Origin of the sequence: Desulfotomaculum copahuensis (assembly GCF_001655685.1) — a bacterium.
GTDB classification, from domain to species: Bacteria; Bacillota; Desulfotomaculia; order Desulfotomaculales; family Desulfovirgulaceae; genus Desulfotomaculum_G; species Desulfotomaculum_G copahuensis.
Window position 1 is genome coordinate 1 of sequence record NZ_LYVF01000085.1, and the last position, 50,475, is coordinate 50,475.

General features: G+C 58.5%; 44 protein-coding genes and 1 other RNA gene. 35 read left to right on the forward strand and 10 right to left on the reverse strand.

What is annotated here, in order from left to right; all coding sequences use genetic code 11:
• The 4 genes from A6M21_RS06430 to A6M21_RS06445 all read left to right on the forward strand — a co-directional run.
• A partial coding sequence (locus A6M21_RS06430) for an AMP-binding enzyme (protein ID WP_151191823.1) occupies positions 1 to 580 on the forward strand: 580 nt, incomplete at its 5' end.
• An 11-nt stretch (positions 581 to 591) separates the two neighbouring features.
• On the forward strand, positions 592 to 2,133 hold the full coding sequence (locus tag A6M21_RS06435; protein WP_066667127.1) for a long-chain-fatty-acid--CoA ligase: 1,542 nt from the start codon (positions 592 to 594) through the stop codon (positions 2,131 to 2,133).
• The gene (locus tag A6M21_RS06440) at positions 2,130 to 3,794 is read left to right on the forward strand and encodes a long-chain fatty acid--CoA ligase (protein WP_066667129.1); all 1,665 of its coding nucleotides are present in this window, start codon (positions 2,130 to 2,132) and stop codon (positions 3,792 to 3,794) included. The genes A6M21_RS06435 and A6M21_RS06440 overlap by 4 nt, the downstream gene beginning before the upstream one ends.
• Before the next feature lie 131 nt (positions 3,795 to 3,925).
• The gene (locus A6M21_RS06445) at positions 3,926 to 4,888 is read left to right on the forward strand and encodes an MBL fold metallo-hydrolase (protein ID WP_066667131.1); all 963 of its coding nucleotides are present in this window, start codon (positions 3,926 to 3,928) and stop codon (positions 4,886 to 4,888) included.
• A 170-nt stretch (positions 4,889 to 5,058) separates the two neighbouring features.
• Here A6M21_RS06445 and A6M21_RS06450 read toward each other — a convergent pair whose 3' ends face one another.
• Positions 5,059 to 6,288: a DUF438 domain-containing protein gene (locus A6M21_RS06450; protein ID WP_066667133.1), complete on the reverse strand. Its 1,230-nt coding sequence runs from the start codon at positions 6,286 to 6,288 to the stop codon at positions 5,059 to 5,061.
• A gap of 208 nt (positions 6,289 to 6,496) precedes the next feature.
• Entirely contained in the window at positions 6,497 to 6,892 is a 396-nt protein-coding gene (locus A6M21_RS06455) for a pyridoxamine 5'-phosphate oxidase family protein (RefSeq protein ID WP_078060447.1), read from the reverse strand.
• A gap of 283 nt (positions 6,893 to 7,175) precedes the next feature.
• Between A6M21_RS06455 and A6M21_RS06460 the strand changes: the two genes are divergently transcribed.
• Both A6M21_RS06460 and A6M21_RS06465 read left to right on the forward strand, forming a co-directional pair.
• The gene (locus tag A6M21_RS06460; RefSeq protein ID WP_078060448.1) at positions 7,176 to 7,472 is read left to right on the forward strand and encodes an alpha/beta-type small acid-soluble spore protein; all 297 of its coding nucleotides are present in this window, start codon (positions 7,176 to 7,178) and stop codon (positions 7,470 to 7,472) included.
• A gap of 474 nt (positions 7,473 to 7,946) precedes the next feature.
• Positions 7,947 to 9,365, forward strand: coding sequence for an NAD-dependent malic enzyme (locus A6M21_RS06465; RefSeq protein WP_066667135.1), 1,419 nt, complete (start codon positions 7,947 to 7,949; stop codon positions 9,363 to 9,365).
• Between the two features lie 5 nt (positions 9,366 to 9,370).
• Here A6M21_RS06465 and A6M21_RS06470 read toward each other — a convergent pair whose 3' ends face one another.
• Both A6M21_RS06470 and A6M21_RS06475 read right to left on the reverse strand, forming a co-directional pair.
• Complete coding sequence (locus A6M21_RS06470; protein WP_066667136.1) at positions 9,371 to 10,729, reverse strand: PFL family protein; 1,359 nt, start codon at positions 10,727 to 10,729, stop codon at positions 9,371 to 9,373.
• Positions 10,730 to 10,754: 25 nt separating this feature from the next.
• Positions 10,755 to 11,048: an ACT domain-containing protein gene (locus A6M21_RS06475; protein ID WP_066667138.1), complete on the reverse strand. Its 294-nt coding sequence runs from the start codon at positions 11,046 to 11,048 to the stop codon at positions 10,755 to 10,757.
• Positions 11,049 to 11,439: 391 nt separating this feature from the next.
• Here A6M21_RS06475 and A6M21_RS06480 point away from each other — a divergent pair, with 391 nt between their 5' ends.
• Positions 11,440 to 12,936, forward strand: a complete 1,497-nt coding sequence (locus tag A6M21_RS06480) for a B12-binding domain-containing radical SAM protein (protein WP_066667140.1) — start codon at positions 11,440 to 11,442, stop codon at positions 12,934 to 12,936.
• Positions 12,937 to 13,099: 163 nt separating this feature from the next.
• Here the strand turns inward: A6M21_RS06480 and A6M21_RS06485 are convergent, their stop codons facing one another.
• A complete protein-coding gene (locus A6M21_RS06485; protein ID WP_066667144.1) occupies positions 13,100 to 13,447 on the reverse strand; it encodes a hypothetical protein in 348 nt (115 codons plus the stop codon).
• A 146-nt stretch (positions 13,448 to 13,593) separates the two neighbouring features.
• On the opposite strand from A6M21_RS06485, the gene A6M21_RS06490 reads away from it, so the two are divergent.
• On the forward strand, positions 13,594 to 13,872 hold the full coding sequence (locus A6M21_RS06490) for an acylphosphatase (protein WP_066667146.1): 279 nt from the start codon (positions 13,594 to 13,596) through the stop codon (positions 13,870 to 13,872).
• Positions 13,873 to 14,151: 279 nt separating this feature from the next.
• Here A6M21_RS06490 and A6M21_RS06495 read toward each other — a convergent pair whose 3' ends face one another.
• Complete coding sequence (locus A6M21_RS06495; protein ID WP_066667148.1) at positions 14,152 to 15,021, reverse strand: methylenetetrahydrofolate reductase; 870 nt, start codon at positions 15,019 to 15,021, stop codon at positions 14,152 to 14,154.
• Between the two features lie 14 nt (positions 15,022 to 15,035).
• On the reverse strand, positions 15,036 to 15,722 hold the full coding sequence (locus A6M21_RS06500) for a methylenetetrahydrofolate reductase C-terminal domain-containing protein (protein WP_066667150.1): 687 nt from the start codon (positions 15,720 to 15,722) through the stop codon (positions 15,036 to 15,038).
• A 143-nt stretch (positions 15,723 to 15,865) separates the two neighbouring features.
• Here A6M21_RS06500 and recJ point away from each other — a divergent pair, with 143 nt between their 5' ends.
• From recJ to acsA, 5 genes are all read left to right on the forward strand, one after another.
• Positions 15,866 to 18,670, forward strand: coding sequence for a single-stranded-DNA-specific exonuclease RecJ (gene recJ, locus A6M21_RS06505; RefSeq protein ID WP_066667200.1), 2,805 nt, complete (start codon positions 15,866 to 15,868; stop codon positions 18,668 to 18,670).
• A 152-nt stretch (positions 18,671 to 18,822) separates the two neighbouring features.
• Entirely contained in the window at positions 18,823 to 20,982 is a 2,160-nt protein-coding gene (locus A6M21_RS06510) for a RelA/SpoT family protein (RefSeq protein ID WP_066667152.1), read from the forward strand.
• Between the two features lie 196 nt (positions 20,983 to 21,178).
• Entirely contained in the window at positions 21,179 to 21,628 is a 450-nt protein-coding gene (dtd, locus tag A6M21_RS06515; protein WP_066667204.1) for a D-aminoacyl-tRNA deacylase, read from the forward strand.
• 269 nt (positions 21,629 to 21,897) lie between these two features.
• Positions 21,898 to 22,500, forward strand: a complete 603-nt coding sequence (locus A6M21_RS06520) for an MBL fold metallo-hydrolase (protein WP_066667211.1) — start codon at positions 21,898 to 21,900, stop codon at positions 22,498 to 22,500.
• Between the two features lie 248 nt (positions 22,501 to 22,748).
• Positions 22,749 to 24,434 carry an acetate--CoA ligase gene (gene acsA, locus A6M21_RS06525; protein ID WP_066667216.1) on the forward strand — a complete coding sequence of 562 codons (1,686 nt, stop codon included), beginning with the start codon at positions 22,749 to 22,751 and terminating at the stop codon, positions 24,432 to 24,434.
• A 178-nt stretch (positions 24,435 to 24,612) separates the two neighbouring features.
• Here the strand turns inward: acsA and A6M21_RS06530 are convergent, their stop codons facing one another.
• On the reverse strand, positions 24,613 to 24,837 hold the full coding sequence (locus A6M21_RS06530) for a DUF896 domain-containing protein (RefSeq protein ID WP_066667153.1): 225 nt from the start codon (positions 24,835 to 24,837) through the stop codon (positions 24,613 to 24,615).
• 402 nt (positions 24,838 to 25,239) lie between these two features.
• Here A6M21_RS06530 and hisS point away from each other — a divergent pair, with 402 nt between their 5' ends.
• From hisS to bioB, 15 genes are all read left to right on the forward strand, one after another.
• Positions 25,240 to 26,508: a histidine--tRNA ligase gene (gene hisS / locus A6M21_RS06535; protein ID WP_066667218.1), complete on the forward strand. Its 1,269-nt coding sequence runs from the start codon at positions 25,240 to 25,242 to the stop codon at positions 26,506 to 26,508.
• Between the two features lie 225 nt (positions 26,509 to 26,733).
• Complete coding sequence (aspS, locus tag A6M21_RS06540) at positions 26,734 to 28,524, forward strand: aspartate--tRNA ligase (RefSeq protein WP_066667155.1); 1,791 nt, start codon at positions 26,734 to 26,736, stop codon at positions 28,522 to 28,524.
• Between the two features lie 99 nt (positions 28,525 to 28,623).
• Positions 28,624 to 28,808: non-coding RNA, 6S RNA (ssrS, locus tag A6M21_RS06545), on the forward strand.
• A gap of 82 nt (positions 28,809 to 28,890) precedes the next feature.
• Positions 28,891 to 29,604, forward strand: a complete 714-nt coding sequence (locus A6M21_RS06550) for a tRNA threonylcarbamoyladenosine dehydratase (protein ID WP_066667160.1) — start codon at positions 28,891 to 28,893, stop codon at positions 29,602 to 29,604.
• A 102-nt stretch (positions 29,605 to 29,706) separates the two neighbouring features.
• Positions 29,707 to 30,036: a thioredoxin gene (gene trxA, locus A6M21_RS06555; protein WP_066667162.1), complete on the forward strand. Its 330-nt coding sequence runs from the start codon at positions 29,707 to 29,709 to the stop codon at positions 30,034 to 30,036.
• Between the two features lie 181 nt (positions 30,037 to 30,217).
• The gene (locus tag A6M21_RS06560) at positions 30,218 to 30,490 is read left to right on the forward strand and encodes a helix-turn-helix domain-containing protein (protein WP_066667163.1); all 273 of its coding nucleotides are present in this window, start codon (positions 30,218 to 30,220) and stop codon (positions 30,488 to 30,490) included.
• A 119-nt stretch (positions 30,491 to 30,609) separates the two neighbouring features.
• A complete protein-coding gene (locus A6M21_RS06565; RefSeq protein ID WP_066667164.1) occupies positions 30,610 to 31,923 on the forward strand; it encodes a replication-associated recombination protein A in 1,314 nt (437 codons plus the stop codon).
• A gap of 83 nt (positions 31,924 to 32,006) precedes the next feature.
• A complete protein-coding gene (locus A6M21_RS06570; protein WP_066667165.1) occupies positions 32,007 to 32,465 on the forward strand; it encodes an RrF2 family transcriptional regulator in 459 nt (152 codons plus the stop codon).
• A 110-nt stretch (positions 32,466 to 32,575) separates the two neighbouring features.
• Complete coding sequence (gene nifS, locus A6M21_RS06575; protein ID WP_066667166.1) at positions 32,576 to 33,799, forward strand: cysteine desulfurase NifS; 1,224 nt, start codon at positions 32,576 to 32,578, stop codon at positions 33,797 to 33,799.
• 38 nt (positions 33,800 to 33,837) lie between these two features.
• Positions 33,838 to 34,212 carry a Fe-S cluster assembly scaffold protein NifU gene (gene nifU, locus A6M21_RS06580; protein ID WP_066667168.1) on the forward strand — a complete coding sequence of 125 codons (375 nt, stop codon included), beginning with the start codon at positions 33,838 to 33,840 and terminating at the stop codon, positions 34,210 to 34,212.
• A gap of 11 nt (positions 34,213 to 34,223) precedes the next feature.
• The gene (gene mnmA, locus A6M21_RS06585; RefSeq protein ID WP_066667169.1) at positions 34,224 to 35,321 is read left to right on the forward strand and encodes a tRNA 2-thiouridine(34) synthase MnmA; all 1,098 of its coding nucleotides are present in this window, start codon (positions 34,224 to 34,226) and stop codon (positions 35,319 to 35,321) included.
• A 106-nt stretch (positions 35,322 to 35,427) separates the two neighbouring features.
• Positions 35,428 to 36,699 carry a double-cubane-cluster-containing anaerobic reductase gene (locus A6M21_RS06590; protein WP_066667171.1) on the forward strand — a complete coding sequence of 424 codons (1,272 nt, stop codon included), beginning with the start codon at positions 35,428 to 35,430 and terminating at the stop codon, positions 36,697 to 36,699.
• Between the two features lie 242 nt (positions 36,700 to 36,941).
• Entirely contained in the window at positions 36,942 to 37,706 is a 765-nt protein-coding gene (locus A6M21_RS06595; RefSeq protein WP_066667173.1) for an acyl-CoA dehydratase activase, read from the forward strand.
• Between the two features lie 244 nt (positions 37,707 to 37,950).
• Positions 37,951 to 38,073, forward strand: coding sequence for a hypothetical protein (locus A6M21_RS19260; protein ID WP_282434533.1), 123 nt, complete (start codon positions 37,951 to 37,953; stop codon positions 38,071 to 38,073).
• Between the two features lie 32 nt (positions 38,074 to 38,105).
• Complete coding sequence (gene bioB, locus A6M21_RS06600) at positions 38,106 to 39,122, forward strand: biotin synthase BioB (RefSeq protein ID WP_066667175.1); 1,017 nt, start codon at positions 38,106 to 38,108, stop codon at positions 39,120 to 39,122.
• A gap of 436 nt (positions 39,123 to 39,558) precedes the next feature.
• Here the strand turns inward: bioB and A6M21_RS18685 are convergent, their stop codons facing one another.
• Both A6M21_RS18685 and A6M21_RS06605 read right to left on the reverse strand, forming a co-directional pair.
• Entirely contained in the window at positions 39,559 to 39,729 is a 171-nt protein-coding gene (locus A6M21_RS18685) for a hypothetical protein (RefSeq protein ID WP_161486019.1), read from the reverse strand.
• Between the two features lie 107 nt (positions 39,730 to 39,836).
• Positions 39,837 to 41,603 carry an Rqc2 family fibronectin-binding protein gene (locus A6M21_RS06605; RefSeq protein ID WP_066667177.1) on the reverse strand — a complete coding sequence of 589 codons (1,767 nt, stop codon included), beginning with the start codon at positions 41,601 to 41,603 and terminating at the stop codon, positions 39,837 to 39,839.
• A 244-nt stretch (positions 41,604 to 41,847) separates the two neighbouring features.
• Between A6M21_RS06605 and A6M21_RS06610 the strand changes: the two genes are divergently transcribed.
• From A6M21_RS06610 to A6M21_RS06640, 7 genes are all read left to right on the forward strand, one after another.
• A complete protein-coding gene (locus A6M21_RS06610; RefSeq protein WP_066667179.1) occupies positions 41,848 to 42,051 on the forward strand; it encodes a hypothetical protein in 204 nt (67 codons plus the stop codon).
• A gap of 384 nt (positions 42,052 to 42,435) precedes the next feature.
• Positions 42,436 to 42,990 (forward strand): RNA polymerase sigma factor, encoded by a 555-nt coding sequence (locus tag A6M21_RS06615; protein ID WP_427854607.1) that lies wholly within the window; start codon positions 42,436 to 42,438, stop codon positions 42,988 to 42,990.
• Entirely contained in the window at positions 42,980 to 44,449 is a 1,470-nt protein-coding gene (locus A6M21_RS06620) for a PD40 domain-containing protein (protein ID WP_066667181.1), read from the forward strand. The genes A6M21_RS06615 and A6M21_RS06620 overlap by 11 nt, the downstream gene beginning before the upstream one ends.
• Positions 44,446 to 46,806, forward strand: coding sequence for a hypothetical protein (locus A6M21_RS06625; protein WP_151191825.1), 2,361 nt, complete (start codon positions 44,446 to 44,448; stop codon positions 46,804 to 46,806). Before A6M21_RS06620 ends, A6M21_RS06625 begins: the two co-directional genes overlap by 4 nt.
• Positions 46,806 to 47,747, forward strand: coding sequence for an ABC transporter ATP-binding protein (locus tag A6M21_RS06630; RefSeq protein WP_066667185.1), 942 nt, complete (start codon positions 46,806 to 46,808; stop codon positions 47,745 to 47,747). The genes A6M21_RS06625 and A6M21_RS06630 overlap by 1 nt, the downstream gene beginning before the upstream one ends.
• Positions 47,734 to 48,564 carry an ABC transporter permease gene (locus A6M21_RS06635; protein ID WP_066667195.1) on the forward strand — a complete coding sequence of 277 codons (831 nt, stop codon included), beginning with the start codon at positions 47,734 to 47,736 and terminating at the stop codon, positions 48,562 to 48,564. The genes A6M21_RS06630 and A6M21_RS06635 overlap by 14 nt, the downstream gene beginning before the upstream one ends.
• Before the next feature lie 44 nt (positions 48,565 to 48,608).
• Entirely contained in the window at positions 48,609 to 50,351 is a 1,743-nt protein-coding gene (locus tag A6M21_RS06640) for a YcdB/YcdC domain-containing protein (RefSeq protein WP_066667196.1), read from the forward strand.
• Positions 50,352 to 50,475: the final 124 nt, after the last annotated feature.

Here is a 50,475-nt window from a genome sequence, read left to right on the forward strand (position 1 = left end):
AATTTATGGGTCCATTATATTACGCAAGGGGGCGTCGGTGGGTAAGCCGGTGGTTAATGTGGAGGTACGCGTGGTGGACGACGCCGGGTGCGACGTCCCCTTGGGAGAGGTGGGGGAGATCGTGTACCGTGGTCCCACCCTGATGAAGGAATATTACCGGGATCCGCAGGCCACCGCTGCCGCCGTCAGGGATGGCTGGTTTCACAGCGGTGACCTGGTGCGCATGGACGGCGAGGGATTTGTTTATGTGGTGGACCGCAAAAAGGACATGGTTATTTCCGGTGGTGAGAACGTTTATCCGGCCGAGGTGGAAGAGGTACTCTATAGACACGAAAAAGTGCTGGAAGCCGCCGTCATCGGTGTGCCCGACGAGCGATGGGGCGAGCGGGTGCACGCCGTAGTGGTGCCCATACCGGGAACTGTCCTCACTGTACGGGAAATCATGGAATGGTGTACCGTACACCTGGCGGGGTACAAAAAACCTCGCTCGGTAGAATTTGTAGAAGCCCTGCCCAGAAACGCATCCGGTAAAGTATTGAAAAATACTCTGCGTGAATGGTTCGGAAAACAAAAAGAATAGGGGGGAATTCGATGAATATCGGTGGCATACTGGCCGGAAACGCCCGCCGTCACCCGGACAAGGAATGCCTGATTTACGGGAAGCTTCGTTATACTTACCGGGAATTCAACGGGTACGTCAACAGAATGGCCAATGCTATGGCCGGCCTTGGCGTGTGCAAGGGGAAAAAAGTGGCATTGATGATGCAAAATTCCGACCGCTATGTGTTGGTATTTATGGCCGCTATGAAACTGGGTGCAGTGGCGGTACCGATCAATTTCCGGCTGGCTGCGCCGGAGGTGGAGTATATATTAAATCACTCGGACAGTGTGATTTTATTTTTCGATCCCAAATATGGTGAACTTATTGCATCCCTTGAAGGCAAGATTCCCGGAGTGCGATACCTGGTGCGGGCCGGAGCGGGCGAACAACCACAGAACGCCATGGAATGGGATGAACTGATGGCGGGAGCGGCCGGCGAAGAACCCGGGGTTGATGTAAATGAATGTGATGACTGTGAGATACTTTATACTTCCGGTACCACCGGCCGTCCGAAGGGGGCGCTTTTCGATCATCACAGGGTTATTCACGTGGGTATAGCAATAGTGGTGCACATGGCGGTCAACCCCGGGGACCGCTTGCTGCACCTGGCTCCTTTGTTCCACTCGGCTCAGTTGAACCTGTTTCTGGTTTCGGGCATGTTCGTCGGGGCGACCCATGTGGTGATGCGGGCTTTTGAACCGCGGGCCGTGCTTGAAACCATTCAAGACGAGAAGATTACTCTATTTTTCGGTGTGCCGGCCATGTACAACTTTATGCTGCAGGTGCCGGACTTCGACAAATACGATTTAAGCTCTATTACCCGTTGCGGATACGGTGCGGCACCCATGCCCGTGGACCTGGTGCGCCGGGCTCTGGACAGATTTCCTACGGACAGGTTTTATAACCTTTGCGGCCTCACCGAGGGAGGGCCGGGCGGCGTGCTGCTGGAGCCCGAGGATCAACTGCGCAAGCCCGGCTTCGGTGGTAAGGCCATCATCAACACCGAAGCGCGGGTAATAGATAAATCAGGTTGTGAAGTAGCTCCCGGTCAGGTAGGCGAGTTCATCATTCGCAGCGAGATGGTCATGAAAGGTTATTACAAGGACCCCGGGGCCACGGCTGAGACCTTGCGGGACGGGTGGCTATACACCGGGGATCTGGCCATCATTGATGAGGAGGGCTATATTACCCTGGTGGACCGTAAGAAAGACATGATCATCACGGGCGGGGAGAACGTTTATTCCACCGAGGTGGAACATGTACTGCACAGGCATCCGGGTGTATTGGAAGCGGCGGTAATCGGATTGCCCCACCCGGTATGGGGTGAAACGGTTACGGCGGTAATTTGCCCCAGGCCGGGGGCTGGATTGACTACAGAAGAAATTCGTGCTTTTTGTGCACAGCACCTGGCCGATTACAAAATACCACGTATTTATAAGTTTACCGGGCCGCTGCCCAGAAATGCTTCGGGAAAAGTGTTAAAAAGAATACTGAGGGATATATACAGCGAAATAAGGAGGACGGGCAAATGAAAATTATCAAGGGTTGTCCCTCCACTTCCATGAACGACTATCAGTTGAATACCACCACCATCATCAGACATGCAGCCAGAAATTTTCCTGAACGGGAAATTGTTTATCGTAACGAACGGGGGGTTTTCCGTTATAATTATAACGAAGCCTATCAAAGAATAAAAAGGCTGGCCAACGCTCTAAAAAAGCTGAAAATCAATCCCGGGGACCGGGTGGGGGTACTGGATTGGAACACCAATCGTTTTTTCGAGCTCTACTTCGCCGTCCCCGGCACCGGGGCTGTTCTTCTGCAGATGAACCTCCGCATAGTCCCGGAAGAACTGATCTACGTAGTAAATCACAGTGAGGCCAAATTGATTTTTGTGGATGAGTCCCTTATTCCGGTGGCCGAGGCCATCTCTTCCAGCGTCCCGACGGTAAAAGGCTATGTTATAATGACTGATAAAAATCCGGCTTGTTTTAAAACCAAATTGAGCCCGGTATACAGCTACGAAGAATTGCTTGCAGATGCGGAAACTGACTATGATTGGCCAATGGTTGATGAAACTTCCACCTACAGCGCCTGCTACACCACTGGTACCACCGGCAGGCCAAAGGGTGTTTACTATTCCCACCGGTGTATTTATCTACATACCATGGAAGCCGTCTGCTATACTGGTATTAATTGGAACGATAACTTCATGCAAATCGTGCCTATGTTTCATGCCCAGGGTTGGGGATTTTTCTTTGCCGCGGCATTTATGGGGGCAAAAATCGTTTTGCCGGGGCGCTATTTGGTGGAAGATATCGGTTCACTGGTAGAATTGATGATTGAAGAGAAAGTGACAGTAGGCTGCGGCGCGCCGGCTATTTTTATGCCCATGTTCAATTATTTGCGTACGCTTGAAGAAAAACCCCATTTCGGGGGCGCCCGATTCCTTTCCGGGGCTACCGAACCGCCTCTGGCCATGATGAAAGGTCTAAAGGAGTACGGAATAAATATCATTCATGCCTACGGAGCCACCGAAACCACCCCTCTGGCCGCATTGAACTTACTTAAACCTGACATGGAAAGCAAACTGGCGGAGGAAGAAAAATGGGACCTGAAGCGCAGACAGGGTCTGCCGGTAACGGGCCTGGATATCAAGATAGTGGATCCGGAGGGGAGGGAACTGCCTCATGACGGCAAAACATCCGGCGAGATTTTAATCCGCGGTCCATGGATTACCGGCAGTTACTACAACGATTCACGCAATGCGGAATCATTCGTTGATGGCTACTGGAAAAGCGGGGACGCCGGGACCATCGACTCCAACGGTTACCTCAAGGTGACCGACCGGGTGAAGGACCTGATAAAAAGCGGTGGAGAGTGGATTTCTTCTGTGGATTTGGAAAATAGCATCGTCGGTCATCCAAAGGTACTCGAGGCTGCGGTTATCGGGGCTTATCACCCCAGGTGGGAGGAAAGGCCGCTGGCCTTTGTAGTGCCGAAAGAAGAATATAAAGACCAGATAACAAAGGATGAGATCCTGGATTTCATTGCTTCCAGGTTTGCCAGGTGGCAGCTGCCCGATGATGTATTGTTTATCGATGAAATACCCAAAACCAGTGTGGGCAAGATTTCAAAAAACGCGCTCCGGAATAAATACAAGGATTATTTTAGAAGTTTTAAAAAGTGTTAAATTGGTTTTTACTAATTTCGCAGAACATAATGTCTGCTTGTAACTGCCGGTGCACCGGGCGCCAAGTGTCCGGCGGGCTGTAAACAGGTGAATTATTTTCGAAAAAATTCCTTAACAGGAGACGGTGTGACTTGCAGGAGATTGAAAAGTACGGCATCTGCCAGGTAAGGCTTCCCCTGCCGTTCAGGTTGAATCATGTCAACTGCTATGCGATTAAAGGCAGGGCGGGGTGGTGGCTGGTAGATAGCGGTCTGAACGACGAACCCACCAGGCGGACCTGGCTGGATTTTATGCGCGAATATCAGATCCGGGGACGGGATATCAAGGGAATTTATCTGACCCACTACCACCCCGATCATTACGGTGCGGCCGGCTGGCTGCAACAACTTTCCGGCGCCCCGGTATACATCAGCGCGACGGATGCCGGAGCGGCGGATTTATACTGGAGGCATGGGGAAGAAACGTTCAAAGCCGTATACAGCCTGTTCACAGAAAACGGCATGCCGGCGGAACTGACCGAAGCGGTGGTGGAAAGCGCGCTCCGGCTCCTGTCCCGTGTCCGTCCGCATCCGGAAGAGATATCCACCCTTGCTGCCGGCGAAGTGCAGTTGGGTGATTATATTTACCAGGTGCTGGCCACCCCCGGACACTCCGACGGTCATCTATGCTTTTATCAACAGGATAACCATATCCTGTTTTCCGGCGACCACCTGTTGCCCCAAATCACCTCCAACATCAGCCTGTGGCCTTTTGCCGATCCCAATCCACTGAAAAATTTTCTGCAGTCCCTGGCGGAAAATCACCGCTTACCCGATTGTCTGGTCCTGCCGGCCCACGGCAATTCTTTTACTGGTGTGCAACAAAGAGTGTCGCAGTTGGAAGCGCATCACCGGGAAAGGCTGGAGCTGATGCGGCGAGTTGCCTCCCCGGGGGCGACTGCCTATGATGTTTGCCGGCAGGTTTTCAAAGAAGAGCTTTCCTTGCACGAAATACGGTTTGCTATGGCTGAAACCCTGGCACACCTGGTTTTTCTGGTGGAAAGAGGCGAACTGAAAAAGAGGTACGGGGGCGGGGTGAACATTTATTTCGGATAGGAGGCGGTTAAGGCCGGAAAATACCGGCACCGGTAAAGGGCAAAAACATCCCGCGGTATGGATTGCGGGATGTTTCGCCGGGCCGGAGCTTCGGAGCGGCGAGGTACGGCCTCCAACCTTCTGCTACCGACCTTTTTCATTTGTGGGTTGTGTTCAAAAAATCATGGACGTTAATATTGAAGCAGTCTTTTTTCCCCCGTCAGAGCGCGGATTTTGGTCACGTCCTGGGTGATTTCCATCGTGCCCAGATACTCACCGTTTTTGTCCCGCAGGGCGAAATAGCGGATATAAACGAAGGCGCCGTTCAGTTCGAGCCAGAATTCGGCCGCGTTGTGCCGGCCGGATTTAAAGTCGTTTAATATCCTTTCCACCACATGCACGCTGTCCGGTGGATGGCAGTTTTGCACCTTCCGGCCGATGATCGATTTGGTGCGCACAAAAATCCGCTCTTTCCCCTGGGAAAAGTAACGGACGGTGTCGTTCTTGTCCACAAAGGTGATGTCGACCGGCAAATTGGTCAAAATATTGTTTATCTCATCCGGGGTAAGGGATCCGGTGTCCAGGGGGAGGGCCTGACCGCCCTTTTCCGGCCGGCCGGCGGCCGTACCGGCGGTTTTTCCTTCCGGCCGCCAGAAATCTTCGGCCGGCCGGGAGAAAACAGCGCCGAACTGGTCGTCCTGCTCCTTGATTTCCGCCCATTCCGCCGCGGTCAGGTGTTCTAAAAACATGGGCGCGAGGATATTTTCTTCCTTGAAGATCATTTCGGAAATCTTGTTTTTAACCTGCGCGTACGTGTTTTTGAAATCCGCCCGGTTGAAGCCGGAGACATCCGGGGCATCCGCCTTTGCCGCCAGTTCCTTGAGCATGTCCCGGATTTCATCATCCACTGCCCACATCACGGAAGGCGGCCCGGTGATGCCGTGCTTTTCCAGATAGGGGAAGAAGATGTTTTCTTTTTTGGTATAGTGTTTGGATAAATTATCCCGGAAAAAGGCCAGCCGCTCCTTCAGCCGGGAAAAAAACCCGCTGTCTTCCCCGGTGGCGTCTTCCGGTTCTTCAAGCAGGGCGTCAATCTGCGCCAGTATCTTCCCGGCTTCTTTGTTTTCGTGTTTCATTATGTACAGCGGGTGACCGGGGATCAATTCCGGTTTTTCATTTTCCAGCAGGGCCTCCTTGAACACGGCGGCATGCACATCGCACAGGTTTTTGATTTCATCGGGCGTAATGCCTTCCTTAATCAGTTCCTGCTCCAGGGCGGCAATTTCATCCGCCCCGACGTTTCCCACCAGCCTTTTGAATTTTTCCCGGGCTTCATCTACGGCTTCCCCGGCGTGCAGGCTTTTAATGATCTCTTTTAAGACCTGCTTTCTATCTTCCTTGTTTCCCAGGTATTCGCTCATATTGCTCCTCCTTGTTCGAGACAGTCTACTGTATTTAATTCCCCGGAACGTATTTTTTTATTATTGTTAATGCGCCGTTTTTGAAGGTGGCGGTCGTACCGGGGCGGAAGAGCGACGAGGCACTGCCACCGGTCTGAAGAAGCTGTGCATAGTGGGTTATGCGTTCGCAGGGCCGTCCGGATCCCGGACGGCCCTGCTTGCAAAAAAGCTATTCAATCTTTCCACCGGGGTTCTGGATTCCCAGGTCATAGACACTTTCGATCTTTACCTTGACCGCGGCAACCGGCCGGGGCAGGTTCATTGCGGCAAATCTTTGTGCAAACTGTTCAAAGAGTGGACCTTCGGTTTCCAGTTTCGCCGTGCCCGTAAAACGGTATCCCACCCGTTGCTCGTAATCCATCACCGCAATGGCCACTTTGGGGTTTTCCACCAGGTTTTGATAGGTTTGTTTTCCCGTCACTTCCCCGAAGGCCAGCGTGGAATCGTCCACCAGCATTACAGACCCTTTGGGACCTATGTTCGGCCACCCATCCTTGCCGGCGGTGGCCACCAGACATTTCCCGCCTTTAACCAGACTTTTCATCTGCTCGGTCAACACGGTCATTCACCTTTCCTTCCCAAATATTGAACTCAGGAATTTACATGTTCAGGGATTAAATTTATTTGCTCAAGAGCATCCCTTTTCCATTCCTGTAGTAATCTAATCACAGCCATTTATAAAAAAACAACCCTCCCGCCTCAAATGGTAATATTTTACCGCCGGACAGCGCTTTTTATGTCCTTAATTGCCAACATAAAAATCAAACCCGACGGGAATGATAAATTCATCAATAAAGGGAAAGATATAAAATCTGTTAAAGCAAAGCTACCGGAAGGGGGGGCGCAGTATGTCCGGAGAATTGGTGAACAAAGAACTGATTCCCGTGGAATTGATGAAAATAACCGCTTCCACCGGATTGATCCCCAAAGAATTGGCTCCCTATGTTGGACCTGCGATTGAAGAATTTAAAAATGAAATGGCCGCGGAATTGGGCATGCCCGATTACGACCGGATAGACAAAGGAGACTTGCCCAGCCGGCAAAATGGCAAAGTGGGCGGCGGCATGACCAAAAAGATGGTTTCCTTTGCGGAAGCGGTGCTGGCCTGGAATTACAAAAACAGGCAGTTGCTGTCCGGTTCCTAGATTGGTGGCATGTTAATCCGAATACCAACCGTTTCCATCCTGAGTCAAAAGCTTCGCTATGGGGAGCGGACGGCGGCGCGTCTGGGTCCAACCACTCTCTATATGACAGCCAAAGCACGGCGTCAATCAGGGGATAAACCGCCGCCCCGGTGGTCCAACCACTCCCTGCATGGCAGCCAAAGGCAGATTGACACTGCCGTGTTCCCGGTAGGTTGCTCCGGTGGATAATTAAAATTCATAAGGCACCAAATTAGCGGGCTGGCAACAGTCCGCTTGTGTATTTAAAATGTGGTCTTTCCGGGACATATGGGGAGATTACTCTGTGACAGAGGAATTTTAAGCTTGACAAGGGGGAAAAAGAATCTTATATTGTATACAAAATCCACAGTACAATATACAGTATTTTAATCTTTTATTTGACTAATAATCGCGGTAGTAATCCCGGCACCGGAATATACAAAAGAGGTGTTTTCAATGGTTATGCCGGCAAACGTCCTGATTCAGCTGAAGCTGGAAAACAAGCCCGGTACGCTGGCCAAAATACTTACCGCCATCGGGGAGTACGGCGGCAATGTGGGGTCGATCGACCTGGTCAGCGCTTCACCCGGTTACATGGTCCGGGACATCATGGTCGGGATGCATGAGAGCCAGCAGTTGATGCCCCTGTTGGAAAAACTGAACAGCTTTCCGGAGGCGAAGGTCCTGCATGTGGCCGACCGGGTTTTTCTGGCCCACCGGGGCGGAAAAATCCAGGTCACTCCCAAAAGACAAATTCTCAACCGGGAGGATCTCTCCCTGGTTTACACTCCGGGGGTGGCCCGGGTTTCGCAGGCTATTGCCAAAAACCCCGAATATGCCTACGATCTGACCATGAAAGGAAACTCGGTGGCCATTGTCACCGACGGTTCGGCCGTTCTGGGACTGGGCAACCTGGGCGCCCGGGCGGCCCTGCCGGTGATGGAGGGCAAAGCCGTCCTATTCAAGCAGTTCGGCAATGTCGATGCCATTCCGGTCTGTTTGGATGTACATGAACCGGGGGATATTATCGCCGCCGTGATAGCCATTGCGCCCCAGTTCGGAGGGATCAACCTGGAGGACATTGCCGCGCCCAAATGTTTTGATATTGAAGAAAGACTGACCGGATTGCTTGATATTCCCGTTTTCCACGACGATCAGCATGGTACGGCCATTGTGGTTCTGGCCGGTTTGCTTAATGCCTTGAAGATCGTCAATAAAAAAATTAGTGATGTGGAAATTGTGCTCAGCGGGGCGGGCGCCGCCGGCGTGGCCATCGCCAAAATCCTGCTTGATGCGGGGGCGCGGAACATTGTGGTTTGCGACCGGCAGGGCGCCATTTCACTGGCGCGCAATCTGTCCGTTCCTTCCAAGCGCTGGCTGGCGGAGCACACCAACCCGCAAAACAAAAACGGCTCCTTAAAAGAAGTAATCAAAGGCGCCGACGTTTTGATCGGAGTTTCCGGACCGGGGCTTTTGCACCGGGAAGACATTCTGGGCATGGCTCCCCGGCCGGTGGTATTTGCCCTGGCCAACCCGGTGCCCGAGGTGGAGCCGGAAGAAGTGTACGATGTTGCGGGCGTTTTGGCTACCGGCCGTTCCGATTATCCCAACCAGATCAACAACGTGCTGGCCTTCCCCGGAGTTTTCCGCGGCGCCCTGGACTGCCACGCCCGCGCCATCAACGGGGAGATGGCCCTGGCTGCCGCCCATGCCCTGGCCGGTATTGTCCGGCCGGGCGAATTGTCGGCCGATAACATCATCCCGGCGGTATTCAACCGTGATGTCACCCCCAAAGTGGCCAGAGCGGTGAAGGAAGCGGCCATCAAAAGCGGTTTGTCCCGCCGGATCAACCATTTCAAAGAAAGCATCAAATAACACCGTCAATTGGTCAGGCTTTGAATCGGAGCCGGAATGCGTCCGCCCCGGCACACAAAATTGTCTGAAGAAAAAGGGTGGACCGCCATTACCGGCGCCTCGCCCAAAAGACCGCCGAAAGTGACGTGATCTCCCACCCGTTTACCCGGCGCCGGGATGATGCGGACTGCGGTGGTCTTTTTATTGATTACGCCGATGGCCACCTCGTCGGCGATGATGGCGGCGATGGTTTCCGCGCTGGTTTCCCCGGGGACGGCGATCATGTCCAGACCCACCGAGCAGACGCAGGTCATCGCCTCCAGCTTGTCCAGGCAGAGGGCGCCATGATCCACCGCCCGGATCATGCCGGCGTCCTCGCTGACCGGGATGAAGGCCCCGGACAGCCCGCCGACATAGGAAGAGGCCATGGCGCCGCCTTTTTTCACCGCGTCGTTCAACAGCGCCAGGGCGGCCGTGGTGCCGTGCGTGCCGCAGCGTTCCAGGCCCATGGCTTCCAGGATTTCGGCCACGCTGTCTCCCACCGCCGGGGTGGGGGCGAGGGAAAGGTCCACGATGCCGAAAGAAATGCCCAGCCTTTCCGCCGCCAGCCGGCCCACCAGTTCCCCCATGCGGGTGATTTTAAAGGCCGTCTTTTTCACTGTTTCGGCCAGAGTGCCCAGATCCACATTGCCGGCCCGGACGACGGCGTTTTTTACCACTCCCGGACCGGACACCCCGACATTGATGGTGCATTCCGGCTCGCCCACTCCGTGAAATGCTCCGGCCATGAACGGGTTGTCCTCGGGCACGTTGCTGAAAACGACCAGTTTGGCGCAGCCCAGGCCGCCCTGCCCGGCGGTGCGTGCGGCCGTTTCCTTGATCACCCGGCCCATCAGGCGGACGGCGTCCATATTGATGCCCGCCCGGGTGGTGGCTACGTTTACCGAGGCGCAGACCCTTTCCGTGCCGGCCAGGGCGGCGGGAATGGAGGAGATCAGCGTCCGGTCGCCCGCGGTGAATCCCTTGTGCACCAGGGCTGAAAAGCCGCCGATGAAATTGACCCCCGCCGCCGCCGCCGCTTCGTCCAGTGTACGGGCGTAGGCCACATAGTCTTCTGCGTGGCTGCATTCGGCAATCAGGGAAACGGGGGTGACGGAAATGCGCTTGTGCACAATCGGAATGCCGTATTCACGGCTGATTTGCTCGCCCACTGCCACCAACCGGCCGGCCCGGGCGGTGATTTTGTCGTAAATTTTACGCCGTGCCGCACCGGCGTCCGGATCGGCGCAGTCACGCAGGCTGATGCCCATGGTAATGGTGCGGATGTCCAGGTTTTCTTCCTGTACCATCTTAATCGTTTCCATAATTTCAGCCATAGTAAGCATGCTCATATTCTCCTTTAGTCCGGAATTAAATCCGGTGCATGAATTGAAAAGCGTCTTCGTGCTGGGCGTCGATGCGCACACCCAGGGCGGCGCCTTTTTCAGCCAGGTGTGCTTTCAGCGTGCTCAGATCCACCCGGCTCTTTTCCATATCGGCAATCATGATCATGACCAGAAACTCCTGTAAAATGGTCTGGCTGATGTCGAGGATGTTAATATTGTTATCGGCCAGCACCCGGGCCACCCCGGCGATTATTCCCACCCGGTCCGGTCCCAGGACGGTGACGATGATGCGGTTTTTCTTCAGCTCCGTTGAAGGCATGCACTCGCTTCCTCTCGATTGGATTAAAAAATAACAATTCGTCCGGATGATATAGAAGTCCTGCCGCGGCGGGGGAAATACAAAAAAACACGGAAAAACAAAAACTTTGGCAGGAACCTGGACGGATCGGTAGAAATAAGCTTTCATTAAAAGTGTTTCCAGTGTATTATAATGATGTCTGCAGTGTTTTTCATCCGGAGGATTTGTCCGGGTAGCGTCCGGTTGCCGGCATGGCCGGCCTGTAACAGACGGTCAGGTATAAATAGCCGGTGCCGGGAAATACTAGCGGAAAGGGTGGACGGTCAATTTTCAGGCCTGGACTGCACGGGCCTCCATTCCTCATTTACCGGCTGGTTGGAAAAGCATGTCCGAAAGGAAGGAGTAAAGGGTAATGAAAATTCTTCTGGCTTATCCCAGATACCCGGAGAGTTTTTGGAGCTTCAAGCACGCCCTGCGTTTTATAAATAAAAAAGCCGCCCACCCTCCGCTGGGATTGTTGACAGTGGCCGCCATGCTTCCCGGTGCGTGGGAAAAAAGGCTGATTGATATGAATGTCAGGCCGGTCAAGGATGCAGACCTGAAATGGGCCGATTATGTCTTCATCAGCGCCATGACCATTCAGCGGGAATCCGCCCGGGAATTAATCGGGCGCTGCCGGTCGCTGGGCGTGAAGACAGTGGCCGGCGGGCCTCTTTTTACCATGGAATATGATGAGTTTGCGGAAGTGGATCACCTGGTCCTGGATGAAGCGGAAATCACCCTGGCGCAGTTCCTGGCTGATCTGGAAAAGGGAACGGAAAAGCATATTTACACCAGTAACGAGCGGCCGGATATCGGCACTACACCCGTGCCGCTGTGGGAACTGATCAACCTTAACGACTATGTGACCATGAGTGTGCAGTTTTCCCGCGGTTGTCCGTATGACTGCGAGTTTTGTGACATTACTTCCCTTTATGGCCGCAAACCCAGGTTGAAAAACGTGGAGCAGTTTATCGGTGAACTGGATTCCCTTTACCACCGCGGGTGGAAGGGAAGCGTATTTATTGTAGACGACAACTTTATCGGCAACAAGGTGATCATCAAAAAAGAAATACTGCCGGCTATAATTGAATGGATGGATAAGCACCGGCACCCGTTTGTATTTATCACCGAGGTTTCGATCAACCTGGCGGATGATCAGGAGTTAATGGATTTAATGCGCCGGGCCGGTTTTGCCCACGTCTTCATCGGCATTGAAACGCCCAGCGAAGACAGCTTGAAGGAGTGTAACAAATTCAACAATGTCAACCGGGACATGCTTGCTTCGGTAAAAAGGGTTCAAAATTACGGCATGGAAGTAAGCGCCGGTTTTATCGTCGGTTTCGACAGCGATACGCCTTCGATTTTTGAAAGGCAAATCAAATTCATTCAACAAAGCGGGATTGTCACGGCCATGGTCGGCCTGCTCAATGCCCCCCGGGGCACCAGGTTGTTTGAGCGGCTGAAAAACGAAAAACGGCTGTTGCAAAACTTTTCGGGGAACAATACCGACTTCTCCCTCAACTTCGTACCGAAAATGAACACACAAAAGTTGATCGAAGGGTATAAACAAATCGTCACCACCATCTACTCCCCGGCTCAATATTATGAGCGGGTGCTGCAGTTTTTCGGAGAATTCAAGCCGGCGCGGGGAGTAAGGTTTGACATGTTCCGTCTTTGTTACTTGAAGGCATTTTTTATGGCCATGTTTTACCTCGGAGTACTCGACCAGGGGAGGAAATATTACTGGCGGCTTTTGCTGAAAACACTCTGGGGTTACCCGCATATGCTGCCGCAGGCTATTTCTTTCGCCATCTATGGTTTTCATTTCCGGAAAGTGTTCAACAGCTTCAATCCGGCCAAGGCGTGAAAAGGGCAGAGAATCGTTGGTGCGGTAAGTATCCCGTTTTCCCGGCTTCAATCCAGTCAAGGCGTGAACAAAGCAAAGGCAGGTTGGGGAGGCCTCAACCTGCCTTTATAATTTCCGCTGTCCGTGTCCTTCCACTCGCCGGAGCCGGTGCGGAGGACACCATCTATGGGATCCGTTTTCCATTATCCAGCAGGTTGAAGTCCTGCGGGCGTTTTTTTTGGGCCAGGGGGTCGGAGATGTACTCGTGGCTGCCGCTGGCCGCCAGTGCCACCAGTACGGCGTTGACCACGGCCAGGCCGACTGATTCCAGGTTTAAAACACCCCGGGTGGCCGTCACAAACAACTCGGTGAGCAAGGCGATCAAAATGGCCAGCGGTCGTACGGCCCAGTCGCCCCAGCGCTCCTTGACCGGGGTTTTCAGCAGCGTGGTCACCAGGGATACGAAAAGCACCAGTCCGCCAAAAGTGCTCAACGTTTCCACGGTAAAAAATTCGTGGGGTATGCCGGACATCCGGTTTCCTCCTCTCTTTTGACAAAAAAAGTATCTGCTGTATATTATGCGGGATGTTTTGGAGGGTGAGCGGAAAAGAAAAATGTGCTGCCGCCAAATGTGGTATAATGCTGCCTGGAGCATAAACCGGGAGGTGCGTAACAGCCATGCTGCGCAGGCATGTTTTAATCAGCGGCAAGGTGCAGGGGGTGTATTTCCGCCTGCATACCCAAGAAGAGGCCGTCCGTTGCGGGGTGACCGGCTGGGTGCGCAATTTACGGGACGGACGGGTGGAAGCGGTTTTTGAAGGTGAGGATGCGGCCGTGGAGCAGGTGCTCCGGTGGTGCCGGCAGGGTTCACCCGCTTCCCGGGTGGAGCGGGTGGAAGTGTGGGAAGAGCCCTGCCGGGGTGAATATGACGGGTTTGAAATCAGACCGACAGTTTGACTGACAGCCCGGAGCGGAAAAGGAAAAGGAAGGGGAAGGGAACACTGTGCGCCAGCCGGAAATGCGATGGCAAAAATATTTGGCGCACCGGCACCGGACAGGCGGTGTTGCCGCAGGCTGGTTATACAAAGGGATCACAAAAGGGACGGCGCCGCAGGTTGGTTTCCCGGGCGCCGTCCTGTTACCGCAGCACATTATTACCAGCCATGATTATTGCACACAACCCGTAAGCCTGAAAGCAGCCGCCTTTGTTCTAATAGGGGCGGGCTTCCACTCACATCAAACCGCTGCCGAAACAATCCCGGGCACCAGGTCCGTCCAGCCCAGGGGCATAATATGCACCCCCGCGCACATCTGTTTTAATTCTTTGATCAGTTTGACGGCGATGGCGGCGCTTTTTTCTTTGCGCTTTTCCGCCGGCAGGTCCGCCATTTCCCGCAGCAGGCTATCCGGTACATTTACCCCGGACACGTTTTCATTCATGTAGCGGCCCATGCCGGCCGATTTTAACAGCACAATGCCGGCCACGACAGGTACGCCGAAAGAAGATGCCTGTTTGATGAACTTTTCGAAAACAGCGGGGTCAAAAACGGCCTGGGTTTGAATGAACTGCGCGCCGGCCTTGATCTTTTTCTCCAGTTTGATCAGCTGTGGTTCCAGGGGATCGGCCCCCGGGTTGACCACGGCGCCCAGACAGAAGTCCGGCTTCCCGTCCAGTTGATTGCCGGCGGCGTCAAACCCGTTGCACAATTCCCGCGCCGTTCTGAGCAGCTGCACGGAATCGAAATCATATACCGGTTTGGCCTGGGGGTGGTCCCCAGCGTGGACATGATCCCCGGTCAGACAGAGCACATTTTCAATGCCCAGCACGGCGGCGCTCAAAAGGTCCGACTGCAGGGCCAGACGGTTACGGTCCCGGCAGGTCAACTGAAAGACCGGTTCAAAGCCTTTTTGTTTCAAAAGGTGGGATGCGGTCAGCGAACCCAGGCGCATCACCGCGCTCTGGTTGTCCGTAACGTTTACCGCATCCACCACTCCTTTCAGATGCTCCGCTTCAGCCAGCATGCCCGAAACATCCGTGCCCTTGGGCGGTCCCACTTCGCTGGTGACAACAAATTTGCCCTGTGCAAATAACGAGCTTAATTTCACTGTCCCTTCCCCCCTTAAGCCAGTGCTGTGCCGGTTTTTTCATTGTAAACCGCCCGCCGCGGCCGGGTGATTTTGCTGTTGTCCTTGGGCGGTTGGTATTGCTGCATTTTGTCCAGTTCGCCGAGTGCCTTCAGGCGGTTGTAAATCAACACCCAGGCGCAGTCCCGGTCCGGGTTGACTTCGCATTTGCCGTTTTGACTGCCGCCGCAGGGACCGTTGAGCAACCCCTTGGCGCACTTGGTGACCGGGCAGATCGAACCGGTCATGTTGAGCATGCAGTCGCCGCATTCCATGCATTGTTCCACAAATTCCGTGCCCGGCACGACAGTGTCGAAATGACCAATCGAGTTCAGGGAAGAAACAATGTGTTTCAACAAGTGCTTTTCTTCCGTGGCCTGTCTGACAATCTGCACCGCTCCGCCGCAGCCCATGACTACAATGGCGCCGCAATCATTCAGTTCCTGCTGGAGCGGTTCGAGGAAGGCCCTGGTATGCTGGATGTAACAGGTTCTTTCCGGAGCGCCGGCGGCAATGACCTTTTTGCCTCTTTTCTCCAACTCCGCGACCATCTGGTTCACTTCCGCCTCGCCGCCGCTGTGGATGGCCTTGGCACAGCCGTTGCAGCCGATGACCATTAAATTGTCCTTCCCCTCCAGGTACGGCATGATTTCCTCCATGGGCTTGGCAATGGTTCCAATCAACGCGGGATCCTCCCTTCAAGAGAAATTATGTGCATTTGGTTAACTATATATTCGGATAATACAATAATAACGGGCATTTGTCAATGAGTTTTTCATTGCCATGCCCGCCGGACTACCTTATAATTTATTTTGAGGTGCATAAATTGCCATTACGCAAGCAGAAAATCTGGCGGGTCAAACGGGCGGACCCCGCTCTCAAATACATCCTGGCCAGGGAGTTGAAAATCTCTCCCATCCTGGCCCACCTGCTGTTGAACCGGGGCGTCTATACCGTGGAAGAAGCACGCATCTTCCTGTCCGGCGGCCTGGAACAGCTGGCCGCTCCTGGTTTGATGAAAGGGATGGACCGGGCGGTGGAAAGACTTGCGGCGGCCATAAAATCCGGCGATAAAGTCCTGGTTTACGGGGATTACGACGCCGACGGCATCACGGCCACGGCACTGCTGGTCAAGGTTTTAAGGCGGCTGGGCGCCCGGGTGGAATATTACATTCCGGGACGGCTGACCGAAGGGTACGGGCTGCATGAAGCGGTACTGGAACAGGCCAGGGCGGCCGGTTTTACCCTGGTGGTGACCGTCGACTGCGGGATCAGCAACGCTGGTGCGGTGGCCGCCGCGGTCCGGGCCGGCGGCCCGGACGTGATCATCACCGATCATCACCAGGTGCCGTCCGCATTGCCGCCGGCGGTGGCAGTGCTCAATCCGAGGCAGCCGGACTGCGCCTATCCGTTTAAAGAGCTGGCCGGCGTGGGGGTTGCGCTGAAACTGGCCCAGGCCTTGCTGGTTGCCTGCGGACAGGATGAGGACGCCTGGCAGGATTACCTGGACTTGGCCTGCCTGGGTACGGTGGCTGATATCGTACCCCTGCTGGGGGAAAACCGCATTCTGGTCAAAGCGGGCCTGTCCCGGCTGGCGTGCGGCGGAAGTGCCGGCCTGCAGGCGCTGCTGGACGCAAGCGGGGTGAAAAAAGAAGAACTGGATGCCCGGGCGGTGGGTTTCGCCCTGGCCCCCCGCCTTAACGCCGCCGGCCGCCTGGGTGACGCCCGCCCGGCGGTGGAGCTGCTGCTTTGTACGGATGACACCCGGGCGCGGGAGTTGGCCGGGCGGCTCAACCACGGCAATCGCGAACGGCAGCAGATTGAGGCCGGGGTGCTGGCCGAAGCGCTGGCCATGCTGCACGCAGATCCCGCCCGCGCCGGGGACCGGGTGCTGGTGCTGGCCTCTCCCGGCTGGCATGCCGGAGTGATCGGCATCGTGGCCTCCCGCCTGATGGATCATTTTTACCGCCCGGTATTGCTGATCGCCCTGGACGGCGGGCAGGGCAAGGGATCCGGGCGCAGCATACCCGGTTTTCATTTATACCGGGCGCTGGAACACTGCCGTGAATACCTGCTGGCCTTCGGCGGTCATGCCGGGGCGGCCGGTTTCTCCCTGCCGGCGGAACGGGTGGAAGCCCTGCGGGCGGCCATCAACCGCTATGCCGGTGAAGTCATGCCCGGGGAAGCGCCGCTGCCTGTGCTGGATGTGGACGCGCTGGTCTCGCTGCGCGACATTTCCCCCCGGCTGATTACGGAACTGGCCATGCTGGCTCCGTTCGGCCACGGCAACCCGGATCCCCTGCTGGCCTGCTGCGGGGTCAGCGTGCTGCACTGCCGGGGGGTGGGCCGGGATGGCCACCACCTCAAGCTGCTGGTGCGGGAAAACGGTACCACCATGGACGGCATCGGCTTTCATCTGGCCGGTTGTGTGGATGAAGTGGCCGCCGGGGCGGCCATGGATCTGGCCTTTACACCGGCTTTTGATCACTGGCGCGGGGAGCGCAATCTGCAGCTGGCGGTCAAGGACCTGCGCCCCGGGGGCGGTGAGCCGGCCGCTTTGAACCAGCCGCACGGGGGCGCGGGCGGCCCGGGTCCGAAAAAGGCAAATGACGATTTGTCCCTGCTTTTTCAAGAAGCGGCGCGCCACCTGCCCCGGGCGGAGCAGGCGCTGTTCCTGCCCGGGTTTGTCCGCCGGGCGCTGGCCGAATACAGCCGGTCGCCGCAGGCCGATCGTCTGCCGGATTGGTGCCGCCGGGCTTTTGGTGTCCCGCCCCCGGCGGCCGGCGGGCTTTCCGGCACAGACGCCGGGCGGGAGACGGCCGCCCTGCGCCTGGTGGACCGGCGGGGGCGTCCCGGCCGCCCGGCCTGGTTGGCCGGACTGGTGGCGGCCGGCCGGCGCACACTGGTGCTGGTCGATTCCCCCCACCGCACGGTGGAACTGGCTTCCTACCTGCGCCATGCCTGTCCGGAGGCGGGGAAGGGGACGGTTTTCTGCCACGCCTGGCAGGATGAAGGGCAAAGGGTCCTGATCAGGGAGTTGCTTGCTTCCGGGCGGGCCGGCGTGCTGGTTACCACGCCGGATCAGGCCGCCGTGACCGCCGGCAGGGAAATGAGCCGGGTGGTGGTTTATCATCCGCCCGGTGACCGGCGGGAATGGGAGATGGTGGTGGAGGCGGCCCGGCGGGCCGGCGCCGGGGCGGTTTACCTGCTCTTCGGCCGGGAGGACGCCCGCCTGGCCGCCCGTTATCTGGCCGCCCTGGCCCCGGACCGGGACAGCCTGGCCAGGCTTTACCTGCTCTTAAGCCGCGGCAACGGCCCGCCCGCCCGGTCCGGCAGCGGGGATGAACTGTTGGACCGGTTGACCCGTCAGCTAAAGCGCGCCGGCTGCGTTCAGGCGCAGGAATTTACCGTGGCGCTGGGCATGGCCGTGCTGGCGGAGCTCGGTTTGCTGGCCTGGCCGGCCGCAGGCGGCGATTCACCGGTCTGCCTGCCGGCGTGCCGGGGAGAAAAACGGCCCCTGTCCGGCTCGGCAACCTACTGCTGGGCGCAGCAGTTGAAAAAAACGTCCCTGGAATGGCTCGGGCACACCCTGAATGCTTCCGTTGGCACCCTGTTCCCCGGACCTTGCTGATCCGGCAGGAATAATATAAAGTATAATCATGCGTCATGATCAGGTATCCGGCCCGTTGGGCAACTGCTTGTCAACCGGCAGTTTTCGGACGGTTTGCCGGGCGGCGGGCAAACTGCCCGGTCCTTTTACGCTGGGATAAGCAGGTGTAAAAAATGCTCCAGGATCTGGTACACAAAGTGGTGTTATACAACCCCCGTGCAAACGTATCCCTTTTGAGCAAGGCCTATCACTTTGCCGAAAAGGCCCATGGGGCTCAAAAACGTATTTCCGGTGAACCGTACATCCTCCATCCGCTGGCCGTGGCCCGTATTCTGGCCGAACTGGAGCTGGATTTGGAAACGCTGGAGGCCGCCCTGTTGCACGATGTGGTGGAAGACACGACAGTCACCCTGGAGCAGATCGAAGCGGAATTCGGCGCGGAAGTGGCCCTTTTGGTGGACGGGGTGACCAAGTTGAGCCGTCTGGAATACCGCTCCAAGGAGGAACGCCAGGCGGAAAACCTGCGCAAGATGTTTTTGGCAATGGCCCGGGACATCCGGGTGATCCTGATCAAGCTGGCCGACCGCCTGCACAATATGCGTACGTTGAAATACCAGCCCGCGGCCAAGCAAAAGGAAATCGCCCAGGAAACGATGGAAATCTTTGCCCCCCTGGCCCACCGCCTGGGCATTTACCACATGAAGTGGGAACTGGAGGATCTGTCCTTTCATTACCTGGAGCCGGAGAAATATTACGAACTGGCCCGGGGTGTGGCCAGCACCAGGCGCAAGCGGGAAGAATTTATCAACGGGGTCATCGCCATATTGCAGGAAAAGTTGTCCGCCGTGAATATCCGGGCCGATATTCAGGGCCGGCCCAAGCATTTGTACAGCATTTACTCCAAGATGGCCGAACAGCAAAAGAATCTGAATGAAATATACGACGTGCAGGCCGTGCGGGTGATTGTGGACTCGGTGCGGGACTGCTATGCCGCCCTGGGTACGGTGCACACCATCTGGAAGCCCATTCCCGGCCGGTTCAAGGATTACATCGCCATGCCCAAATCCAACATGTACCAGTCCCTGCACACCACGGTGGTCGGCCCCCGGGGTGAGCCGCTGGAAATACAGATCCGCACCCGGGAAATGCACCGCACCGCCGAATACGGCATCGCCGCCCACTGGCGCTACAAGGAAGGCGGGCGGGGGGACAAAAATTTCGAACAGAAACTGGCCTGGCTGCGCCAGTTGATGGAATGGCAGCACGATTTGAGAGACGCCCGGGAATTCATGGAAGGCCTGAAGATTGATCTGTTTGCCGACACAGTGTTTGTCTTCACCCCCCAGGGAGATGTGCTGGAACTGCCGGCCGGCTCGGTGCCCATCGATTTCGCCTACCGGGTGCATACCCAGGTGGGCCACCGCTGTGTGGGCGCAAAAGTGAACGGCCGCATTGTGCCGCTGGACTATAAATTGAAGAACGGGGATATTGTGGAGATCCTCACCTCAAAACAGGCGTCCGGTCCCAGCCGGGACTGGCTGAAGCTGGTCAAAACATCCCAGGCCAAGAGCCGCATCCGCCAGTGGTTTAAAAAGGAGCAGCGGGAGGAAAACATAGTCAAGGGTCACGAGGCGCTGGAAAAGGAAATAAAGAAGCAGGGCCTTGATCCCGAAATAATCAAGGGCGACCGCCTGCTGGAATTCGGCCGGCGGCTGAATCTGAATGCGCTGGAAGATGTTTATGCCGCCGTGGGCGAGGGTACGGTCACCGCTTTGGCGGTGCTGAACCGGATCCGGGATGAAATCAAACCGGAAAAAAAGGGCCTGCAGGAAGAAATGCAGCAATTAAAGCCGGAACAGCGCGCACCTTCCGAATGGGGGCGTCCCACCCAGGGAATCCGGGTGCGGGGCGTCGACAACCTGCTCATCCGCCTGGCCCACTGCTGCAACCCGGTGCCCGGTGATCCGATTGTGGGCTACATTACCCGTGGGCGGGGCGTTTCCATCCACCGCAGCGACTGTTATAACGTGGCCATATTTCAGCAGGGCGAACCGGACCGGCTGGTGGAGGCCGCCTGGGATCAGGACTTCCAGGCTTCCTTTCAGGTGAAACTGGAAGTTACGGGGATGGACCGGGCCGGCTTCTTGAGCGATGTGATGGCCGTACTGACCGATATGAAGATCAGCGCCAACTGGGTCACCGCGCGGGGGCGCAAAAACCACCAGGCGGTGATTGAAATGGTATTGGAAATGAAAAGCAAGGAGCAGCTGGAACTGGTGAGCACCCGGATCAAACGCATTCCGGATGTTTACGAGGTGCGGCGCACCAGTTGAGCCGGCCGGGTAAGGCACGGGGATGTATTACATTTTATGCGGCGGAAGGCGGCCGGACCGGAGGTTCGGGGAGACGGGATACGACCGGGTATGTTAAAAAACACACAGTGTAGAACGGTCATTTGCGGTGAGTTGGTGGTACAAACGGTTGTGTTCAATAAATCATGCCTGTTGGTTGGAAGATGGTGAAATTGGGATGCGTGCAGTGGTGCAGCGGGTAATCCGGGGGTCGGTGACGGTGGAAGGGCGGGTAGCCGGGGCGATTGGCCCGGGCCTGGTCATTTTACTGGGGGTGGGGCAGGATGACGGTCCCGGCGATGCGCGCTATCTGGCCGAAAAGATTGCCCACCTGCGTATATTTGAAGACGGACAGGGCAAGCTGAACCGTTCGGTGCTGGAAGCCGGCGGTGAGGTGCTGGCGGTTTCCCAGTTCACGCTTTACGCCGACTGCCGCAGCGGCCGCCGGCCGGGCTTTTCCGCCGCCGCACCGCCGGCGCGGGCGCGGTCGCTTTATGACGCCTTTGTACGGTTCCTGCGGGAAACGGGGTTGCCGGTGGCCACCGGTGTTTTTCAGGCCCGTATGCAGGTGGAGATCGTCAATGACGGCCCGGTTACCCTTTTACTGGACAGTCAAAAACAGTTTTAGTGAAAAACGCTTACCCGTAGAGGTGGTGACCGGCTAACAATGATACCTGTTTTTCAATGGAAAGCTGAAGAAACAAAAACATTGCCCGGAGTGCGATTCGCGCTGCCGGTTCGCTAACCTCAACTGCGCCGTGTTTCGTTTGCGGACTTGCGCAAGTCGCTTATTCGGTACGACCACCACCTTTTCGTTATGTTTCAGGTTTAAAAAAATGATGGTTGGGGGGATAAAAAGTGAAGGATGTTATTTTAGAAGGTTTTTCCGTCGGTCCGATGGAGGCCAATTGTTACATCATCGGCTGCCGGGAAACCGGCGAGGCGGCCGTGGTGGACCCCGGCGCGGAAGCCGGGCGCATTCTAAGCCGTTTGGAACAACTGAAATTAAAGTGCCGTTGCATCATTCTCACCCACGGGCACGCCGACCATATCGGTGCGCTGGCCGCGGTGAAGGAAGCCACCGGGGCGGCGGTGCTCATCCACCGGGAGGATGCCGGCATGCTGACCAGTCCGGCGCGCAACCTGTCCCTGTATGTGGGGCAGGCGTTGCAACTGGAACCGGCCGATCGCCTGCTGGAGGAAGGGGATGAAATCAAGGTGGGCAGCCTCACGTTGAAAGTGCTGCACACCCCCGGACACACCCCCGGCGGCATCTGCCTGCAACTGGACGGCTATCTGATTACCGGTGACACCCTCTTTGCCGGTTCGGTGGGCCGCTCCGACTTTCCAGGCGGCGATCACCGGCAGCTGATTGCTTCAATCAAGAAAAAACTGCTTGTCTTTCCGCCGGAAACACAAGTGCTGCCCGGCCACGGCCCGGCTTCCACGATCGGCGAGGAAAGCCGGGACAACCCGTTTTTAAACGGCCGCTTATATTGACCGGAACGGCCGCAGCCGGCCGGACCGCTGCCTTTTGGGGATAATCAGTTTGCAGAACCGGGGCGCCCCCGGTTTTAATTTTGAATACAGTCCATAAATGAAAAGAGTGCTGTCCGTATCCCGCCGCTTCAATGCTCCGGTCCGGCTAATTGTTAAAATATACAGACGGGCAGGAATATTCTGTCTGGCGGCGAATTTTTTTGTATATGTAAATGAAAGTTACATTGCCGGAAGGGGAGGAGATATTTATGGAGGGTAATATTATCCCGGCCCGGCCGGGGGAGCATAACCTGGCGGATTACGGGGCGGCGCGGGCGGACTTTGATTTCGCCCGGGTGGCGGAGGAGTTCAGCTGGTTTGAAAGCGGGCGGGTGAACATCGTTTATGAGGCCGTGGACCGCCAGGTGGCGGAATTGGGCCGGGGCGATCAAGCGGCGCTCTATTTTGAAGATGGCCGGCGTCAGGAAGAATATACCTTCAAACAACTGCAGGAGCAGTCGGCGCGCTTTGCCGCGGTATTGCAGCAATACGGCCTGGCCAGGGGCGACCGGCTGGGCATTTTTATGCCCCGCAGCCCGGAGCTGTACATCAGTTTTCTGGGTGCCGCCCGGCGGGGTGTGGTGGTGGTGCCCCTGTTTGAAGCCTTCATGGAAGAAGCCCTGCGTGACCGGCTGGGAGACAGCGGCGCGGCGGCGGTGGTCACCACGCCGGAACTGCTGCCCCGCATCCCGGTGGGTGACCTGCCCGCTTTGAAGCACATTTTCGTGGCGGGTGAAGACATTCCGCCCGGTGCGCTGGACTGGCGGGCCGTAACGGCCGCCGCCGCGCCGGACACGGCCATGGAATGGGTTGACCGGGAGCACCCGCTGTTCATCCTTTACGCCTCGGGGGCCGACGGCAAGGCGCGGGGCCTGGTGCACGTGCATGAGATCATGACCGGCCTGTTGATCACCGCCCGCTGGGTGCACGACCTGCGCCCCGGCGACGTATACTGGTGCACCGCCGACCCGGGCTGGATCACCGGCATCGCCTATGGTTTCCTGGCTCCCTGGCTGCTCGGGATTCCGGTGGTGGTGCGCGGCGGGCGTTTTGACGCCGCCGACTGGTGCGCCACCCTGGCCAAATACCGGGTGTCGGTCTGGTACAGTGCGCCCACGGCCTTCCGCATGCTCATGGCCGGCGGGGACGAACTGCTCGCCCGCTACGATTTGAGCCGCCTGCGCCATATTTTGAGCGTGGGTGAACCGCTGACGGAAGAGGTGCTGAACTGGAGCATGCAGAAACTGGGCCAGCCGGTCTACGACACCTGGTGGATGAGTGAAACCGGGATGAACATGATTTGCAACTACCGCTGCCTGCCGGTCAAGCCGGGGTCGATCGGCCGGCCTTTCCCGGGCATCACGGCGGTTATTGTGGATGATCAAGGGCGGGAGATGCCTGCGGGTAAAATCGGCAATCTGGCCATCAAGGACGGCTGGCCGTCACGGTTCCGGAGCGTCTGGAATGATCCGGAGCGCTACGCCCGGTATTTCCGCCACCGGCCCTGGTTCATCTCCGGCGACGCCGCCTACCGGGATGAAGACGGCTACTTCTATTTCCAGGGCCGCGTGGACGGGGTGATCAACACTTCCGGCGAGCGGGTCGGTCCATTTGAAGTGGAGCAAAAGCTGGCCGAACACCCGGCGGTGGCCCGGGCCGGAGTGGCCGGCAAACCGGACCGGCTGCGGGGGGAAATCGTCAAGGCCTTTGTGGTGCTGGCTCCCGGATATGCCTGGTCGGATGAACTGGCTGCGGAACTGCGCAACTTCGTCAAGACCGGGCTGGCCGCCCATGCCGCCCCGCGGGAGTTCGAGGTGAAGGCGGAAATTCCCCTCACCGGGGACGGCCGGGTGGACCGGCGGGTGCTCCGGGAGTGGGTGCTGGGATTGAGTTGACGGGGGTGCTCCGGGAGTGGGTGCCGGGTTTGAGCTGACCGGGGAATGAGGTGTGAGCCATGCCGGGCCGGGTTTTTGCGGCCCGGCATGGCGAAGCGGTTTTGCACCCGGGTGTTGCAGGATCTCCCGGTGCGCCTGCAACATTCTGCGGCCAACCGTATTGCTCACCGTTGCCGGCTTAATGTTTCAGGGGGTGGCAGTGGCCGCAAGTGCATCTTTCGCCGTGTTTTTCCTTGCGTTTATAGCCCGCCGCTTCCAGCGCGTCCGTCACCTGTGCCCGGATGGTCTCCAGGTAGCGCTGGCGCAGGGCGTGCTGTTCCGCTTTTTCAGCGTCGTTGAGACCCCCGCTGCGCTGCTTGCGGGAGAGAAAATTAATGCGCTCGATCATCTCTTTGGTGATCATTTTGCACACTCCTGTAGCGCCATTCCTTTTAACAGCAGTGGCGCCGGTTTTTGTTATTATACCGGAAAGCGGCCCGGTTTGCACGGGTTGAAGACACCGGCCGGCAACTCAATCCCGGCCCGGTTTTAAATATCTTGAAAGCGGCTTGGCCGGTTGCAGTTGCTTGCTGTTGCCGTACAGTTGACAAGCCGGCAACTTTTGCATACAATTGAGAACAGAATTAAAGCGCGGGAAAATACTCCCGTTCCTGGTCATGTGAGGGACTTGACCGGTGCGGGAGTTTTATGTGTCGAAGGTAAACAGGCGTAAAAGCCGGATTTTCCAACCCGCCGGCCGGCGGGGCGACCGGCCTTTTCATTGACGGGTTGCGATCAAAAAATCATGGTCTTTGGGGGGAAGGGCATGTTAACTACCCGGCCACGCGGTACCAGTGATATTATACCCGGTCAGGTGGAAAAATGGCAATACCTGGAGCATGTGTTCAGACGTTTGTGCCGGGAATATGACTATGCGGAAATCAGGCTGCCCATCTTTGAACATACGGAATTGTTCCAGCGGGGGGTCGGTGAAACAACCGACATCGTGGAAAAGGAAATGTACACCTTCCTGGACCGGGGGAAGCGCAGCATCACCCTGCGGCCGGAAGGCACCGCCCCGGCCGTGCGCGCCTACCTGGAAAACAGGCTTTACGCCGGTCCGCAGCCGGTCAAGCTTTACTATACCGGTCCCATGTTCCGCTATGATCGCCCCCAGGCCGGACGCTACCGCCAGTTTCACCAGTTCGGGGTGGAGGTTTTCGGCGCCCATGACCCGGCGGTGGACGCGGAAGTAATTGCCATGGCCATGGACTTTTATAGCCGTCTCGGGCTGCAGGGGCTGGAGCTGCACCTGAACAGCGTGGGCTGTCCGGGCTGCCGGGCGGTGCTGCGGAAAAAGCTGCAGGAGTTTTTCCGGCCGCACCTGGACGGGATGTGCGCCGACTGCCGCGGCCGCTTTGAGCGCAATCCCTTGCGCATCCTGGACTGCAAGGTGGAAAGATGCCGGGAGGTGAGTACCGGCGCCCCCACCACCGTGGATTGCCTGTGCCCGGATTGCGCCGCCCATTTTCAGGCCGTGCAGGATTACCTGGCGGTGCTGGCCATTCCCTATGTGGTCGATCCCCGTCTGGTGCGCGGGCTGGATTACTACACCCATACTGCTTTTGAAATCATGGCGGCGGACATCGGCGCCCAGAGCTCGATCGGCGGCGGCGGGCGCTACGACGGCCTGATTGAGGCCTGCGGCGGTCCACCCACGCCGGGTATCGGCTACGCTCTGGGCCTGGAACGCATCCTGCTGACGATGGAACGCCAGGGCTGTGCTTTTCCGCCCCCGGAGGGGCCGGACGTTTTCTTAGCCGTGGCCGGTGAGCCGGCTTCCCTGGAAGCGGTGCGTCTTTTGCAGCAGTTGCGCCGTGCCGGGTTGGCCGCCGCCCGGGACTACCTGGGACGCAGCCTGAAGGCGCAGATGAAGTATGCCGGCAAATTAAACGCCCGCTACGTGGTTATTTTGGGCGGCGATGAGCTGGCCCGGCGGGTGGTCACATTAAAGGACATGGCGGCCGGCACACAGGAGGAAATCCCGGCGGACCGCCTGGTGGACGGGCTTTGCCGGCGCTGCCGGGAAAGTTGAAAACGAATGAAATAATGCCGTGACCGTGCCGGAGGAGCGGGCTTCTGCGGTCCGGAAACGAAACACGGCGGTGCTTCCGGTAAGCGTTCCGGCGGCGCCAGTCGCGCGCCGGAAAGGGCCGTTTGAAAGCGCACGCGTTATAGCGCTGTCAGGCTCCGTTCCGGGGCCGGCCGGAGCGGCGCCGGGCATGCAATAGCGTTTTAATTTGGAAGGGAGTTATCCAGGATGGCAGAAGACATGCAGGGACTGAAACGCACGCACCATTGCGGTGAACTGCGCAGCGGGGATGCCGGGCGGGAGGTGGTGCTGACGGGTTGGGTGCAGCGCCGCCGGGATCACGGCGGGTTGATTTTTGTTGACTTGCGCGATCGCTCCGGCATTGTACAGGTGGTATTCAGCCCGCAGCAGGCCGGTGAGGCCTTCAGCCGGGCCGAGGACATCCGCAGTGAATATGTGCTGGCGGTGGCCGGACGGGTGGCCGCCCGGCCGGCGGGCACGGAAAATCCAAATCTGGCCACCGGCGCGGTGGAGGTGCTGGCGCAGGAATTGCGGGTGCTCAACCGGGCCAAAACACCGCCATTTTATATTGAAGACGGGGTTGATGTGGATGAAAACGTCCGCCTGCGCTACCGCTACCTGGATTTGCGCCGGCCGGAAATGCAGCAGGCGTTGATGCTGAGGCACCGGGCGGCTAAAATAGTGCGTGATTTTCTGGATGCGCACGGCTTTTTGGAGATTGAGACTCCCATGCTCACCCGCAGCACTCCCGAGGGCGCCCGTGACTTTCTGGTGCCCAGCCGGCTCAACGCCGGGCGCTTTTACGCGCTGCCCCAGTCACCGCAGTTATATAAACAAATACTCATGGTGGCCGGCCTGGAACGATATTTCCAGATTGTCCGCTGTTTCCGGGACGAAGACCTGCGTGCCGACCGGCAGCCCGAATTCACCCAGATCGACATAGAAATGTCTTTCGTCGACGTGGAAGACGTGCTGGAGTTGATGGAAGAAATGGTCGCCGGACTGTGCCGGGAAACCGCCGGTCTGGAATTGAAACGCCCCTTCCCGCGCCTTTCTTACCGGGAGGCCATGGACCGTTTCGGTTCGGACAAGCCGGACACCAGGTTCGGCCTGGAACTCAAAGACATCACCGATCTAGCCGCCGGCTGTGGCTTCAAAGTGTTTGCCTCCACCGCGGCGGCCGGCGGCCGGGTGAAAGGGATCAATGCCGCCGGATGCGGTCACTTCAGCCGCAAGGAAATCGACGAATTGACGGCCTTTGCGGCCATTTACAAGGCGCGCGGCCTGGCCTACCTGATTGTTACCGCGGAAGGGGTGAAGTCCCCCATTGCCAAGTTCTTTCAACCGGAGGAAATGGCCGCCATTTTAAGCCGTTTGGAAGCCAAACCGGGCGACCTGCTGCTCTTTGTGGCCGATCAGCCGCCGGTGACGGCCGCCGCACTGGGCGCCCTGCGGGTGCACCTGGCTGAAAAATTGCAGCTTGTTCCGGCGAACAGTTTCAACTTCCTGTGGGTGCTGGATTTTCCCCTGCTGGAATATGATGAAGAAGAAAAGCGCTATGTGGCCATGCACCATCCCTTCACCTCCCCCCGGGAGGAAGATCTGCCCATGCTGGAGGAAAACCCGGCCGCCGTGCGTGCCCGCGCCTACGATCTGGTGCTCAATGGTGTGGAGGTGGGCGGCGGCAGCATCCGCATCCACCGGCGCGACGTACAGGAGCGCATGTTTGCGGCCATCGGCCTGAGCGCGGAGGAGGCCCGGGAAAAGTTCGGCTTTATGCTGGAGGCTTTTGAGTTCGGTACCCCGCCTCACGGTGGGATTGCCTTTGGTTTCGACCGGTTGGTGATGATGCTGACGGGCAAAAAGAGCATCCGGGACGTGATTGCTTTTCCCAAGACGCAGAGTGCCACCGAACTGATGACCGCGGCGCCGGGGGAAGTATCGGCGGGGCAGTTGAAGGAGTTGCATATCAAGCTGGATCCGGGGATAAAAATATAACTATGATCATAACCGTTCCGATAGAAAAACAACGGCCATAAAATCATCAAAGCACTTGCAAAATCAATCCGGTTGTGTTAACATAAAGCTACGAAAGGAAATACCCTGCTGTGTGCGTGACCACCTTGAAGTTTTGAGCCAACATTTTGTTTGAGGGAGCCTGGTCTCTGGTTATGGCTTGTATGCCCTTTTTTAAGGGAAACATAAGATATCCAGGAGGGCACCCACCTGTTGAGAGCAGGTTCAAGAAAACTTTGGGGTTTCACGGCATAAGTGGGGTTTTACTTGTCAAGGTTGCACCTAAGGTTTTCAATTTGCTGCGGTAGCGGTAAATTGAAAACCTTTTGTCTATTGGGGGTACTTGTGATGAAAGATTGGCTTTCGCGCACGGAATTGCTCATCGGACGGGCCGGTCTGGACCGGTTGGCCCGCGCCCGGGTGGCCGTATTCGGTTTGGGCGGCGTGGGCTCATATGCAGCCGAGGCCCTGGCCCGCTGCGGTGTGGGTCATTTCACCCTGGTGGACTTCGACCGGGTATGCCCAAGCAACATCAACCGCCAGTTGCACGCCCTGACCACCACTGTCGGACAGCCCAAGGCGGCGCTGATGGGGGAGCGCATCAGATTGATCAACCCGCAGGCGCAGGTGGAAGTCAGGGAAGAACGCTACCTTTCCGGAGCAGGGGACTGCTTTCTGCTGCCGCCGCCCGATTGCGTCGTTGACGCCATTGATGATGTGCCGGCCAAGGTGGATTTGATCGCCTCCTGCCGCCGGCGGGGGATCGCCGTCTATTCCAGCATGGGCGCCGGGAACAAGCTGGATCCCGGCGCCCTCAAGCTGGCGGACATTTCCGCCACCAGCGTATGTCCTCTGGCCCGGGCCGTGCGCCGGCGCCTGCGCCGGGAAGGAATCACCGGCGGCGTGACAGTGGTTTTTTCCACCGAACCGCCGCGCCGGGAAAATTGCGGGGAAGTGGAGCGCCGTGTTTCGGGCAGCGTTTCCTTTGTGCCGTCTGTGGCCGGCCTGCTTTTGGCCGGGGCGGCGGTGCGCGGATTGCTGGCCGTATTTCCCGTTAAATGAATTGACATGTGCTTTTTACGGGTATTATAATGAGAGATGGACATGGGAGACGGGGAGGTTCAACTGTTTTCGGTCGGCTCAATTCGGAAGGGGGAGAAATGTTTGGCCAGCGATAAGATGCAAATATTAAGCGACTCTACCTTTGGTGAGTTTGTCAAATCAGCGGCCATGCCTGTAATGGTCGACTTCTGGGCCGAATGGTGCGGTCCGTGCAAGATGATTGCCCCGGTGGTGGAAGAAATCGCGGCGGAATATGAAGGAAAAATTCAGGTGGCTAAGTTGAACGTGGACGAAAACCAGGGCACATCAGCGCAATATAAGGTAATCAGCATACCGACGTTGATCATTTTCAAGGACGGGCAGGAAGCGGAACGTTCCATCGGCTTTAAAACCAAAAAGGAATTAAAGGCACTCATTGATAAGTATTTATAGAAACAGACGATGTTGAACATGGCATGCCGGCGGGCATGCTTTTTTATTTTGCTTTGCAGCGGTTTTCGGCTGCTTTTTAATAAAAATCTGATTTTTTTGCGCCCAGGAGTATTATTTGACTAAGGAAATGACCATACTATTAGCAACTGGTTAAACATTCTATGGGGAGGTGAGAAACCAAATGACTGGAATCAGCCTGGTGGAGTATTTCGCCAGAGTCAATGACCGCCTGCCCGGCGAAGCGGCCCGGGTACTGGACGCCCTTTTGGAGCAGGGCAGTATGAACAAGGAGGAGCTTTCCCTTACGGCCAAGGTCAAACGGGCGGTGCTGGATCATGTGATCATGCAGCTTTACGCTCTGGGCCTGGTCGATGTATCGACCGAGGGAAAGAGCAAAATTTGCAGCGTGACCAAACTGGGGGGGGACTTCCTCACTCTGATCAAAGCCGGATAAATCAATTATCCGGCTTTTTCAATTGACTGGTTGGCGCCGGCCAGGAAAACCGGAATTTTCCTGACCGGCGTTTCCTTTTCGGGCTAACCCGGTTATAATCGAAAAAGAGGTGAGTGTGCATGGCTGAAGACCTCTTTCAACAGGCGCTGCAGGACAACCTGCACCGCGAGGCGCCCCTGGCCGGGCGGATGCGCCCGCGGCGGCTGGAAGACTTTGAGGAACAGAACGCCGTGGTCGGACCGGGAACGCCATTGCGCCGGGCCATTGAAGCCGACCGGCTGCAATCAATCATTCTGTACGGGCCGCCGGGCACGGGCAAGACCACTTTGGCCCGGGTGATTGCCCGCATGACCAAGTCACACTTTGTCACCATCAATGCCGTTACCGCCGGGGTGGCCGACATCCGCAAAGTTATTCAAGAGGCCGCGGACCGGCGGGCCTACCAGGGGCGGAAAACCGTACTCTTCATTGACGAGATCCACCGTTTCAACAAAGCGCAGCAGGACGCCCTGCTTCCTTCAGTGGAAAACGGTCTGATCACGCTGATCGGCTCGACCACGGAAAATCCCATGTTTGCCGTCAACCGCCCCCTGTTGAGCCGCTCCCGCCTGTACCGGCTGGAGCCCCTGACGGAAGCGGCCATTGAACGGATCTTGCGCCGGGCGCTGGCGGATGAAGAGCACGGCCTGGGGGCTTACCGGGTGGAAATGGAGCCGGCCGCCCTGTCCCACCTGGCCCGTTCGGCCAACGGCGATGCACGGGCGGCGCTGAACGCCCTGGAGTTGGCCGTGTTGACCACACCGCCCGGGGCGGACGGGGTGCGGCGCATCGATCTGTCCGTGGCCGGGCAGGCCGCGGGACGGCGGGCGCTGCAGTATGACCGGGCGGACGAACATTACGATGTGATTTCCGCCTTCATCAAGAGCATGCGCGGTTCGGATCCCCAGGCCACTTTATACTGGCTGGCCCGGCTGATCTATGCCGGCGAGGATCCGGCCTTTATCAGCCGCCGGATCATGATTCACGCTGCCGAGGATGTCGGCCTGGCCGACCCCCGCGCCTTGTTGGTGGCCACCGCGGCCGCCCAGGCCGCCGAACGGATCGGGTGGCCCGAGGCGCGCATCGTGCTGGCCGAGGCGGCGCTGTACATCGCCCGGGCGCCGAAAAGCAATTCGGTGGTTACGGGCATCGACCGGGCGATGCGGGCGGTGGAAAAAGAAAGGGCCGGCGCCGTGCCGGCGCACCTGCGTGACGCCAGCTACGCCGGCGCCGCCGCTCTGGGGCACGGAAAGGGTTACAAATATCCCCACGATTATCCCGGTCACCGGGTGGTCCAGCAGTACCTGCCCGACGAACTGGTGGGGATGGTTTTTTACGAGCCTTCGGACCAGGGCGAAGAGCGGAAAAATCATGAGCATTTTACTGGGGATTGAATTGACAACTGTTAAAGCCTGTGCTAAGATAAGAAAAAATAAACCCGAGTAATTTACTATGGATTCAAAACGGGGGTGGGAAATTGCGCCTTTCCACCAGGGGCCATTACGGTTTAAAGGCCATGTTCGACCTGGCACAGCATTACGGGGCGGCCCCGGTTCCCTTGAAATTGATTGCCGAACGCCAGAGCCTCTCCGAGCATTATCTGGAACAACTGCTCGGCGCCCTGCGCAAGGCCGGACTGGTCAAAAGCGTCCGGGGGGCGCAGGGTGGGTATATGCTGGCCCGGGAGCCGGACAGGATCAAAGTGGGTGACGTGATCCGCGTTTTGGAGGGGCCGATTGCGCCGGTGGATTGCGTAAATGAGACAAACCCTGCGGAATGCGATCAGTTTGAATGTTGTGTCACCCGTACAGTCTGGGCGAAAGTGCGCGACAGCATTGCCGGGGTGCTTGATTCCATCAGTCTGGGGGACATGTGCCGGGATGCCCGGCAGATCCACCCGGGCGGGGAAGGTAGCGGGCCGTCCGGTACAAGTTGATCCGGCGTCATAGACTATAACCGGGATCCGCACCGGGTGGGGGGGCATCTTTATGGTTTTTCCGGGGTATACTCCCCGTAAATCCTTTTGCATTAAAGGAGGCTATCACCTTGCGTCGAGTTTATTTTGACCACAGCGCCACCACGCCGGTGGATCCGGCTGTGGCGGAAGAAATGTACCGCTTTATGACTGAAACTTACGGCAACCCGACCAGCCTGCATTATTTCGGCCGCCAGGCGCGCAAGGCGGTGGAAGAAGCCAGGGAAAAAGTGGCGGCGGCGATCGGTGCCGATCCGAAAGAAATTATTTTTACCAGTGGCGGTACAGAGTCCGATAACATGGCCATTCACGGCGTGGCCACGATCAACAGGAACCGGGGCAATCATATCATCACTTCGGCGGTGGAGCATCATGCCGTGCTGAACACTGTGAAGGCGCTGGGCAAGCAGGGTTTTACGGTAACCATCCTGCCGGTGGACAAATACGGTATGGTCAGCGTGGAGGATGTAGCCGCGGCGATCACCGATAAAACCGTATTGATCACCATCATGCACGCCAACAATGAAATGGGCACCATTCAGCCGATCGCTGAAATCGGCAAGCTGGCCCGCGAAAAAGGCGTTCTTTTTCACACCGACGCCGTGCAGAGCTTCGGCAAGATACCCGTTAATGTGGACGCATTGAATGTGGACCTGCTCAGCATATCCGGGCATAAGTTTTACGCCCCCAAAGGTATCGGCGTCCTTTATGTGCGTAAGGGCGCCCGCTGGCGGCAGACCCTGTTCCACGGCGGCGCCCAGGAGCGCCTGCGCCGGGCCGGCACGGAAAACACGCCGGGCATCGTGGCTCTGGGCAAGGCGGCCGAACTGGCGGCGGCCAACCGGGAGGAAGAGGCGGCCCGCTTGAGCGTGTTGCGGGACCGGCTGATCGAGGGTATTGATTCACGAATCGGCGATGTCCTGCTCACCGGCCATCCGGAGAAAAGGCTGCCCAACCTGGTCAGCGTCTGCTTCAAATATATAGAAGGGGAATCCATGCTGTTGAGCCTGGACATGCAGGGCATTGCCGCTTCCAGCGGGTCGGCCTGCACTTCCGGTTCCCTGGAGCCGTCCCACGTTTTGCTGGCCATGGGTATTCCCCACGAGATGGCGCACGGCTCGATCCGGCTCAGCCTGGGCAAGGATAACACGGAAGCGGATGTGGATTACTTCCTTGAAGTAATGCCGCCCATTGTGGAAAGACTGCGGGCCATGTCGCCCCTGGATCAGGAAAATGAGTTCGCCCTGTCCGGCCAGTGCAACGGCTGCCGGATCAGTCATTCCTGCCAAGCTTGAGCATAGCTGACTAATTTTTTTCGGGGAGGTCCTGGCGGATGTATTCGGAAAAAGTGATGGATCACTTTACCAACCCGCGCAACGTGGGTGAAATTCCGGACGCGGACGGAGTGGGGCAGGTGGGTAACCCCACCTGCGGCGATATTATGAAAATATACCTTAAAATCAAGGATGACCGCATTGAGGACATCAAATTCAAAACCTTCGGCTGCGGTGCGGCGATCGCCACCAGCAGCATGGTTACCGAGATGGCCCGGGGCAAAACCCTGGACGAGGCGCTGCAGCTGAGCAACAAGATGGTGGCCGAGGCGCTGGACGGTCTGCCGCCCCAGAAGATGCACTGCTCCAACCTGGCCGCCGATGCCCTGCATGCAGCCATCGAAGACTACCGCGGCAAACAGAAAAGCGCGTAGGTGGAAAAAGCGTGTCCGGAAAACAAAGAGTGATTGTGGCCATGAGCGGCGGGGTGGACAGTTCTGTCACCGCCGCCCTTCTGCTTGAACAGGGTTATGAAGTGATCGGGGTGACCATGCAGATCTGGGACCCGGCGGTGACCGCGGTGTCCGGGCGGCACGTCGGTTGCTGCTCCCTGTCCGCCGTGGATGATGCCCGCCGGGTGGCCGATCTGTTGGAAATTCCCTATTACGTGATGAATTTCCGCCGTCTTTTCGAGAAAAAGGTGGTGGATTATTTCTGTGCCGAATACCTGCGCGGACGTACGCCCAATCCGTGCATCGCCTGCAACCGCTACGTCAAGTTCGACGCCCTGTTGAAAAAGGCGCTCGCCCTGGGGGCTCAATACGTGGCCACCGGCCACTACGCCCGGCTGTTTTTCGACCGGCGGCGCGGGCGTTATGTGGTGCGCCGCGCCTGCGACCGGCACAAGGATCAGACCTATGTGCTGTACAACCTGACCCAGGAGCAACTGGCCCATACGCTGATGCCCCTGGGGGAATACACCAAGGACGAGGTGCGGCGGATGGCCGCCGTCCGGGGACTGCCGGTGGCTGAAAAGCCGGAGAGCCAGGAGATTTGTTTCATTCCCGGCGACGATTACCACCGCTTTTTGTCCGCGCGTGCCGGCGCCGGGGAAATCAAACCCGGTCCCTTTCTGGATTTGCAGGGCAATGTACTCGGAAGGCACCGGGGCATCCCCTTTTATACCACCGGTCAGCGCCGCGGGCTGGGGCTGGCCACCGGGGAGAGGATTTATGTGGTGGACATCGATCCGGAGCGCAACGCCGTCATTGTCGGCCCAGAGGAGGCGCTGGACGGCTTTGGGCTGACGGCGGCCGACAACAACTTTATTTTATTCGACCGCCTTGAACAACCGGTGGATGTGCAGGCCAAGATCCGCTACAACGCCGTCCCGGCCCCGGCCCGGCTCGAGCCCCTGGACGACGGCCGGACGCGGGTGCGTTTCGGGCAGCCCCAACGGGCAATCACCCCCGGCCAGGCGGTGGTCTACTACCAAGACGAATACCTGGTGGGGGGCGGGGTGATCGAAAAGCGGGAGAAATAGCTTATTATTTTAACATGAATCATAAAAAACTTAAATCATACAAATAAAGGATTTATGTACCTTCCCGGCGAATGCCTGATCAAAAACCACCGGGAGGGCTTTTTTAATGACCGATTACCGCCGGATGTGGTCCGATTTGAATATGGACCTGGAAAAGCATGACCAGTTGATGAACGCATTGCCGCTGGTGTATGAAGATGTGTTTTTAAGGCAGGCCGGCCGCCCGCGGGCGATGGATTATTTTGATTCGGTGGTGGCCGAAATCCACAGCGAGCGGATTGCCGAACTGCAGGCGCATAAAAATCAGGGCGGCAAGATCTGTGGCGCTTTTTGCGTCTTTGTGCCGGTGGAGATTGCCCGTGCCGCCGGGGCCATTGCCGTTGGACTGTGCGGCGGTTCTCAGTTCTGGGTGCCGGACGGGGAAAAGGTGCTGCCCCGCAATTTGTGCCCGCTGATCAAGGCTTCGGTGGGCGCCCGCCTGAGCGGCACATGCCCTTATTTTCAATCGTGTGATTTGCTGATCGGCGAAACCACCTGCGACGGCAAGAAAAAGGCCTGGGAAGTGCTTAACGAATATGCACCCGTTTACGTGATGGATCTGCCGCAGATGAAACGGCCGCGGGATCTGGCCGCCTGGCGGGAAGAAACCGGCTTGTTCCTGGATAAAATGGAGGAGTTGACCGGACAGCGGGTGACGGCGGAAAAACTGGCTGTAGAAATACGCCGTCAAAACCGGCTGCGCCGGGCGCTGGAGCGACTTTACCGGGCGCGGCAGGCCGACCCGGTGCCGGTGAGCGGCAAGGACGCCCTGCTGGTCACCCAGGTTGGTTTTTACGACGATCCGGACCGCTTTATCGAGCGGACTGAAGCGCTGGCCGCCGAAGCGGAGGAGCGCATTGCGGCCGGTGAGGGGGTGTTTGGTGCCGGGGCGCCGCGCATCCTGGTCACCGGCACGCCTATGGCCATCCCCAACTGGAAGCTGCACCACATCATCGAATCGGCCGGCGCGGCGGTAGTCGGCGAGGAAACCTGCACCGGCACCCGTTTCTTCGCCCACCAGGTTGATGAAGGGGGCGTTACCCTGGAAGAACAGTTACAGGCACTGGCCGAACGCTACTTGAAAATCAACTGCTCCTGCTTCACACCCAATCCCGGGCGGATCGAGGACATTCTGCGCCTGGTTGGGGAAACCCGGGCCGACGGGGTGGTTTACTACAACCTGCAGTTCTGCCACGGCTACGCGGTGGAATACCATGCAGTGGAAAAGGCGCTTAAAGAACGGGGCATTCCGGTAATGAAGGTGGAAACCGATTACGGCGAAGAGGATACCGGCCAGCTGAGCACCCGGGTGGAAGCCTTTATTGAAATGCTGCGCTAACCGGGAAATGCATGGCCTTTCGCCATATCCTGCCGTTTGGCCGGCCGGGTGCTGACGGGTGGACCGAAACGGACGGGTTGCCCGTTAGGACTTCGCGTTCCCTTCTGCATGTGGCATGGGGGTTGTCTTTGGGTATCTCAGCCGGGTGGTGAGTCTCAGCGCTTTGACGCCGTCCGTCCGTCCGAACCAATGACGGTCAAGGGAGCGCCGGGAATATAGAGTATAGAAAGGACAAATGGTTTATGGCCGTACTGGGAATAGACATCGGTTCACGTACCATTGCCACGGTTGTATTGAACGGGCGCGGGGAAATGCAGTCCGCCGCCGTGGCGGACAGCGGCCCGCGCCCCCTGGAACAGGCGCGCGGGATGACCGGCGACCGGCACATTTTCCGGCGTATTGTAGCCACCGGCTATGGCCGCCACGGCGCGCGGGCCGGTTTTGCCACCGGTTTGGTCACCGAGATCAAGGCGCACGCTTTGGGCGCCCGCCATCTATTTCCCGCCTGCCGCACCGTGCTGGACATCGGCGGGCAGGACAGCAAGGTCATCCGCCTGGATGAAGCCGGCCGGGTGGCGGACTTTATCATGAACGACCGCTGCGCCGCCGGTACGGGCAAGTTTCTGGAAATCATGGCCCGCGGCTTGGGGCTTTCCCTGAACGAAATTGTGGCCGCCGCCGAAGCGGCGGACGGGGATATTACCTTAAACAGCATGTGCACTGTTTTTGCCGAATCGGAAGTAGTTTCCCTGCTTGCAGATGATCGGCCGGTGGGCGCGGTGGCACGGGCCGTGCTCAATTCAATCTGCGACCGCACTTTGAACCTGCTCCACCGTCTGGGCACGGAGCCGGCGGTGGTTTTTACGGGCGGTGTGGCCGCCGTGCCCGGCCTGTCCGCCTACTTTGCCCGGCGCATGAACCTGCCGGATCTGCTGGTGCCGGAGCGTCCGCAACTGGTGGGGGCGCTGGGCGCGGCGCTGTACGGACTGAAGCAGCCCGGCGCTTGACCGGGCTGCTTCAGTCTTTAAAACTGCAATATTTTTTGGGTTTTCTCAAACTGCTTCAAATTATACCGGGAGATTCTGTTTTGGTGAAATTTTTGCCCGGGATCGGTTATTGTCTACCGCGGCAAGATTATGGTTGACATTGCCGCCGTCTTTGTTTATGCTTATTGTTAACTGTTAATTTGCTCACAGTTAACAATGTGGGGGTAGCATTGGTGACACTGAATTAGAGGCGCGGCGGCATGGATTGATTATCCGGCCGCTGGGTGACGTAATTGTGCTTATGCCCGTGCTGGCCATGAGCGAAAGCGAACTAAAGCAGTTGCTGGAGATCACTTACCGGTCCATTGCCGCGGTGAGCGGGGAATAAAATGACCCGGGTGTACAAGGGGGCGTTAATTGATGAACTTATCCCGGGCATTAATCGAAGCGAAAGTCTTTTCCGGGGAAGGGTTGTCCCGGGAGGAAATATTGTCCCTGGCCGGCTGTGCCGGTGAAGAGCTTGTCCGGGTGCGGGCGCTGGCCGGGGAGGTGACCCGGCGCTTCCACGGCCGGCGGGTGGATCTGTGTTCGATTATCAATGCCCGTTCCGGGCTGTGCAGCGAGGACTGCCGCTTTTGCGCCCAATCAGCCCGCTACCGCACCGGGGCGGCGGTTTATCCCCTGATTGACGCCGCGGCGGCGCTGGCCAAGGCGCGGCGTATGGAGGCGGCCGGGGCGGGGCGGTTTTCGCTGGTCACCAGCGGCCGGGGCATCACGGGCCGGGACTTTGAAACGGTGCTGGATGTTTTCCGCATTTTGCACGCCGAAACCGGATTGAGCCTTTGCGCCTCCCTGGGCATCATCGACGGAGAACAAGCGCGGCAGCTGAAGGAAGCCGGAGTGAGCACCTACCACCACAACCTGGAGACCGGACGCAGCTTTTTCCCGCAAATTTGCACCACCCACTCCTACGATGAACGGGTGGCCACCATCCGGGCGGCGCAGGGGGCGGGACTGGCGGTTTGCTCCGGCGGTATCATTGGTATGGGGGAGAGTTTGGCGCAAAGGATGGAGATGGCCCTGGAAATTAGGAAACTGGGGGTGAACTCGGTGCCGCTGAACGTCCTCAACCCCATTCCGGGTACGCCGCTGGCGAACGCCAAACCGTTGTCCCCGGAGGAAATATTAAAGACGATCGCGCTTTTCCGGCTGGTCCTGCCCCGGGCCACCGTGCGCCTGTGCGGCGGGCGGGAACCGGGACTCGGTGAGCGGCAGGCGGAAGCCTTTCAATACGGCATTAACGGTCTGATGGTGGGCAATTACCTGACCACCCGCGGGGACGGCATGGAGCGGGACCTGGCCATGCTGGCCGCCGCCGGGTTGGCGCCGCGGGCGGCGTGCGGGGTGCCGGGAACGGGCACCGTCGATCCGGAATAGTGTGTTTGACGGCTGACCTGGTTTGCCACCCGGTTATCAGTGTCGCCGTGCAAAGTTGTGGAGCACTGGTTGTTCTGAATGCATTGCAGCCGGGCCGGTTGACATAACACGGCCCAACTTTTCCGAAAGGTTCATTTTCGCTGTCAAACCGGCCTGTTGCGGGAATTATGAAGGCAAAAATGTGAGGTAATGATGTCGGGTACAAATAATATGCCTTGCCGGCGGACAGCGGCAATCATCCGCAGAGGACTGCCGCTGCGTCCGGAAAACGGCACCGGCCGTTGCCCGCCAGCGGGGGAGCAGTCTACTACAAAATAGCGGGGCGGAAATATTAATTATCCCGCCCCGCTGCTGAAAATTTCGTCGTCCGTAAATGCTGTACAGGTTAAATCCCGCCCGCCAATATAACTTTGATGTTATCCAGCCGCCGGCGTGCTTATTTCCCGAAACGGTTTTCCGTCGGGCCGCACGGGGAATTCGGGTTGAGCACGCTCATACGCTTGATCTCTTCCTCGTCTTCCATTTCCAGACATTTTTCCTTGTCCTCAACATTGTCTTCCTGGCAGCATTTATCACCCGGTTTGTTTTCGTCACAGCAGCCGCACACTGGCAAGCACCTCCCTGATTAATAATCACTGGCAATTTGACTGCACTTATTATAACACCAGCCTGACAAAAACTGCAAGCATAATCGGAGCGATTAGCGTTAATAAATTATGTCCGTAATAATTTTCCAGGCAGTTCTTCATCCGGATCGACGGTGATCGTCCGCTGTCCGGTGTAAATCACATATCCCGGCCGGGCGCTTTTGGGCTTGCTCACATTTTTGCGTTCCGTGTAGTCCACCGGTACGTTCTGCGACTGGCGGGCGCGGCTGAAATAGGCGGCCAGGGAGGCGGCTTCAAACAGTGTCCGTTCCGGTACCGTTTTCCCCTCCGTACGGATGATCACATGCGAGCCGGGGATGTCTTTCGTATGCATCCAGATGTCGTTTCCCCCGGCCAGACGCAGGGTGAGGTAGTCGTTTTGCCGGTTGTTGCATCCCACCAGCACGGTCAGTCCGTCACTGGAGGTAAAAGCCAGCGGGGCGGGTTTTTCCCGCTCTTTTTTTTGCTGCCGGGCGGCCGGGGACGGTTTTATGTAATCCTGATCCACCAGTTCCCGGCGGATCTCCTCCAGTTCCGGCGCGGAAGCGGCCTGCAGCACGGCCGTTTCCACCCCCTGCAGGTAATCCAGTTCCGCCTTGGTATCCTGTGCCCTGTCGCGGGCGGCTTCCCGGGTGTGCCGTGCCTTGTTGTATTTTTTGAAATAAGCCTGGGCATTTTCAGCCGGCGTGAGCCGGGGGTCCAGGAGTATGTTCACCGTGCGTGCCCGGGAATCGTAAAAGTTTTCCAGGGCGGCTTCGCGATCACCTTTTTCCAGCCGGTAAATGTTGGCCGTGATCAATTCGCCGTATAAGCGGTAATCTTCCGCCCGGGCCGCCCGGGACAGGCTTTCCTCCTGCAGGGCCAGCTTTTTGGCCAGGCGGCCGGTTTCGCGCCGGACCACGCTCAACAGGGACTGCCTTTGCGCTTCCCGGCGGTCCATTTCCTGCCGGCGGGCGAAAAAGGCGTCAACCAGTTCGTTCATCGTGCCGCTCTGGTGATCCATATTTTCATAATGAGTCAGGTCGACGGCGGCAAAATCCACCGGATCGCCCTTGCGGTCCGTAATCAGCGCCGGCTGGAAAACACCCCGTCCGGCCGGGACGGCGATTTGCTCCAGCGCCTGCCAGAGCACCCGCAGTTCGTGTTCACCGCACCGGTCCAGGATGGTGCCGGCGGGCAGTCCGGCCCGGTAAACGATTTCTTTGGCCACCGGCGGGCTGATGCCGTCCAGGCGGCGCTGCAAGATGTCCTCCAGCCGTGTTTCCAGGGGCTGTTCCAGGATGATTTGGCGAAAGGCGTCTTCGTCGGCGGTCAGCGGATTCTGTTTGTGCTGTTCCGGCGGCGGTACATAGGGCCGTCCGGGCAACACTTCCCGGTGGCGGCTGACGGCGTGCGTGTACCGTTTGATGGCGTCGATGATCAGCCCGCTGCCGGGATCAACCAAAATGATATTGCTGTGCCGGCCCATAATTTCACAGATCAGGTGCCTGCTGGCCAATTCCCCCAGTTCATCCCGGCCTTCCACCCGTATGGTGAGCACCCGGTCCAGGCCGGGCTGGTTAATTTGCCGGATGCGCGCCCCTTCCAGGTGTTTGCGCAGTACCATGCAGAAAAGGGGCGGTGCACAAGGGTTTTCCCGGCTGCGGGCGGTCAGGTGCACCCGGGCGTGGTAGGGATGGGCTGACAGGGTCAGGCGCAGCCGGCCGCCCGGCCGGTGTACGATCATGGCCAGTTCGTATGGGTCGGGCTGGTAAATACGGTCGATGCGCCCGCCGGTCAATGCCGCTTCCAGTTCCCGGCGCACGGCGGCCAGGACCAATCCGTCAAAAGGCATGGATAGTCCGGTCCGTAAGAAGTTGCGGCACAGGCCGGGTTGACGTTCGAGCTTTTCCGGCCGGGAAAACTGCCGGCGTCCCGTTAGTGGCGTTCCCCCGGATCCTAAAGGCACCAGCCAGAATCCCGGCACTTTCCCGAAGCTGTCCGTCCGTCTGCCCCGTAACTTTTACGGCCGGTTTTGCACTCCCTTCCCGGTCGAAAGATGATCCCAGTATAGCATTGCGCCGGGAGCCGGTCAATGCTTGCTGAACCGGCTGCCGGGGAATAGAGCTCTTACGTATGGCTTCCGGCCGGACGTCGGACATGTCATTACGCAGGGGAGCAATGGACGCAATCTCACCCTTTTCCGCCGCCGGGCGGCTGCAGCCGCCTGCCAGTTGAAGCCGGCCGCTGACGGCTTGTATGACGCCGGTCCGGGAGCCAGCCGGGCAACCGGTGACAAGTAAACTCCAGGACTGACACATGAACTCCGAACCTGGCATTCTACCAGGTGCCGGAGGTATAATACCTGAATTTTCAGTGCGCGCATTAAAGCTAAAAGTCCTTTTCGAGGCAGGGCCGCAACGGTTTTTGATCCGTCAGTTCCAGGCAAACTTAAGCTCTGTGGTTTTCCATCGCCGGATATGATATGGTATCACCAGGCAACAACTTCAAATTTTGTTACCGGTGTCATTCATGTATTCTTTCTATTTTCCATTTCCGTCACACTTTTTTGTTACCTTTTCAGTACTTCGCCCGTCTATCTATTCAGAAGGCAATCGGGAACCGTACACGGGCGCCCGGGTATGTACCGTCCGGAATATGGCGCGGTTGCACGGATTGCCGGAGGAGTGTTTCAGTTGAAAACAAAAGAGGCACCGGAACGGGACGGGGAAGTTTCCTTCGGGGAACTTTACGACCGGCATTTTAACGCCGTGAACCGGTATTTGCGTTACCGGATGGACAATTCCTGGGACGCCGACGATCTTACCGCGGCGGTATTTTTAAAGGCACTGGAGAACTTTCACCAGTTCCGCCGGGAGTCCAACTTTGCCGTCTGGCTTTTCCGCATCGCCCACAACGCCTATATTGATTACCTGCGCGGACGCCGGGAAAGAGTGTTTTCGGAAGATGAGCTGGCCCTGCTGGAAGCGCCTTCCGGTCCGGAAGAGGCACTTTTACACACCGAAGAAGTGCGGCAGCTCAAAGACATGCTGCGCCGCCTGCCTCCGGAACAGCGGGATGTGATTTCCCTGCGCTACGCCGGCGAATTGAAGTTCGGCCAGATTGCCCCGGTGCTGGGTAAATCGGAGGCGGCGGTGCGGATGATCCATCACCGGGCGCTCAAGACGCTGCGGGCAAATTATTCCGGGCATGGGGAGGAGGCGGGGAAAATTGTGCGCTGATAGTGCGAATAACGGTAAAGGTCCGGATAAAATCACACCGCTGGATGACCATCGCAACAAATGGGATAACCGGGGGGAGGATAATCCGATCCAGGATGAAGGTTCACTGGGTGAACTGCTGGTCCATATGCGCAAGGTGCGCGAGGCCGTACCGGTCAATATGCGGCTCAGGGAAGAGTTGAAGGCTCGGCTGTCCCGGATGCAGGCCGCGGACGGCGCGGGCCTGTCACCGGCGGCCGGTGAAGGCGCGGATATTCACCGGCCGGCGGCGGCCGGTGAAGGCGGGTTTGCATCCCCCGCCCGGAAGGTGTTCCACCCCGGGTGGAAGTCTTATTGGTGGTTGCTGCCGGTGGTGGCGTTGCTCCTGCTGGCCGGTTGCTGGCTTTACCGTTCCACTCTTGCGCCCAAAATACTGGTGGCGGGGCCGGTCAATGAAATCAGCCGCTTCTGGCTGGAAAACCATCCGCTGGAATTTGCCTGCGCACCCGGCGGCCGCGGCTATCTGGCCGTACGGGGCGGCGCTTTGATCCTGCTGGATCGGTACGGTAATCAAACCGGGATGATCAAACCCCCCGGCGGGGGATCCTATGCCTCACCCGCGCTCACCCGGTCTGGCGGACAGCTGGCGCTGGTGCGCAACCGCGCCGGCGGGGGGGCGGAGATTATCACGGCGTCCATGCCGGCGGCGCCCCTGGAGCCAAATACCCTGCCGGAAGTAAAGGCGGCTCTGGACAAAGCCGTGACCATGCTGCAGGCGGGGCCGGGTGAAACCCTGTCCGGCCTGGCCTGGTCGCCTGACGGCAAAACCCTGGCCTGTACCCTGGGCCGTCCCGGCGGCGGGGAAGATGTCTACCTGCTGGCTGAAGGCAAAAAGCCGGTTTCCCCGGGGGCGGGCGGACATCCGGCCTGGTCGCCGGACGGCTCCCACCTGGTGGTGGAGCGCAGCGGTGCCGGCGGACAGCCGGAGTTGTGGCTGCTTGCCGCCGGCGGCGGCGCCGCCCGTCAACTGGGACCGGGGCGGCAGCCGGCCTGGGGACCGCAGGGTTTCCTGGCCTTCATTGGGGAGAAAACTGTCGAGCAGGTGCTCACCTACAGCCCGGACGGATCACCCCTGTTCACCGTGCGTCAGCGGCAGGGGGAAATCAGAACCATCTATTTGGGTGCGGCCGGCAAACCGCCCTCGGTACGGGCGGATGAAAAATCATCGCCGGCCGGCCGGCTGCTGCTGGCTCCGGATGGCAACCCCGGGGCGGCCGGTTTGAACTGGTTGCGGCAAATGGAGAGCCAGGGCGTGCGCGAACCGCGCACACTTTTGCTCAATCAGTTGGACAGTTTCCAGGACCTGCACTTCAGTCCCGGCGGCAATAGCCTGCTGGTGGCCCGCCGGGACGGGGGGATGGTGTCGCTGGTACAGGTGGAGTTGCAGGAAAAAACATCCGGACGGGGTGAAGAAAATTGAGAGGGAAAATGCGGTTTTTCAGCGGCGGCTTGCTCTGCGCCATTCTGGCCGTGTTTTTGCTGGCCGCGGTCACGCCGGCTTTTGCAGACACCGCCGTGGGGATGAAAGTGCTCCCCGGTCTGGGTGGGTTGTACAAGTTGAATCAACCGCTGGCGCTGGAGGTTGCGGTGGATAACCCGGGGCCGGGGTTCACGGGGACCATTACGGTGGTACAGAAGGGTGAACAGCCGGGCGGCCGGCCGGATCTGCCCCGGGTGGCCATAAACGCGGATGTCCCGGCCAACAGCAGCAAGCAGTTCCGCCTGGTCATCCCGGGAGAGCTGGCCTTCACCCGGCCGGTGGTGCAGCTGGTTTCCGGCGGCCGGGCACTGGCCGAATCCCGGGTGGAAGGCGCGGCCGTGGATGGCGCCAACCGGGTGATCCTGGCCCTGGGCCGGGATATCGCCGGCGGCGGGCTGCAGGCCTGGTTATCCGAAGGCCCCGGCGCGCAAACAAACCTGAAATATTTATCCGCCGCCGGGCTGCCGGCGAACAGCCTGCTGCTGGGCACGGCGGATGTAATTATGATCAACCCCGCTGCTGTAGCTGCCTTGAATGCACAGCAGGTGCACGCAATCAAGGAATGGGTGAACCTGGGCGGCACACTGGTGCTCTTCGGCGGTGCGGGGGCCGGCGAAGGGGGCGCTTTTGCCGGTGTCAGCCCGGTGCTGGTTACCGGCAATCAAATGGTGGACGGAAAATTGGGCGGCCTGCGCTCCGGCGGGCCGCTGGCGGTGGCTGCCGGCCGGCTGGTGGCCGGCCGGGCGCTGGTTGTGGATGACGGTGTCCCCGTGCTGGCCCGCCGGCAACTGGGGTGGGGGGAAGTGGTCTATTGCGGCGCCGCCGCCGGCGATTTGGGCGGCAGCGCGCGGGGTGTCTGGTCCGCCCTATTGCAAAACGCCGTACCGGTAACGGGGGTTGATCATTCACCGCCGGACAGCGTCACCGTCCCGGCGGCCGGTGTCAAAAACCTGCCCCTGCGGGGTTTCTACCCCGTGATGACTCAGGCCGCCAATCAACTGGCCGGACCCAGCGCCTACATTCCCCAGCTGGCCGGACCGCCGGCGCCGGTACTGGTTCTGTTGTGGCTGGCCTACACGGCGGCGGTGGGACCGTTGCTTTATTACCTCCTGCGCCGGTCCGGCCGCCGTGATTGGGCCTGGGCGCTGGTGCCGGCGGGAGCGCTGGTGGCGGCCGGCGGGTTTTACCTGTTTACACCGGCCGTCCGGATTCCTGGTTGCCTGACCCAGACACTGTCCGTGGTGGATATTTTATCGCCGGATCTGGCCGCGGTGCGCTCCGGAGCCAGTATTGTGGCCGCCAAAGGCGGTGAACTGACAGTGCATGTCGCCCCGGGCTTTATTGCCGGACCGGCCGTCGGCTATGCGTCCGGCGCCTCCCCCGGTCTGGTGCAGGAAAATGGTGAGCAGAGCACGGTCGGCTTTGGCCGGGTTCAATACAATTCCCTGCGCCAGGTTTATGCGTACGGGCTGCAGCGGAACCGGGGGAGCATCGCCGGCCGGCTCTATCTGGAGGGGAAAAGGATTAAAGGCGATTTGGTGAACAAGACCGGGCTGGATCTGCGGGACTGCAAACTGATTCTGGGCGGCCGGGTGATCCAGGCCGGCAGCCTGCCGGCCAGGGGTACGCTGCACATTGATGAAGCGCTGGCCGGGAGCGGTCCGGCGCCCGGCAATGAGGCGCTGATTGCAGAACTGATTGGCGGCGGCGGCCGGCGGCCGGGGGAACCCTTTTTCCGGGAACGGCAGATGCTGGGTGCCGGTCTGCGCGGTGACAGTCCGGGTCCGGCGGGCATCCAGTTTACCGGCTGGCACGACGGGGCGCCGGGATTATTCCAGGTGGCGGGTAAGGACAGCCGGAGTAAGGACTACGGTCTGACCCTGGTTGAACAGGCAATTGAACTGAACGTGCCCGCCGGCCGGTTTTACCTCCCGGCCGGACTGGTCAAGCCGCGTACCGGTGAATTGGGCTACGTCTCCACTCCGGAAAACGGCGGGAAAGTGTCATATGGTTCGATCCCCCTGGTGTACAATATTGGCGGTGTGCTGACCGGCAAACAGTTTAAGATTACAGCCCTGGATATTCAGTATAGCAGCGGGCAATTCGACCTGCCGGTGGAAATATACAACTACCGGGAAGACAAATGGGAGCAGTTGCCCGATGGCGGCAGGCGGATCACCGGTGCGGAGCTGTCCCGTTATCTGTCCGGCAATGAAGTCCGGCTCAAGGTAGCCGGCGGATCACGGGGACCCTACCCGGTATGGCCGGGTTTGGCGGTGGAAGGGGTGGTTTACTGATGATCCGGTTTGACGGGGTAAGCAAAGCTTTCGGGGCGACCCGGGCACTGGACGGTTTCAGCCTGGCCGCCGGCCGGGGGCTGGTTTACGGGCTGATCGGTCCCAACGGCGCCGGCAAGACCACGGCCATGAGCATCCTGGCCACCCTGCTTTTGCCTGACGCGGGCACGGCCACGGTGGACGGCCTGAACGTGGTGGACCGGGCGGCGGAGGTGCGCGGCCGGATCGGATATATGCCGGACTTCTTCGGTGTTTACGACGGCCTGCGGGCCGGTGAATACCTGGAATTTTTCGCCGCCGCCCATCAAATTCCCGTTCAGCGGCGGCCCGGTCTGGTCAAAACACTGCTCGAACTGGTCAACCTGCCGGACAAGGCCGGCGTCTACGTGGATTCCCTTTCACGCGGCATGAAGCAACGGCTCGCCCTGGCCCGCTGCCTGGTGCACGACCCGGATGTACTGATCCTGGACGAACCGGCTTCCGGCCTGGATCCGCGGGCGCGGGCGGAAATGAAGGAAATTATCCGGCAGCTTAAGCGGCTGGACAAAACGGTGTTGATCAGTTCCCACATCCTGCCCGAACTGGCCGAAATCTGCGACCGGGTGGCTATTATGGAGGCGGGAAAACTGGTTGTCAGTGGTCCGGTGGCGGAGATCACCGCCGTGTCGCAGGGCGCCAGGCGGCTTTGCATCGAGGTTCTGGACCGGGCGACGGAACTGGCAGGCTTTTTATCCACCCGGCCCGGGGTGAGCGAAGCACATGCGGATGGAACAGCGGCCGGATTTTTCTTCAGCGGGGACAGGAAGGAACAGGCCGCGCTTCTGCAGGCCGTTATAGAAGGCGGCTGGTCCGTGGTGGAGTGCGGCGAGGTGCGGCGCAACCTGGAAGAGGTTTTCATGGCTGTCACCGGTGAGGGGGGTGAAAATATTGACGGAAATTAACCCGGTATTGCTCAAAGAGCTGCGCCAGCGCTTTCGCACTGACAAAACACCCTGGCTGTTGTCCCTTTACCTGCTGGTGATCGGCTTCTTCGTGCTCGGCTTCATGTATCTGAACTGGCGGCAATTGCCCGGTATCTTCCAGCCCAACAGCAGCCATGTGTTATTTGTGATGCTTTGCATCACCCAGCTGGTGCTGCTCGGTTTTGTGGTGCCGGGCCTGACCGCAAGCGTAATCAGCGGGGAGCGGGAGCGGCAGACATTGAACGTGCTGCTGACCACCCGCCTGACTACGCGGCAGATCATCTGGAGCAAGCTGGTTTCCTCCTGTGCCTTTGTGGTCCTGCTCATTTTGGCCACCCTGCCCCTGTACAGCATTGTCTTCATGTCCGGCGGCATCGCTCCGGGGCAGGTACTGGGGGTATTCGGATTCTACCTGGTGACCGTGTTTCTCTTCGGCAGCATTGGCGTGACCTGTTCCTCTTTTTTCAAAAAAACCAGCGTGAGCACTGTCACGGCCTACGGTCTGGCCTTCGCCTTCTCGGCCGGCACCGGTTTTCTGGCGGCATTTTTGTATGAAACGAGCCGTGCCAATCACGTCAACTGGAATCCGGCCGCCTGGACCGGATTTACCGCCGGGGTGGTGGAATTTTTGCAGCACATCAATCCGGTCTTTGTATTGATGGAAATCATGGGTGAAAAAGGGATCCTCACCGGGGTGAATTTCGGCCTGCCCGGCTGGGGCATCTACAGCATCGTCTGCCTGGCCGCCGGAATCCTGCTCCTGCGCTGGAGCGCCCGCCTGCTCCGGGCAAAATAACCGGGTTGACCGGAAAAAACTATTTTCCAAAGGGGAGATGTATCTTGCGGAAAGCAAAAGAGATGGCCGCTGCCGTGCTGGCGGCCGGTATGCTGCTGGCCGCGCCCGCCGGGGCGGCGGAAAAACCGGCGCCGGCCGTGCCGGAAGTGCAAACCGTACAGGCAACCGGCGAAGCCGTTCAACTGTCATCGCCGGGGGTTGATACGAAACAGAACCGGACACTGACCCAGTCACAAAAACAGGCGCTGACAAAAGTCTGCCAGGCGGTACCGGAACTGAAGGAACTGACTGTGCAGCACGTATCTGACGAGGGGGGAAAGGCCTGGTCGGTAATGCTTGCGGAACGCACACCGGATTCGGCGGCGCGCATCCAAACGGTGAACGCTTTCCTCGGTTTTGACCGCGCCGGGGAACTACAAAGTTTTAATATCAACAATCCGCAATGGGCTTCGGATCAGGTGCCCGCATCCGCCCTGGCGAAGGAAAAGGCGGCGCAATTTGTGCACGCATTCCTGGGGGAGCAGGAGAAAGAATATCAACCGGGCGCAAGTATTGGCTACGGCGGATCAGGCACAGCTGACGAAAAGGGAAACCAAATCACCTGGGCGTCGGCTGACGTGCAATACAATCGTCTAATTAACGGCATTCCCTTGATGAACAGCGGCTTCCGGGTGAATGTGGATGTTTTCGGCCATATCACCGGGTTCCAGCGGGAAAAGGAGGCGGTGCTTGATCCGGCCAAATTCCCCGCCCCCGCCCGGGCGATCACACCGGCGGCGGCGGAAAAGGCCTTTTCCGGCCTGGTGGAAATGAATCTGCAATATTACGCCCGGCACCCCTTGAAACTGCAGGTATTCAACACGGCCAGAGACGAAACCCGGCCGGTGCTGATGTATGCCCCCTCTTTTCCGGCGCCAATCGACGCCCTGACCGGAAAACCGCTGGCGGACTTTATGGATCATACCGGCCAGCCGAAGTGGATCACCCTGCAGGGAGAAGGCGGGCAACTGACCGCCGGTACGCCAGAAGAAGCCGCTGCACTGCTGGCCAAACAATTCGGGATTGACATGGCAGGCATGCGCCTGCAAAATGTTGATGAACGGCCGGCTTTCTTCGACCCGGAGATCAAAACCAAAGAATACAACTGGGTCTCCCAACCAGAACCCGGGCTGGGCGGCAGGCCGGAAAACGGCCCGATGCGCTTTTTGCACATGACCACCATTGCCGGAACGGGCCGGGTGGTTGGCTTTAATCTTCAGGACGAATCCGGCCGCGGCCGGCAGGCGACCGTATCCCCGGAAGCCGCTTTAAACACGGCGGAGCAATTCCTGTCAAAGCTCCTGCCGCCGGGAACCGCGGAACTGCAGGTGCGGGTTTACCCTTCCGGTGGCGAAGTGATGCCCTCCTGGGTGGACAAAAGCAAGCTCCAGGCGCAGGAGCAGCCGCAGCCGGTATTTTCTTTCAATTTCAACCGCATTTACCAGGGCGTGCCGGTAGTGGACAGCGGTTATGCGATTCAGGTGGACGCCATTACAGGAAAAATAATTGGCTTCAATGACGGCTTCCGCGGTACTTCCGTTGCCCTTCCGGACAATAAAAACGTGGTGTCGGCGGAAACGGCCAAAGCCGAATTTTTAAAACAACATCCCCTGCAACTGGTTTACATCTGGCCGGAATTTTTCGGTCAGCGGGGGCCATCCCCTGAACTGGTCTATATCCCGGCCTTCGGTTCGGGCTGGGATTATATCGACGCCTTCACCGGAAAAACGGTGACTGTAGGGAATTGAACCTGCTCCGGGGCAGGTCCGGAATTTCTCACCCGGAAGTTTCTTGTATCATCGGGTGGACGCCTGCTAAAGACTGGCCCTGCAACTATTTTGAACAACAGGTAACACATATTAAAGGTTCCGG

Excerpts from the sequence above, each read along its gene's own strand:
- A6M21_RS06435 (WP_066667127.1), top strand. The coding sequence starts at position 592 with ATGAATATCGGTGGCATACTGGCCGGAAACGCCCGCCGTCACCCGGAC.
- A6M21_RS06440 (WP_066667129.1), top strand. The coding sequence starts at position 2,130 with ATGAAAATTATCAAGGGTTGTCCCTCCACTTCCATGAACGACTATCAG.
- A6M21_RS06450 (WP_066667133.1), bottom strand. The coding sequence starts at position 6,288 with ATGAGCGAATACCTGGGAAACAAGGAAGATAGAAAGCAGGTCTTAAAA.
- A6M21_RS06455 (WP_078060447.1), bottom strand. The coding sequence starts at position 6,892 with ATGACCGTGTTGACCGAGCAGATGAAAAGTCTGGTTAAAGGCGGGAAA.
- A6M21_RS06460 (WP_078060448.1), top strand. The coding sequence starts at position 7,176 with ATGTCCGGAGAATTGGTGAACAAAGAACTGATTCCCGTGGAATTGATG.
- A6M21_RS06465 (WP_066667135.1), top strand. The coding sequence starts at position 7,947 with ATGGTTATGCCGGCAAACGTCCTGATTCAGCTGAAGCTGGAAAACAAG.
- A6M21_RS06470 (WP_066667136.1), bottom strand. The coding sequence starts at position 10,729 with ATGCTTACTATGGCTGAAATTATGGAAACGATTAAGATGGTACAGGAA.
- A6M21_RS06475 (WP_066667138.1), bottom strand. The coding sequence starts at position 11,048 with ATGCCTTCAACGGAGCTGAAGAAAAACCGCATCATCGTCACCGTCCTG.
- A6M21_RS06480 (WP_066667140.1), top strand. The coding sequence starts at position 11,440 with ATGAAAATTCTTCTGGCTTATCCCAGATACCCGGAGAGTTTTTGGAGC.
- A6M21_RS06485 (WP_066667144.1), bottom strand. The coding sequence starts at position 13,447 with ATGTCCGGCATACCCCACGAATTTTTTACCGTGGAAACGTTGAGCACT.
- A6M21_RS06490 (WP_066667146.1), top strand. The coding sequence starts at position 13,594 with ATGCTGCGCAGGCATGTTTTAATCAGCGGCAAGGTGCAGGGGGTGTAT.
- A6M21_RS06510 (WP_066667152.1), top strand. The coding sequence starts at position 18,823 with ATGCTCCAGGATCTGGTACACAAAGTGGTGTTATACAACCCCCGTGCA.
- dtd (WP_066667204.1), top strand. The coding sequence starts at position 21,179 with ATGCGTGCAGTGGTGCAGCGGGTAATCCGGGGGTCGGTGACGGTGGAA.
- A6M21_RS06520 (WP_066667211.1), top strand. The coding sequence starts at position 21,898 with ATGGAGGCCAATTGTTACATCATCGGCTGCCGGGAAACCGGCGAGGCG.
- acsA (WP_066667216.1), top strand. The coding sequence starts at position 22,749 with ATGGAGGGTAATATTATCCCGGCCCGGCCGGGGGAGCATAACCTGGCG.
- A6M21_RS06530 (WP_066667153.1), bottom strand. The coding sequence starts at position 24,837 with ATGATCACCAAAGAGATGATCGAGCGCATTAATTTTCTCTCCCGCAAG.
- hisS (WP_066667218.1), top strand. The coding sequence starts at position 25,240 with ATGTTAACTACCCGGCCACGCGGTACCAGTGATATTATACCCGGTCAG.
- aspS (WP_066667155.1), top strand. The coding sequence starts at position 26,734 with ATGGCAGAAGACATGCAGGGACTGAAACGCACGCACCATTGCGGTGAA.
- A6M21_RS06550 (WP_066667160.1), top strand. The coding sequence starts at position 28,891 with ATGAAAGATTGGCTTTCGCGCACGGAATTGCTCATCGGACGGGCCGGT.
- A6M21_RS06560 (WP_066667163.1), top strand. The coding sequence starts at position 30,218 with ATGACTGGAATCAGCCTGGTGGAGTATTTCGCCAGAGTCAATGACCGC.
- A6M21_RS06565 (WP_066667164.1), top strand. The coding sequence starts at position 30,610 with ATGGCTGAAGACCTCTTTCAACAGGCGCTGCAGGACAACCTGCACCGC.
- nifU (WP_066667168.1), top strand. The coding sequence starts at position 33,838 with ATGTATTCGGAAAAAGTGATGGATCACTTTACCAACCCGCGCAACGTG.
- A6M21_RS06590 (WP_066667171.1), top strand. The coding sequence starts at position 35,428 with ATGACCGATTACCGCCGGATGTGGTCCGATTTGAATATGGACCTGGAA.
- A6M21_RS06595 (WP_066667173.1), top strand. The coding sequence starts at position 36,942 with ATGGCCGTACTGGGAATAGACATCGGTTCACGTACCATTGCCACGGTT.
- bioB (WP_066667175.1), top strand. The coding sequence starts at position 38,106 with ATGAACTTATCCCGGGCATTAATCGAAGCGAAAGTCTTTTCCGGGGAA.
- A6M21_RS06605 (WP_066667177.1), bottom strand. The coding sequence starts at position 41,603 with ATGCCTTTTGACGGATTGGTCCTGGCCGCCGTGCGCCGGGAACTGGAA.
- A6M21_RS06630 (WP_066667185.1), top strand. The coding sequence starts at position 46,806 with ATGATCCGGTTTGACGGGGTAAGCAAAGCTTTCGGGGCGACCCGGGCA.